54 protein-coding genes (1 of these 54 running past the window's edge) are annotated in these 57,671 nt (G+C 67.3%); 42 read left to right on the forward strand and 12 right to left on the reverse strand.

The window, feature by feature from the left end:
- The first annotated feature begins 51 nt into the window (after nt 1–51).
- From JWN03_RS04925 to JWN03_RS04935, 3 genes are read left to right on the forward strand one after another with little or no spacing between them, the layout of a single operon-like run.
- Complete coding sequence (locus tag JWN03_RS04925; RefSeq protein ID WP_297610337.1) at nt 52–1,212, forward strand: acyl-CoA dehydrogenase family protein; 1,161 nt, start codon at nt 52–54, stop codon at nt 1,210–1,212.
- A 22-nt stretch (nt 1,213–1,234) separates the two neighbouring features.
- Nucleotides 1,235–2,098, forward strand: a complete 864-nt coding sequence (locus JWN03_RS04930) for an SDR family oxidoreductase (protein WP_297610341.1) — start codon at nt 1,235–1,237, stop codon at nt 2,096–2,098.
- Nucleotides 2,099–2,113: 15 nt separating this feature from the next.
- Nucleotides 2,114–3,421: a phytoene desaturase family protein gene (locus tag JWN03_RS04935; protein ID WP_297610343.1), complete on the forward strand. Its 1,308-nt coding sequence runs from the start codon at nt 2,114–2,116 to the stop codon at nt 3,419–3,421.
- Between the two features lie 85 nt (nt 3,422–3,506).
- Here JWN03_RS04935 and JWN03_RS04940 read toward each other — a convergent pair whose 3' ends face one another.
- On the reverse strand, nt 3,507–4,664 hold the full coding sequence (locus JWN03_RS04940; protein WP_297610346.1) for an acyl-CoA dehydrogenase family protein: 1,158 nt from the start codon (nt 4,662–4,664) through the stop codon (nt 3,507–3,509).
- Nucleotides 4,665–4,719: 55 nt separating this feature from the next.
- On the opposite strand from JWN03_RS04940, the gene JWN03_RS04945 reads away from it, so the two are divergent.
- Nucleotides 4,720–5,589, forward strand: coding sequence for an HpcH/HpaI aldolase/citrate lyase family protein (locus JWN03_RS04945; RefSeq protein WP_297610349.1), 870 nt, complete (start codon nt 4,720–4,722; stop codon nt 5,587–5,589).
- Between the two features lie 179 nt (nt 5,590–5,768).
- On the opposite strand, the gene JWN03_RS04950 is transcribed toward JWN03_RS04945, so the two are convergent.
- From JWN03_RS04950 to JWN03_RS04975, 6 genes are all read right to left on the reverse strand, one after another.
- Entirely contained in the window at nt 5,769–6,167 is a 399-nt protein-coding gene (locus tag JWN03_RS04950) for a VOC family protein (RefSeq protein ID WP_297610351.1), read from the reverse strand.
- Nucleotides 6,160–6,954, reverse strand: coding sequence for a phosphosulfolactate synthase (locus JWN03_RS04955; protein ID WP_297610354.1), 795 nt, complete (start codon nt 6,952–6,954; stop codon nt 6,160–6,162). The genes JWN03_RS04950 and JWN03_RS04955 overlap by 8 nt, the downstream gene beginning before the upstream one ends.
- Complete coding sequence (locus JWN03_RS04960) at nt 6,936–8,162, reverse strand: acyltransferase (protein ID WP_297610356.1); 1,227 nt, start codon at nt 8,160–8,162, stop codon at nt 6,936–6,938. Before JWN03_RS04960 ends, JWN03_RS04955 begins: the two co-directional genes overlap by 19 nt.
- On the reverse strand, nt 8,159–9,610 hold the full coding sequence (locus JWN03_RS04965; RefSeq protein ID WP_297610359.1) for a class I adenylate-forming enzyme family protein: 1,452 nt from the start codon (nt 9,608–9,610) through the stop codon (nt 8,159–8,161). The genes JWN03_RS04960 and JWN03_RS04965 overlap by 4 nt, the downstream gene beginning before the upstream one ends.
- Nucleotides 9,611–9,768: 158 nt before the next feature.
- Nucleotides 9,769–10,539, reverse strand: a complete 771-nt coding sequence (locus JWN03_RS04970) for an SGNH/GDSL hydrolase family protein (protein ID WP_297610362.1) — start codon at nt 10,537–10,539, stop codon at nt 9,769–9,771.
- 93 nt (nt 10,540–10,632) lie between these two features.
- Nucleotides 10,633–12,033 (reverse strand): glycoside hydrolase family 27 protein, encoded by a 1,401-nt coding sequence (locus tag JWN03_RS04975; RefSeq protein WP_297610365.1) that lies wholly within the window; start codon nt 12,031–12,033, stop codon nt 10,633–10,635.
- Nucleotides 12,034–12,439: 406 nt separating this feature from the next.
- On the opposite strand from JWN03_RS04975, the gene JWN03_RS04980 reads away from it, so the two are divergent.
- The 4 genes from JWN03_RS04980 to JWN03_RS04995 all read left to right on the forward strand — a co-directional run bounded on the left by JWN03_RS04980 (nt 12,440) and on the right by JWN03_RS04995 (nt 18,521).
- On the forward strand, nt 12,440–16,321 hold the full coding sequence (locus tag JWN03_RS04980; protein ID WP_297610368.1) for an amino acid adenylation domain-containing protein: 3,882 nt from the start codon (nt 12,440–12,442) through the stop codon (nt 16,319–16,321).
- Nucleotides 16,318–17,001, forward strand: coding sequence for a DUF6875 domain-containing protein (locus tag JWN03_RS04985; RefSeq protein WP_297610371.1), 684 nt, complete (start codon nt 16,318–16,320; stop codon nt 16,999–17,001). The genes JWN03_RS04980 and JWN03_RS04985 overlap by 4 nt, the downstream gene beginning before the upstream one ends.
- A 92-nt stretch (nt 17,002–17,093) precedes the next feature.
- Complete coding sequence (locus JWN03_RS04990; protein WP_297610374.1) at nt 17,094–18,017, forward strand: alpha/beta hydrolase; 924 nt, start codon at nt 17,094–17,096, stop codon at nt 18,015–18,017.
- A gap of 147 nt (nt 18,018–18,164) precedes the next feature.
- The gene (locus tag JWN03_RS04995; RefSeq protein ID WP_297610377.1) at nt 18,165–18,521 is read left to right on the forward strand and encodes a hypothetical protein; all 357 of its coding nucleotides are present in this window, start codon (nt 18,165–18,167) and stop codon (nt 18,519–18,521) included.
- A 15-nt stretch (nt 18,522–18,536) separates the two neighbouring features.
- Here the strand turns inward: JWN03_RS04995 and JWN03_RS05000 are convergent, their stop codons facing one another.
- Both JWN03_RS05000 and JWN03_RS05005 read right to left on the reverse strand, forming a co-directional pair.
- Nucleotides 18,537–19,691: a lipase family protein gene (locus JWN03_RS05000; protein ID WP_297610378.1), complete on the reverse strand. Its 1,155-nt coding sequence runs from the start codon at nt 19,689–19,691 to the stop codon at nt 18,537–18,539.
- A 119-nt stretch (nt 19,692–19,810) separates the two neighbouring features.
- On the reverse strand, nt 19,811–20,539 hold the full coding sequence (locus JWN03_RS05005; protein ID WP_297610380.1) for a S1 family peptidase: 729 nt from the start codon (nt 20,537–20,539) through the stop codon (nt 19,811–19,813).
- Nucleotides 20,540–20,782: 243 nt separating this feature from the next.
- On the opposite strand from JWN03_RS05005, the gene JWN03_RS05010 reads away from it, so the two are divergent.
- The 28 genes from JWN03_RS05010 to JWN03_RS05145 all read left to right on the forward strand — a co-directional run bounded on the left by JWN03_RS05010 (nt 20,783) and on the right by JWN03_RS05145 (nt 49,161).
- Nucleotides 20,783–21,256, forward strand: a complete 474-nt coding sequence (locus JWN03_RS05010; protein WP_297610382.1) for a cupin domain-containing protein — start codon at nt 20,783–20,785, stop codon at nt 21,254–21,256.
- Between the two features lie 85 nt (nt 21,257–21,341).
- On the forward strand, nt 21,342–22,118 hold the full coding sequence (locus tag JWN03_RS05015; protein WP_297610384.1) for an IclR family transcriptional regulator: 777 nt from the start codon (nt 21,342–21,344) through the stop codon (nt 22,116–22,118).
- Complete coding sequence (locus tag JWN03_RS05020; RefSeq protein ID WP_297610386.1) at nt 22,115–23,404, forward strand: dihydroorotase; 1,290 nt, start codon at nt 22,115–22,117, stop codon at nt 23,402–23,404. Before JWN03_RS05015 ends, JWN03_RS05020 begins: the two co-directional genes overlap by 4 nt.
- A gap of 120 nt (nt 23,405–23,524) precedes the next feature.
- Nucleotides 23,525–24,124 carry an orotate phosphoribosyltransferase gene (gene pyrE, locus JWN03_RS05025; RefSeq protein WP_297610388.1) on the forward strand — a complete coding sequence of 200 codons (600 nt, stop codon included), beginning with the start codon at nt 23,525–23,527 and terminating at the stop codon, nt 24,122–24,124.
- Between the two features lie 10 nt (nt 24,125–24,134).
- Entirely contained in the window at nt 24,135–24,620 is a 486-nt protein-coding gene (locus tag JWN03_RS05030) for a hypothetical protein (RefSeq protein WP_297610390.1), read from the forward strand.
- Entirely contained in the window at nt 24,620–25,939 is a 1,320-nt protein-coding gene (locus JWN03_RS05035) for a Zn-dependent hydrolase (protein WP_297610393.1), read from the forward strand. Before JWN03_RS05030 ends, JWN03_RS05035 begins: the two co-directional genes overlap by 1 nt.
- On the forward strand, nt 25,936–27,183 hold the full coding sequence (locus JWN03_RS05040; RefSeq protein WP_297610395.1) for a DegT/DnrJ/EryC1/StrS family aminotransferase: 1,248 nt from the start codon (nt 25,936–25,938) through the stop codon (nt 27,181–27,183). Before JWN03_RS05035 ends, JWN03_RS05040 begins: the two co-directional genes overlap by 4 nt.
- Nucleotides 27,180–28,457 (forward strand): DegT/DnrJ/EryC1/StrS family aminotransferase, encoded by a 1,278-nt coding sequence (locus tag JWN03_RS05045; protein ID WP_297610397.1) that lies wholly within the window; start codon nt 27,180–27,182, stop codon nt 28,455–28,457. Before JWN03_RS05040 ends, JWN03_RS05045 begins: the two co-directional genes overlap by 4 nt.
- Nucleotides 28,458–28,489: 32 nt before the next feature.
- Nucleotides 28,490–29,335, forward strand: coding sequence for a hypothetical protein (locus tag JWN03_RS05050; protein ID WP_297610401.1), 846 nt, complete (start codon nt 28,490–28,492; stop codon nt 29,333–29,335).
- On the forward strand, nt 29,332–30,030 hold the full coding sequence (locus JWN03_RS05055; RefSeq protein WP_297610404.1) for a dienelactone hydrolase family protein: 699 nt from the start codon (nt 29,332–29,334) through the stop codon (nt 30,028–30,030). The genes JWN03_RS05050 and JWN03_RS05055 overlap by 4 nt, the downstream gene beginning before the upstream one ends.
- Nucleotides 30,027–30,575: a TIGR00730 family Rossman fold protein gene (locus JWN03_RS05060; protein ID WP_297610407.1), complete on the forward strand. Its 549-nt coding sequence runs from the start codon at nt 30,027–30,029 to the stop codon at nt 30,573–30,575. The genes JWN03_RS05055 and JWN03_RS05060 overlap by 4 nt, the downstream gene beginning before the upstream one ends.
- A 27-nt stretch (nt 30,576–30,602) precedes the next feature.
- Nucleotides 30,603–31,562: a hypothetical protein gene (locus JWN03_RS05065; protein ID WP_297610410.1), complete on the forward strand. Its 960-nt coding sequence runs from the start codon at nt 30,603–30,605 to the stop codon at nt 31,560–31,562.
- A 195-nt stretch (nt 31,563–31,757) separates the two neighbouring features.
- Nucleotides 31,758–33,074 (forward strand): nucleotidyltransferase family protein, encoded by a 1,317-nt coding sequence (locus JWN03_RS05070; protein ID WP_297610413.1) that lies wholly within the window; start codon nt 31,758–31,760, stop codon nt 33,072–33,074.
- A gap of 352 nt (nt 33,075–33,426) precedes the next feature.
- Nucleotides 33,427–34,647, forward strand: a complete 1,221-nt coding sequence (locus JWN03_RS05075; RefSeq protein WP_297610416.1) for a M16 family metallopeptidase — start codon at nt 33,427–33,429, stop codon at nt 34,645–34,647.
- Nucleotides 34,644–35,492: a hypothetical protein gene (locus JWN03_RS05080; RefSeq protein WP_297610419.1), complete on the forward strand. Its 849-nt coding sequence runs from the start codon at nt 34,644–34,646 to the stop codon at nt 35,490–35,492. The genes JWN03_RS05075 and JWN03_RS05080 overlap by 4 nt, the downstream gene beginning before the upstream one ends.
- Before the next feature lie 13 nt (nt 35,493–35,505).
- The gene (locus tag JWN03_RS05085) at nt 35,506–36,606 is read left to right on the forward strand and encodes a hypothetical protein (RefSeq protein ID WP_297610421.1); all 1,101 of its coding nucleotides are present in this window, start codon (nt 35,506–35,508) and stop codon (nt 36,604–36,606) included.
- Entirely contained in the window at nt 36,603–37,550 is a 948-nt protein-coding gene (locus tag JWN03_RS05090; RefSeq protein ID WP_297610424.1) for an ABC transporter ATP-binding protein, read from the forward strand. The genes JWN03_RS05085 and JWN03_RS05090 overlap by 4 nt, the downstream gene beginning before the upstream one ends.
- The gene (locus tag JWN03_RS05095) at nt 37,550–38,305 is read left to right on the forward strand and encodes an ABC transporter permease (protein WP_297610427.1); all 756 of its coding nucleotides are present in this window, start codon (nt 37,550–37,552) and stop codon (nt 38,303–38,305) included. Before JWN03_RS05090 ends, JWN03_RS05095 begins: the two co-directional genes overlap by 1 nt.
- Nucleotides 38,298–39,110 carry an ABC transporter permease gene (locus tag JWN03_RS05100; protein WP_297610429.1) on the forward strand — a complete coding sequence of 271 codons (813 nt, stop codon included), beginning with the start codon at nt 38,298–38,300 and terminating at the stop codon, nt 39,108–39,110. Before JWN03_RS05095 ends, JWN03_RS05100 begins: the two co-directional genes overlap by 8 nt.
- A gap of 188 nt (nt 39,111–39,298) precedes the next feature.
- Nucleotides 39,299–40,207, forward strand: a complete 909-nt coding sequence (gene prs / locus JWN03_RS05105; protein WP_297610431.1) for a ribose-phosphate diphosphokinase — start codon at nt 39,299–39,301, stop codon at nt 40,205–40,207.
- 10 nt (nt 40,208–40,217) lie between these two features.
- The gene (locus JWN03_RS05110) at nt 40,218–41,060 is read left to right on the forward strand and encodes a glycosyltransferase (RefSeq protein WP_297610434.1); all 843 of its coding nucleotides are present in this window, start codon (nt 40,218–40,220) and stop codon (nt 41,058–41,060) included.
- Between the two features lie 128 nt (nt 41,061–41,188).
- Nucleotides 41,189–42,010: an IclR family transcriptional regulator gene (locus JWN03_RS05115; RefSeq protein ID WP_297610437.1), complete on the forward strand. Its 822-nt coding sequence runs from the start codon at nt 41,189–41,191 to the stop codon at nt 42,008–42,010.
- The gene (locus tag JWN03_RS05120; protein WP_297610440.1) at nt 42,010–43,029 is read left to right on the forward strand and encodes an ATP-grasp domain-containing protein; all 1,020 of its coding nucleotides are present in this window, start codon (nt 42,010–42,012) and stop codon (nt 43,027–43,029) included. The genes JWN03_RS05115 and JWN03_RS05120 overlap by 1 nt, the downstream gene beginning before the upstream one ends.
- A gap of 574 nt (nt 43,030–43,603) precedes the next feature.
- Nucleotides 43,604–44,863, forward strand: a complete 1,260-nt coding sequence (locus JWN03_RS05125; RefSeq protein ID WP_297610442.1) for an MFS transporter — start codon at nt 43,604–43,606, stop codon at nt 44,861–44,863.
- Between the two features lie 42 nt (nt 44,864–44,905).
- A complete protein-coding gene (asnB, locus tag JWN03_RS05130) occupies nt 44,906–47,152 on the forward strand; it encodes an asparagine synthase (glutamine-hydrolyzing) (RefSeq protein WP_297610445.1) in 2,247 nt (748 codons plus the stop codon).
- A complete protein-coding gene (locus JWN03_RS05135) occupies nt 47,152–47,931 on the forward strand; it encodes a nucleotidyltransferase domain-containing protein (RefSeq protein WP_297610449.1) in 780 nt (259 codons plus the stop codon). The genes asnB and JWN03_RS05135 overlap by 1 nt, the downstream gene beginning before the upstream one ends.
- A gap of 7 nt (nt 47,932–47,938) precedes the next feature.
- Complete coding sequence (locus tag JWN03_RS05140) at nt 47,939–48,223, forward strand: PqqD family protein (RefSeq protein ID WP_297610452.1); 285 nt, start codon at nt 47,939–47,941, stop codon at nt 48,221–48,223.
- Nucleotides 48,223–49,161 carry a diiron oxygenase gene (locus JWN03_RS05145; RefSeq protein WP_297610455.1) on the forward strand — a complete coding sequence of 313 codons (939 nt, stop codon included), beginning with the start codon at nt 48,223–48,225 and terminating at the stop codon, nt 49,159–49,161. The genes JWN03_RS05140 and JWN03_RS05145 overlap by 1 nt, the downstream gene beginning before the upstream one ends.
- 35 nt (nt 49,162–49,196) lie before the next feature.
- Here JWN03_RS05145 and JWN03_RS05150 read toward each other — a convergent pair whose 3' ends face one another.
- Complete coding sequence (locus tag JWN03_RS05150; RefSeq protein ID WP_297610458.1) at nt 49,197–49,856, reverse strand: dTMP kinase; 660 nt, start codon at nt 49,854–49,856, stop codon at nt 49,197–49,199.
- The gene (locus JWN03_RS05155) at nt 49,846–50,916 is read right to left on the reverse strand and encodes a hypothetical protein (protein ID WP_297610460.1); all 1,071 of its coding nucleotides are present in this window, start codon (nt 50,914–50,916) and stop codon (nt 49,846–49,848) included. The genes JWN03_RS05150 and JWN03_RS05155 overlap by 11 nt, the downstream gene beginning before the upstream one ends.
- Before the next feature lie 262 nt (nt 50,917–51,178).
- Between JWN03_RS05155 and JWN03_RS05160 the strand changes: the two genes are divergently transcribed.
- From JWN03_RS05160 to JWN03_RS05185, 6 genes are read left to right on the forward strand one after another with little or no spacing between them, the layout of a single operon-like run.
- Nucleotides 51,179–52,102 (forward strand): dihydroorotate dehydrogenase, encoded by a 924-nt coding sequence (locus JWN03_RS05160; RefSeq protein ID WP_297610463.1) that lies wholly within the window; start codon nt 51,179–51,181, stop codon nt 52,100–52,102.
- Nucleotides 52,103–52,135: 33 nt separating this feature from the next.
- The gene (locus JWN03_RS05165) at nt 52,136–53,365 is read left to right on the forward strand and encodes an MFS transporter (RefSeq protein WP_297610466.1); all 1,230 of its coding nucleotides are present in this window, start codon (nt 52,136–52,138) and stop codon (nt 53,363–53,365) included.
- Nucleotides 53,362–54,237 (forward strand): iron-sulfur cluster-binding protein, encoded by an 876-nt coding sequence (locus JWN03_RS05170; RefSeq protein ID WP_297610468.1) that lies wholly within the window; start codon nt 53,362–53,364, stop codon nt 54,235–54,237. Before JWN03_RS05165 ends, JWN03_RS05170 begins: the two co-directional genes overlap by 4 nt.
- The gene (locus JWN03_RS05175) at nt 54,234–55,364 is read left to right on the forward strand and encodes a hypothetical protein (protein WP_297610471.1); all 1,131 of its coding nucleotides are present in this window, start codon (nt 54,234–54,236) and stop codon (nt 55,362–55,364) included. The genes JWN03_RS05170 and JWN03_RS05175 overlap by 4 nt, the downstream gene beginning before the upstream one ends.
- Entirely contained in the window at nt 55,349–56,212 is an 864-nt protein-coding gene (locus JWN03_RS05180; protein ID WP_297610474.1) for an orotidine 5'-phosphate decarboxylase / HUMPS family protein, read from the forward strand. Before JWN03_RS05175 ends, JWN03_RS05180 begins: the two co-directional genes overlap by 16 nt.
- Nucleotides 56,209–57,327 (forward strand): amidohydrolase family protein, encoded by a 1,119-nt coding sequence (locus tag JWN03_RS05185; protein WP_297610476.1) that lies wholly within the window; start codon nt 56,209–56,211, stop codon nt 57,325–57,327. The genes JWN03_RS05180 and JWN03_RS05185 overlap by 4 nt, the downstream gene beginning before the upstream one ends.
- Nucleotides 57,328–57,334: 7 nt before the next feature.
- Here the strand turns inward: JWN03_RS05185 and JWN03_RS05190 are convergent, their stop codons facing one another.
- On the reverse strand, nt 57,335–57,671 hold the 3' portion of the coding sequence (locus JWN03_RS05190) for a GNAT family N-acetyltransferase (RefSeq protein ID WP_297610479.1). It continues 125 nt past the right edge of the window; 337 of the gene's 462 nt are visible here — the last part of the coding sequence; the start codon falls outside the window, past its right edge; its stop codon occupies nt 57,335–57,337.

The following is a 57,671-nucleotide window of genomic DNA, read 5'->3' on the forward strand; positions in this document are numbered from 1 at the left end:
ACAGCTTCCTCGCCAAACGGCAGCCGACCTTCACCGGAAAGTGAGCACACCGTGTCCGCATTCGTCGTCGATTCCGACGAGCACAAACTACTGCGCGAGAGCGCGGGCAAGATTGCGACCAAGTACGGGCAGGAGTACTTCCTGGAGCGATCGCGCGCGCAGGGCAAGGTCGACGAGCTGTGGGCCGACCTCGGTCAGGCCGGACTACTCGGCATGCATCTGCCCGAGGAATACGGTGGCGGCGGCGCGGGGATGTCGGAGCTGCTGATCGTCATCGAAGAGCTTGCCGCTCATGGTATTCCGCTGCTGCTGACGGTCATCTCCCCCGCGATCTGCGGTTCGATTCTCGCCGCACACGGCTCGGCGGAGATGAAGTCCCACTGGCTGCCCGGTATCGCCGACGGCACCAAGAAGATGGCCTTCGGGCTCACCGAACCGGATGCCGGATCCAACAGCCACAATGTCAGTACCACCGCCCGGCGCGACGGCGAAGGCTGGCTGATCTCGGGTGGCAAATACTTCATCTCGGCGATCGACGAGGCGGACGCGGTCCTCATCATCGCGCGCGATCAGGAATTCGTCGGTAACTCCCGCTCGCCGCTGTCGATGTTCGTGGTGCCCACCGATTCTCCCGGCTTGACGCTGCAGCCGCTGCCGACCGCGGTGGTCTCGCCGGACGGGCAGTTCACCGTATTCCTGGACGAGGTCCGCGTAGGTCCGGAGGCGCTGATCGGCGTGGCGGGCAACGGTTTACGACAGGTCTTCGCCGGGCTGAACCCGGAACGCATTCTGGCAGCGGGCATCAGCAATGGCATCGGCCGCTTCGCGATCACCAAGGCCGTCGCGTATGCCCGCGATCGCCAGGTGTGGAATACGCCTATCGGTGCGCACCAGGGCATTTCGCATCCGCTGGCCGAGGCGCACATCGCCGTCGAGCTCGCCCGGCTGGCGACCTACCGTGCGGCTGAGTTGTTCGATGCCGGACAGCCTGCCGCCGAAGCTGCCAATATCGCCAAGTTCGCCGCCGCGGACGCCTCATTGCAGGCGCTCGATCAATCGATCCAGACCCACGGCGGCAATGGCCTGTCCAAGGAGTACGGCCTGGCCGAACTCTGGTTCTCCGCGCGCCTGCTGAAGACCGCGCCGGTGAGCCGGGAAATGGTCCTCAATTTTGTCGCGCAGACCAGCTTGAAACTGCCCGCGTCCTACTGATTCAGCAAGGGAGACAAGAACAATGCCCGGAGTAACCGATCGTGTCATCGTCGTCACGGGAGCGGGTGGCGGACTCGGCCGCGAGTACGCCCTATTGCTGGCGCGGGAGGGTGCGCTGGTGGTGGTGAACGACCTGGGCGGCGCTCGCGACGGCTCGGGTGCGGGCCATTCGATGGCCGATACCGTCGTCGAGGAGATTCGTGCCGCGGGTGGGACCGCCGTCGCGAACTACGACAGCATCGCGACCGACGAGGGGGCGGCCGCGCTGATCAAAACGGCGGTCGATGCCTTCGGGACCGTGCACGGCGTGGTCAACAACGCCGGCATCCTGCGTGATGGTTCGTTCGCCAAGATGACCACCGAGAACTGGGAATCGGTGCAGCGCGTGCACCTTTGGGGCGCCTACTTCGTCACCCGCGCCGCGTGGCCGTACTTCCGCGAGCAGAATCACGGCCGCGTCGTAATGGCCACCTCGACCAGCGGCCTGTTCGGCAATTTCGGTCAGGCCAACTACGGCGCCGCGAAGCTGGGGCTGGTGGGCCTGATCAACACCCTCGCGATCGAGGGCGCCCGAAACAATATCCTCGCGAATGCCGTTGCGCCGCTGGCGGCTACCCGCATGACCGAGGACATCGCGCCCAAGGAGATGCTCGACAAACTGCCGCCCGCGTACGTCGCCGGAGTTGTCGGCTACCTGATGAGCGACGAATGCTCCGACACCGCAACGGTTGTCGTCGCCGGTGGCGGCCGCGTGCAGCGGGTCGCACAGTTCCAGAACAAGGGCGCGGTCTTCACCACGCCCCCGAGCATCGACGATGTCGCCGCGCAGTGGGGCGAGATCACCGATATGTCGGGCGCGGAGCTCGGCATCAACCCGCTCGGCTGAGCCGGAGGACCTCTCATGACCGAAAACAACTGGGACGCACTGGTTATCGGCGCGGGCGCGGGCGGATTGTTCGCCGCCGCCCGGCTGACGCACCTGGGCTACAAGACGCTGGTCGTCGAGCGACTGGATAAGGTCGGCGGCCGCGCCTCCACCGACGAGATCGACGGCTTCAAGGTCAATAACGGCGCCATCGTGATCGAGCTGGACGGCATCACCGAGGAGACCTTCGACGAGGTCGGCGCCAAATTCGACATCCGCCGCCCGGAACCGCCGATTCTCTACCGCATCGGCGGCAAGGATGTCGACGTCACCGGTGGCGGCTGGGGCTTCCTGCTGTCCAAACTGACACGCCAGGGCGCGAAGCTGGTCAAGGGCCTCGGCGCCGCGCGCAATGACAGCGGTCTGCCCGAAGCCGAATTGTCCACTGCCGAATGGGTTGCCAAGTACACCAAGAACGAGTCGGTGCACGGCATCTTCCGCAATATGTGCGGCTCGGTATTCGCGGTCGGCTCCGAGGAGCTGCCCGCGCGGGTGTTCCTGACGTACTTCACCCGCAAGAGCGCGTTCAAGAAATTCGGTTTCAGCCCCGACGGCACCATCGGGGTGTGGAAGTCGCTGGCCGAGGTCATCGAAAGCAACGGCGGCGCAATCTGGCTCGACAGTGAGGTCACATCGCTGACCTTCACCGACGGCGTGATCAGCGGAGCTGTCATTCAGCGGGCCGGTGAGACCGTGGAGGTCTCCAACCGATTCACGGTCAGCGATATCGGCCCCTTCGCCACCCTCGACCTCGTCGGGAGGGCCAATCTGCCCGCCGACTACATCGAGACCGTGGAGACGGGGAACAAGCCCTGCGGAATGATCTCGGTCAACTTCGCCTCCCAGCGCAAACTGGTGCATTCACCCGGACTGCTCAGCTTCGCCCAGACCCGCCGACTGTGCTACATCGCGAACTTCAGCGAACTCTGCCCCGAGATGTCACCCGAGGGCTGGTACCTCTACCAGGGCACCGCCGTGCCGAAACCCGCCGTCGGCGACTTCGACGAGGAATCGGAAACCCAACTGCTCCTACAGGATCTGCGCGATGAGATCGAAGGCTTCGACGAGGCGCGCATCCTGTCGATCAATGTCACCCGCGACGCCTGGCCACCGCAGCGCGCCGTAGCCGGCTTCGATCTCCCGCACGACACCCCGATCGCCAACCTCTGGAATGTCGGCGACGCGGTCAAGGAATACGCCAATGGCGGCACCACCGCCTGCGCCGAGACGGCGAAGATCGTCGTGGACAAGATCCGTGACGCCTATCCGGTGGCAGTGAAGTGATCTGCTCGCCGCGGTCATAGACCGTGGCGGAACGGTCCGAACGTGAAAGAGCCCCTGGCCCAAATGGGACCAGGGGCTATTTTGCTCAGCGCGACAAACCGCCGCGGCTGATGAGTTGGTTGACGATCACGTTGCGCTGGATTTCGTTTGTGCCCTCGCCGACGATCATCAGTGGTGCGTCGCGGAAGTAGCGTTCTACGTCGTACTCGGTGGAGTAGCCGTAGCCGCCGTGGATGCGCACCGCGTCCAGGGCGATCTCCATGGCCACCTCGGAGGCGAATAGTTTGGCCATACCCGCCTCCATATCGCAGCGTGCGCCGGATTCGAAGCGATCGGCGGCGTGCAGCACCAATTGCCTTGCGGCCGTGAGCTTTGTCGCCATGTTGGCGAGGTAGTTGCCGATCGACTGGTGCTTCCAGATGGGCTTGCCGAAGGACTGCCGATCCTGTGCGTAGCGCAGGGCGTCGTCGAAGGCCGCCTGCGCGACGCCCAGTGCGCGCGAGGCGACTTGGATGCGGCCGGTTTCCAGGCCCTTCATCATCTGCGCGAAACCCTGGCCCTCCGAGCCGCCCAGCACCGAGTCCAGCGGAGTGCGGTAGTCGTCGAAGGACAGTTCGCAGCTCTCGACACCCTTGTAGCCGAGCTTCGGCAGATCCCGGGAGACGGTGAGACCGGGACCGTGCTCGACGAGCAGGATGCTGACACCCTGATGACGCGGCTGTGCCTTCGGATCCGTCTTGCACAGCAGCGCAATCAGTTTCGAATGCCGGGCATTGCTGATCCAGGTCTTGGCGCCGGAGATGACGTACTCCTCGCCCTCGCGGCGGGCTACCGTCGTCATGGCCTGCAGATCGGATCCGCCACCGGGTTCGGTGAGCGCCATGGTCGCCCGGATTTCGCCGGTCGCCATCTTGGGGAGATACCGCTGCTTCTGCTCTTCGGTGCCAAAGGCGAGCAGCAGCTTCGCGACGACGGTGTGACCGCCCATCGCGCCGGCCAGACTCATCCAGCCGCGTGCCAGCTCCTCGGTGACCCCGACATAGCAGGGCATCGAAACCGGCGCTCCACCATAGGATTCCGGTACGGCCAACCCATAGATGCCGAGCTGTTTCATCTGCTCGATGAGCGCCTCGGGGTAGGTGTTGTTCTTCTCGAGATCGTGGACGACCGGCCGGACCTCCCGGTCGACGAATTCCCGTACGGTCTTGACAACGATCTGTTCGTCATCGGAAAGGCTTGACACCGTTGTCCCTCCAGCACCTGGACTATTTACTTTAATATAGATTAAAATCCGTGCCATGCAAAGCAGCGACTGGCAGGCGATCCGCTGCCTGGTGTCGGTTCCCGCGTCCCGGCCGGCACTGATCGCGAAGGCGATGGCGACGAATGCCGACGCGGTGCTGATCGATCTGGAGGATGCCGTCGCACCGGGGGATAAGGACACCGCCCGCCTCGCTCTCGCCGACATCGCCGGTGCGAAGCCGACAGTCGTTCGGGTCAATGCGGCCCGCACTCCGTGGTGTCACCAGGACGTGCTGGCCTGCGCGATGCCGGGTGGACCGGACGCGATCATGCTGCCGAAGGTGGAGCAATCCGGCGACCTCGAATTCCTCGACCGCCTGCTCTCCGGGGCCGAGGCCGCATCCGATCGAACGACTCCGCTGACCGTGCTGGCATTGATCGAGAGCGCAACGGGATTGGCGAATGTGCGGGAGATCGCCAGGGCGTCGAATAGAACGGGCGCACTGGTACTCGGATATGCGGATTTGGGCGCATCTCTCGGCCGCTCGGCAAACCTCGGAGCCTCCCGCTGGCTCTATGCGCAGGAAGCAATGCTGACCGCTGCCAGATCCGCAGGTCTCGCCGCGATCGACGGGCCACACCTCGGCGTCGCTGTCGACGACGAATTCCTTGCAGGCGTCGAGCATTCGGTTGCTCTCGGATTCGACGGCAAATGGGTTATCCATCCGCGCCAGATCGACACCGTCACAGCCGCTTTCACGCCGAGTGCCGCGGCAGTCGATGAGGCGCAGGCCATCATCGACGCCCTCACCGCAGCGCACGAATCGCACCGCGGCGCGGTCACTGTCGGCGGTCGAATGATCGACGAGGCATTGGCTGTTTCGGCTCGCCGACTACTCGCCCGGGCACACTACGGCCGGGCATAGCCGCCCGGGCTACTCGCGTTCCACCGCCTGATCCGGACCGCTACAGGGGCCTGCCGGACTCTTCCGGAGGCGAACTCTGCGAATTGTCCGCGGGCTTGATTTCGATTTGAACTGCTCCCATGCGTACTGTCCGCAAAATCAGAGCGCATGCCGCGAGTATCCCGCCCCGACAAGATTGCTCAATACATCATGCGGGGGTCGAGGTAGTGCTTGAACTCCAGGAGGTTGTTGGACGGGTCCTGGAGGACGAAGCTGCGGTGTTCTTCGGCGGTGCCGGCGAAGCGGGTGAATGTCGGGGCGTGGAAGGGGAGTTTGCGGGTTTCGGCCAGGTGCACCAGGCGGTCGAAATCCTCCTTGCTGCGGAAGGTCACGCCGAAGTGGCGGGGGTACAGGTCGGGTTCGTGCTCGATCTTGTCCGAGAGGTGGCAGACGACCTGGTCGCCGAAGAAATCGAGGGTGATGCGGTCGGGGTAGCGGCGGGCCAGTTTCGCGCCGAGGCCGCGGACGTAGAAATCCTCCGCGGCGTCGAGATCGAGTGCGGGGATGGCCAGGTGGAATGCATCGCGCATCTCACGCATGGGTCTGCTCCTGCGCCACGACGGAATCGAAATCGGTGAGGGTGTCGGCGCGCAGGCCCAGTCGCAGGGTTTCCAGCCCGATTACCTCACCGGTGTGGATATTGCCGAGATTGACCTGCGGCCCGAAACGCTGCAGCAGGTAGATCTGCAAATCCTTGGTCGGGGCCTCGAACATCAACCGGTTCACATCGATTGCGGACTCGGCGATCTCTTCGATCAGCCCGTAGCGCAGTTCGCCGTCGGGGCGGCAGATACCGCTGCGGCCGCTCTCGCGGGCCTCGGCGATGACGAATTGCGCACCCGCGTCGAGATCCTGCTGGATGTACTCGATCCAGCGCGCGGGCGACAAGGTCTCCGAGCGGATGGGATCCTTGAAGCCGACTTCGGCGAGCACCGTGAACTCGTCGGCGAATTGCCGGATGTAGCCGGCCTTCTCCTCATTGGACAGCGGGATGGTGCCGTTGGAGATCTCTACGACGGTGGCGCCCGCGTCACTACAGAGCTTGTACCATTCGTCGACCCGGTCGTTGATCAGGAACTTCTCGAAAAGTGTTCCACCGAAATAGAATTCGACCCCATTGTCGCGGGCGGCGCGGGTCTTTCCGAGAATGCCCGAGGTGGCCAGGCAGGTGCCCCAGCCGAATTTCACATAGTCGATCAGATCGCCGTAGCTCGCCATGATGTCGCGGAAACAGCTGTTCGGAAGTCCCGGGTCGATCACCATCGTGAGGCCGCGCTCGCGCGGTTTGGCGTCCCGGCCGGGCAAGGTCAGGGTGTGGGCGAACATACGACCTCCTTGGAGGAATCGCGGGTGGGCGCCGGCATACGGAATCGTCGGGGAACGAGCACGGACAGATCGGTGCGGAGCATGGGTCGTCCGGTGAGCCACAGACTTCCGGGGATGCGGCGCAGCACCTCGGTGCCGGCCAGCGACAGCGCCACGACTGCGAAATACAGCAGGACGGTCTCCCAGAATCGCCCGATCGTCGATCCGAAGGATACGAAGATGGGCATCAAAATCTCGAGGATCAGGGGATGGATCAGGAAGATGCCGAACGAGCGATCCGCTCCGTAGCGAACGGCGCGGGCCAGCAGGTCATGGTCCTGTCGCTGTGCGGCCCACTGTGTCCCGAGCAGATAGAGGCCCACGGTGACCCCGATGAACCAGACGATTCGCTCCGGCATGAACTCACCGGAGGCCATCCACGGCGGCAGACCGCCCTGCACCAGGCGCTGGTAATCCCATTCGGCCGCAATGGCGGCCAGGACCACGGCTATCGCGATAACCCGGGCATGCCTGCGCAGGAAGGCGTGCACAGTCTCGATATGCCACGCGGCGATGGCGCCGAGCACGGTGAAGAACTGGTACGGAACAACAGTGGCGTACAGGTGCAGCCAGAGCTGCCCGGGAAAACCGGTGGTGAACGGCGGGTACGTGAGCGACCACAGGCAGAGCAATTCCAGTGCGGCACTGACCATCAGCACCCAGCGGTGCCGGCCTTCGGTGCGCCGCAATAGCTTCAGCAGGAGCGGGAACAGCAGGTACACCTGCATCGTGACCAGCAGGAAGTAGAGGTGGTAGTAGGCGGTGCCGAACAGGAGGTCGAGGCCGAGGCGGCTGAGCAGCCAGCCGGGCGTGCCGTAGTTCTGGCCCAAATGAATGGAATAGGCCCAATACACCACCGACCAGGCCACATACGGAATGCCGACCAGCGCGAACCGCCGCGGCCAGAAGTTCTTGGCGCGGAACGAGTCGTTCGCGAATTGGTAGACCAGCACGAACCCGGTCAGCGCGAAGAAGGCGTAGCGGGTGAAGTGCAACAGTGTCATCACACCGTTGGCCGAGACGTTCCCCGGATCGTTCGCCTGGCCGACGACGTGTACCCCGATGACACAGGCGAAGGTGAGGATTCGGAACAGATCGATTTGATGCAGGTAGGGACGCGCCCGCCGGCGACCTGCCTCGGGCACCCGAATTGCCGCGTCGGTGCTCATGTTCCGACCGCATCGTGGGCTTGGATGCGCAGCATATGGCGCCGCACCTTGCCGGTCGCCGCGCGCGGGAAGTCGTCGACGAATCGGATCTCGGCAGGGCACTTGAAACTGGTCAGCTGCCGTGCGCAATGTTCGTGCAGCTGCCGGGCCAATGCTGTGCCGCCGTCGCGCTGGGGCAAGGTCGAGACCACGAAAGCGACTGGTACACTACCGAGAACGGGATCGCTGCGGCCGACCACCACCGCATCGCGCACGCCCGGATCCGCGAGCAGTACCTCTTCGATCTCACGCGGGTACAGCAGTTCGCCGCCGCGATTGATCACATCGTCACTGCGGCCGGTCAGGTACACGAATCCGGCGGCATCGATGCGCCCGAGATCGCCGGTATCCATCCAGCCCTGCGCATCGAAGCGCTCGTGCGCGCGACCGCCGCGATAACCGCTGATCACCCCGGCGCCTCGAATATGCACGTGCCCGATCTGTTCCGGAGGCAGTACCGCGCCGTCCGGGCCCCGAATCTCGAGCTGAACACCCACCGGGCGACCGCACGAACCCAGTGGCGTGGGACCGTCCAACGGCGTGGCGGTGATCTGACTCGCCGCCTCGGTCATCCCGTAGCTCTCGACGATCGGCACGCCGGTGGCTTCGCTGATCCGCTTGCGCACAATGCTGGGCAGCGGCGCGGACGCCGAACGGATGAAACGCAGATCGGTACACGAACTCTCGCTCCCGGTGATATCGCCGCTGAGCACCGACAGGATGGCGGGCACCGCATTGAGCCAGGTGATCCGCTTGTTCGCGAGCAGCTCCCAGAACCCGGAGGCATGGAACCGCTGGTCCAGCACCAGACAGCCACCCGCGGTCAAAGTCGCAAGCAGTGCAACAACTTCGCCGTTGATATGGAACAGCGGCAGGCAGTTGTAGCCACGGTCGTCGTCGGTGAGCCGATGGTGCCGCACCACCGCGCCCGCGACATGCAGCAACTGGTGTTCGGTGAGATGGACGGCCTTCGGTTCCCCGGTCGAGCCGGAGGTCGACAGCAGTACCGAGCCCCGGCGCGCCAGCGATATCGGGCCGGAGCGAACGGGTTCAGCAGTCGGGGAGATGAACAGGGCATCGCAGACCACAGCCAGTTCAGGTCTGGTGCCGACGACCACGACGGGGCGAACGCCGAGCAGTACCCGCAGCAGTTCTCCGATCGGGGCGCGCGGGTCGACCGGGAGGGCGCAGCGCCCGGACGCGATCACCGCTATGAAGACCACGGCGAAGGTCAGCGGGTCGGGTACGTCGACGACCACCACCGCGCCGGGGCCCGCGCCCATGGCGTCGAGGCGTCGAGTCCACTCCGATACCGCGGTGTGTAATTGCCGGTAGGTGACGGTCCGGCCACTGCGCGCATCCTCGAAAATCGCTCTCGAGGCATGAAGCTCGGCGCGCGTGGCGATCATCGTCACGAGTGTGTCTGCGTGCGAAGGGTCCTCGGCTGGATCCTGACACTTGGTCACCGCATCCATTCCTCACATGGTCGTCGCCGAACCTGTGATACCCGTTTCCCGGTTCTGTGAACCTGCTGTGTGCGGTCCGGCGAACCTGCCGTCAACTCGGGCTAGGCGGTCGGCCTGCGGACGGCGGGCACCCGGGCGGGATCGTGCACAAGACCATCGGCACGCAGGTCCGACGCAAGTTGGTCGGCTATCCAGCGATGCCCCGCAGGAGTCGGATGTAACTCGTCCGGCAGCCGTGGAAAGCGCCAACTCGATACCAGTGGATCGAAGACGTACACGCCCGGATCCGCCGATCGCGCGGCGGACACGATGGCGGAGTCGGTGTCCCACACGATTTTCGAGGGGTGGTCACCGGTCGGGAAAACGGTGAGCACGGCGATTGCGGAGGTGGGTGATTCGGCGCGAATGCGTTTGATCAGCTGCACTACACCGGCCTGCACGCGCGCGCAGGGCTGACCGACGTCATTGTGACCGGACTGGATGATCACCAGCGCGGGCTTCAGATGCGGTAGATCCAGTTTCGTCAGCAGGCGGTTGAGCGGGCCGAGCGAATGCGCGCCGCCGACGAGGTAGCCGGCGCCGGAATCGGCACTGACCACTGCTCGCCATCCGATCGAGGTCGCGAGCACCTGGGGCCAGGCCTGGGTGGGTGATGCGGCTCCGGTACCGGCGGAGAACGACGCGCCGACCACCGCGAGCACCGGGAGATTCGCTGCCGCAGCGCTCACCGCGCGTGGGCCCCCGTGCACGAGGGCGACGACTGCGGGCCGCGAACGCGCGTCCTCGTGGTAGGCCACCACCGATGACAACACTACGGAAACCGACAGAACAGCGAAACCGGCAGCGAGCCAGCCCATCAGGGTGCGACGCACGCCGACAGTCTGCGGGACGGGGCCGAGCGGGGTCAAGGAATACCCAGAAGCTGACGCATTATTCGGATTGGCCCGGATTTGTTTCGCGACCGATCAGCAGCGGGTGAGTTTCAGCAGAGCCACGCCGTGCGCGGGGATGTCGTGGCCTGTTACGCGGTCGGTGGTGGTGCCGCCGGTGTGCGCCCACAGATCGCGTACCTGATAGCACTGCCCGGACTGCAGGCCCAGTGCGGCAAGCGTGGTTTCGACTGTGGTCGTGATGCCGCCGCGGTTGATCAGGGCTACCGCGAGCGCGCCGTCGGCCAGTGGTTTGGTCAGGACCCGATCCTCGCCCGGCAGCGGAGTGGCCTGCGCGACGAGTGCGTCTTGATCGATCGCGATGACCTCGGTGTTGGTCAGCAGCGCACGCGTTTGCTCGCTCATGGTGCGGACATCATTGCCTGCGAGCAGCGGTGCGGCGAGCATTGCCCACAGCGAAAAATGGGCGCGCTGCTCATCGGGTGTGAGGCCTTCTTGCAGATCACCCAGCTGTGCAATCGCTTCCGGCGTGAGCGGCACGCCCGAAGCGAGCTGCCGCGACTGGTCCGGGGTGAGCTTGTCCGGCAGGGCGAAGTCGGGAACATTACTGAGCTGGACGCCGAAGAATCGGGCGATCGGGACACCGACCACCAGCATGTCCGGATCGTTCCAGTAGCCGGGCCGGCTGCGAACGGCCAGCGGGGCAGCGGCGTGCAGTTGATCGATGATGCCGAGATACGAGCTGGTCGAGTAGCCGTACGTCTGAACCGTGAAGAAGGTGTTCTGCCACAGCGGAATCAGATCGCCGTTATTGCGGGTCATATCGGCGACCGCGGACCAGTCGTAGCCGGCATCCGCCGCCGGATTCGCCGAGCTGTGCGGATTGATGCTGTAGATGATGTGCCGCCCACTCGCCCGCAGGGCATCACGCATGGCGGTGAAGGCGCGCACCTGATCGCCGAGGTCCGCATCATCGCGGCACCAGTCGTACTTCAGGAAGTCCACACCCCACGCCGCGAAGGTGCGGGCATCAGCGACCTCATGCCCCAGTGAGGCATTCCGCGTGGTCTGCCCGCAGACCTGGTTGTACGGACTGGAATACAACCCGAGGTACATGCCGCGGTCATGCGCATACTGCGCCAGCGCGGCGATCCCGCCCGGGAACCGGCCCGGATCGGCTCGCAGATTCCCCTCGGTATCTCGCGTCGGCGCGGCCCACCCCGCATCGAGATTCACATACCGATATCCCGCATCCCGCATCCCGGACGCCACCATCGCATCGATGGTCGCCCGAATATTCCTGTCGGACAATGAGATTCCGGAATTCCACGAATTCCACCCCATCGGCGGCACCGCCCGGTACGCCACCGCGGGCGCGGCTCGCACGGGCGTCGGAATCACACCCGCATCCGCGCTGAGGGCAGTCGCCATGCACGCGGCCGCGACCAACGCGATAGCCCGGTCCCGGATACGCACGCTCGATATTCCCTTCGGTCGTGCAGATCCGGTGTCCCCGGCGGAGGTAGCGTACTGCCACCCGTGCCGACCGAACATCGGCGCTGGTCAGGCGCGGTGGCGATCAGTAGGCGGCGCGTATCGGCGGTCTGCGAAGTCTTCACACGACCCCTGGCGATCGAGTTGAGCTCCGTCGTAGTGACCGTTGGGGAGCACGGTAGCGAAGGCGGCCGACGAAGGGTGGGTAGCCGAGACTGCGCTGTTTGGCCGGGGGATCGAACTCGCCGTTATGCGCGGTGCCCTGTCGGATATGAGTCGATGCCGTAGGTTTGCTGATAGACGGTTCGTACCATGCTTTTGGGCGTGAGGAGGCGCGTTGGCGCGGGTCGGCGGGGACCTGGGTGCGGCGGGAATCGCAGGCGCATCGATGCGTGTTGTGGGTGCCGACTTTTCGCTGTCTGCTACGCAATTGCGGTGGTGGGTGGCGCAGCAGCTTTATCCGGATGTGCCGAATACCGTGGCTATGTATCTGGAGTTGCGGGGGCCGCTCGAGGTGGGGTTGCTGGGGGAGTGTGCGGGGCGGGCTGCACGGGAGTTGCAGTCGCCGTTGGTGCGGTTTCGGGTTGTTGCGGGGTATCCGCGGCAGTATCTGGACTTCGGGGCGTTCGGGCCGGTGGGGTTCGAGGATCTGAGCGGCTGTTCCGACCCGAGTGCGGTTGCGCGGGAGGCGATGGATCGCGACTACGGGTCGCCGCTGGATTTGCTTACCGATCGGTTGACGGTGGCCACTGTGTTCCGGGTCGGGCCGGACGTCAATCTGCTGTATCTGCGTAGCCATCACATTGTGCTCGATGGCATGGGTGCGGCCGGGGTGCTGCGCCGAACGGCCGAATTGTATGCCGCTGCAACGGGTTCGCCCATCGGATCGAATGGCGCATCGCGAGGGCCGATGACGATCGCTGAGCTGCTGGAGGAGGAGCGGGCCTACTCCGACTCCGCGCGAGCGCAATCCGATGGTGAGTACTGGGTGGAGCAATTGGCGGGGATCGGCGAGCCTGCGCGGTTGGCGGGTGTGCAGCCGGCGGGGCTGCGACCGCACCGGGTGGGGGCGACATTGCCGACGCAGACCGCGGACCGCCTGACCGTGGTGCGGCAGCGATTCGGGCATATGTTCCCGGAGTTGACGATCGCGGCCTTCGGTTGCTATCTGGCCGCGATGACGGGTGCGGACGAGGTGCTGCTGTCATTGCCGGTGGCGGCGCGGCCGAGTGCGGCGCTGCGGCAGTCGGGTGGATCGGTGTCGAATGTGGTTCCCTTGCGGCTGAGTGGATTCGGCGTTGCCACGGCGGGGAAGATGGTTGCGCAGGTGCGGGCGCGGGTGGTGGGGGCGCTGCGGCATCAGCGGTACCGGTACGAGGACATGCAGCGTGGGCTCGGCGAAAACCATACTGTGCGAGGTGGTTTCGGGCCTGTGGTGAATATGCTCCGGTTCGTCGAAACTCCGCGCGTGGGACCGCTCAGTGCGGAGATGCGGCTGCTGGCACTCGGGCCGGTGGAGGATCTGCTGGTCAACGGCTATCAGATCGGGCCCGACGATCGGTCGATCGTCATCGATATGCAGGCCAACTCGCGGATGTACTCGGCCGAGGCGCTGGCCCGCCATCATCGGCAGTTTCTGGCGTACCTCGACGACTTCCTTGCCGACCTGGAGCAGCCGGTGCGCGCCCTGAGCTCGTATCGCGCGCTGCCCGTCGCTTCGGCTGCGCGTACGGACCGATTGCTGCCAGATCTGCTGCGCGGGAGGGTGATCGGCAGCGACAGGGTTGCGGTACAGGATGGTGCGCGCACCCGGACCTATCGTGAGCTGGACGAGATGTCGTCGCAGTGGGCACGCGAACTGATCGAATCAGGTGTGGGACCAGGCGCATTCGTGCTGCTGGCGGTGCCGCGATCGGCCGAATCGGTGCTCGCCGTGTGGGCCGTGGCGAAGACCGGAGCCGCCTTCGTTCCGGTCGATCCTGCTGATCCGGCACAGCGATTGGCCACCGTCGCAGCCGATTCCGGCGCGCGACGGGGTATGACCGTGACCGCCGCACGTGACAGCCTCCCCCCGAGCCCAGGCTGGCTGGTGCTGGACGATCCGGACACCCTCGCGCGGGTCCGTCAGCACTCCGGTGCGCCGATCCAGGATTCCGAACGGACACGGCCGCTACTCCCCGAGCATCCGGCCTATCTCATCTACACCTCGGGCACGACCGGTACACCGAAGGGCGTGGCGGTCACCCATCGTGGGCTCGGGCCGCTCACCGACCACATCGTCGAACGCTATGGTGTGGATCAGGATTCACGCATCCTGCACGCACACGCCCCGTCGTTCGACGCGCATCTACTGGAGCTGCTGGCCGCTTTCGCGGGTGGAGCCCGGCTGGTCGTCGAACCACCGTCGGTGGTGGCCGGACCCGAATTGGCCGGCCTATTGCAAGGGGCCGCGATCACCCACTTCCTCACCACCCCGGCGGTACTGGCGACGCTCACTCCCGACCAGGTACCGGGTTTGCGGGTCGTAGTGGTCGGCGGCGAAGCCTGTCCTGCCGAACTGGTGCGGCGCTGGGCACCGAATCTGGGGTTGTTCAATGGCTACGGACCCACCGAAACCACCGTCATGGCAACACAATCCGAAGCATTGACCGCAGACGGTCCGGTGCCGATCGGTGCACCACTGCCCGGGGTCCGGGCGCTGGTCCTGGACGACCGGCTGCGATCCGCCGCGCGCTGTGGAACCGGTGAGCTGTATCTGGGTGGTCCCGGCGTCGCGGAAGGTTACCGCGGCCGCCCGGGCGCCACGGCCCAGCGTTTTGTCGCGGATCCATTCGGGAAGGGCGAAAGGATCTATCGCACAGGTGATCTGGTGCGCTCGGCAGTGGATGGCAGTCTGGAATTCCGCGCCCGGGTCGACGACCAGTTGAGTGTGCGCGGGCGTCGCGCGGAGCCCGCCGAGGTGGAGGCCGCGCTGACGGCGCTGCCGGAGGTATCGCACGCCGTCGTCACCGCCCACGAGGGTGCCGGCGGAACCCGATTGATCGGCTATATCGTTGCCGTGCAGGGGATTCAGCTGGATCGCTCCGCTCTCACCCGTCGGCTGCGTGAGCTTCTGCCGTCCGCTCTGGTGCCCGCCCAGCTGGTCGAGCTCGACCAGCTGCCGGTCACCGCGCACGGCAAAATCGATCGCGCCGCACTGCCCGCCCCGGTGCCCGCGCAGCGCCCCTATCGCGCTCCCGAGTCCGATCTGGAATGCCTGGTCGCCGACCACTTCACCGCGATCACCGGAGCCGCACGCGCGGGCCTCGACGACGACTTCTTCGAATTGGGCGGCAATTCACTGCTGGGCGTGGCACTTTCGGCCCAACTCGCCGCCGCCACCGGTCTGCCGGTCACGGTCCGCTGGCTCTACACCGCCCCCACGGTGCGGGAACTCGCCGATCGCCTGGCCGGTCACGATGGCAGCACCGCGACCGACGACGCCCTGGGCGTAGTACTCGCCCTGCACCGCAACGGATTCCGCGCCCCGCTGTTCTGTGTTCATTCGGCCGTCCCGCTGGCCTGGTGCTACGCAGGTCTGGCGCGACACCTCATGGACCGTCCCGTGTACGGCTTGCAGGCATTGACTTTGACGGGTGAGCCGCGCTCGGACGTCACCATCGACGACCTCGCAGACGGATACGTCGCCGAAATCCTCCGCGTACAACCGCACGGCCCCTATCACCTGCTGGGCTGGTCGCTGGGCGGGCAGATCGCGCACGCCATCGCCGTCCGCCTGCGCGAGCGCGACGCCACCGTCGCGACGCTGGTCATGCTCGACAGCATCGTCTTCCCCGATGACATGCCGCCGCCACCGGTCCCGCGCATGCGCGATCTGCTCACCCACCTGCTCGGCGACGAACCCGAGGACGGCGATGCGCTGCCGGACCTCACGGCGGACGAGGCTGCCGACGAATTAGCCGCCGCGGCAGCGTCTTTCGGTACCGGCCTCACAGCCGAGCAGCTCACCCGCCTGCATCGCGGCTACGTCGACGGCGTGCGCCTGTCCCACGGCTATCGCCCCGATGTCTTCGACGGTGACCTGCTGTACTTCTCGGCCACCCGCGGTGTCACCGAATCATTCGGGGCGGATATGTGGCGCCCGTACATCTCCCGCGCGCTCATCGAGCATCCCGTCGCCGCCACCCACGCCCAGTTGACCAACGCCGACGCCGTCGCGGTCATCGGCCCACTGCTCGCCGCCCATCTCGCGCGCGAGGACGCCGGATGAGCATCGGCGTCAACTGGTGCAATGTGTACGGGGATCCGCAGCGCTGGGAAGGGCAGGGCCCGGCGGCCGCGACGCTGGTGCGATGGGTGGACGATCACCTGCTGAAACCGCATGCCGGACTGGGCCGTCCGGGCCCGGTGTGCCCGTTCATGCGGCATACGACCACTCGGCAGCTGCTCTGGGCCGGCGCGGTCGCCGGCACGGACTGGTCGCCGGAGGGCATGCAGGAGGTAATGGACGACGCATTCGAGGTGTACGCGCGACTGCGGCGGGAAAACCCCATGGACTCCGGGGGTTTGACGCTTGTCACCCTCTTCCCGGAGCTGACCCGCTATGAGCTGATCGATGCCGTGCACCGGGCTCGTAAAACGCAGGTTGTCGCAGAAGGCTTGATGCTCGGCCAGTTCTATCCGGGCTGCACCGTCCCGGGACTGTGGAACAGCGACTTCCATCCCCTCGATGCCCCGGTACCGATGCTGGTGCTCCGCCCGATGATGAGCACCGACTTCCCGTTCCTGGTCGCCCGGACCGAGTGGCTCTACGCGTACTTCACGCGATTCGCACCGGACCTGCCGGGCCGGCTGCGCTGGGCGATTGCCGAGCGAATGCGAGTGGTCGGCCCGGAAGCGAGCGAGATCACCTCACTGCGCATGCATTCCGCAGGCGAACACGCGCGGTGATGACGGAAAACCGGCCTCTTACGGGGGATACTCCAATAATGCGTCGGCTATCGATTTGCCTTGCCACCCTGACCGCCGTATTAGCTGGACTAATGCCAGCAGTATCGGCCGCCGATCCTGGTGCCGGTTCGGCGATACTCGACGTCCGCCCACTGGGTGGCAGGCAGTACGAGGTCGACGTCTATTCACCGGCCATGAACAGGACGATCCCGGTGTGGATTTCGCACCCGGACGGCCCCGCTCCCGCGCTGTATCTGCTCAATGCCGTCGATGGCGGCGAGACCGGCGGCCCGTGGACGAATCGCACCGATGCCGCGCAGTTCTTCGCGGACAAGCAGGTCAATGTGATTCAGCCGATCGGCGGTCGCGCCTCCTTCTATACCGACTGGGCGGCCGATGATCCGGTGCTCGGCCGCAATAAGTGGTCCACCTTCCTCATCGACGAGTTGCCCGCGGCACTGTCGGGTCGTTTCGGCCTGACCGGCCGCAATGCGGTTGCGGGAACATCGATGTCGGCAACCTCCGCCCTGGATCTGGCGATCGAAGCGCCCGGCATGTATCAGGCGGTCGGCGCCTTCAGCGGCTGCTCGGGCACCAGTGACCCGCTCTCTGCCGCCGTCGTACGCTCCGAGCTGCAGCTGTTCGGCGCGAACGCCGACAATATGTGGGGCGGACCCGGCGCCCCGGCCTGGGCGGCGCACGATGCGGTGCTCAATGCCGACCGGCTGCGCGGTGTGGCGCTCTACATTTCGGCGGGCAATGGTCTCCCCGGTGTGCACGACACCCTCTCCGACCCGTCGATCGGCGGCGATGCCGGCCGGTTGGCCGACCGCCTCGCGGTGGGCGGCAGCATGGAATCGGTGGTGCACGGCTGCGCGGCCGCCCTGGCAGGCCGGCTCGCCTCGCTCGGCATCCCGGCCACCGCGGTCTTCCGCAACGGCACCCATGCCTGGCCCTACTGGCAGGACGACCTGCACGACTCCTGGCCGGTATTCGCCGCCGCCCTCGGCGTCTAGCCACAGCCGTCCGGGGGTCGCAGGCGGGGATGACGTCGGTCGCTCGTGCGGCTGGAAGGTCGTAGGCTGGTTGATGAAGCAGCAAGATCATCGATGCCGGGGTGGGCGGTGCGAGCCAACGGACTCCCGGAGGCAACAGGAGGAAGCATGGCACTCGGATCAGTTTTGGGACAGGCTGCGCGCGGCATGAACGGTGTGATCGTCAAGCTGATCGACGCGCCCGTGATCGGGCCGCTGCTGGGCCGCGGTTTTGTGGTCATCAGCTACGTCGGCCGGCGCTCCGGCAAGACCTTCAGCACCCCGGTCAACTACTGGCGATCGGGTGACACGCTCACCATCGGTGTCGCCATGGCGGATTCGAAGTCGTGGTGGCGCAATTTCCTCGGCGAGGGCGGCCCGATCTCCTTGCACCTCAACGGTTCCGACCGCACCGGGCACGCGATCGCCAATCGCGACGACAAGGGCCGGGTAACGGTGAAAGTGAAGCTGGACGCCGCGAACTGATTCAGTGGGTCGTGCTCACTGCCGAACTCGGCTCGCCAGGAAGTCGTTGAGGGCCGCCCACATCTGCGGATTGAGCTGGGTGTGGGTGCCGGTGCCGACGACGCTCCGGAAGTCGACGCCATTGCCGGCGAACTGGGCAACCAGGGCGGCGTGCAGCGGCGAGGGCACACTGGTGTCGGTGGCATTGAGCAGCAAGAGGATCGGCCTGTTGTAGCCATTGGTCGGCACGGCCATATAGCTGTCCACCGCCCCGAGCAGCGGGCCGTCGGAGAGCGGCCTGCTCAGCAGTTGGCCGATGCCCAGATCGCTGAGGGTGGCATTGATCTGCGGCTGGCACATGGTCCCGATCCGATCGAGCACGGAATGACCCAGCAGCGTCAGATAACTGTCGACGGTGGCGTCGGGACGTGCGGCGCGCAGCCCGGCCAGAATGTCGGTGAGGTAGCCGACCGTTTCGGCGGTGCCGGGTATAGCCGGAGTGCTGGGCCCGGCGATCGCGAGCGCCTTCTCTACATCGGATTCGGGATCGATGGCGATGGTGCCGCGGAAGTCGAGATCGGGTGAGTAGGTAGCTTGCAGGTGGCTGGTGCTCAAGGCGGCCTGGCCGCCCTGCGAGAGCCCGAGTACCGCCCAGGTCCCCGAGAGCTCGGGGCGGGCGGCTCGGGCCGCGCGCACCATATCGATGGTGGCGGTCGCCTCGCTCTGCAGTTCCAGGTACGGATGCGGCCCGGTGTCGTACAACCCGAGCCCGAGATAGTCGGGAGCCACCACCGCGTACCCCTGGGAGACCAGGGATCGCATGATGGTGTCCTCGTCGGCGATGAAGTGGTCGTACGGCGCGGTGCTCGGATCGGATTTACCGCCGCACCCCATGCCCAGACCGGTGGTTCCGTGATCGAATGCGACTATCGGCCAACCACTTTCGGGCGCCGGTCCGGCCGGGACGAACAGTGCGCCGCTGGCCTGCTTCGGTGCGCCGTCGGAACCGGCCATCCAGTATCGGACAACCGATCCGCCGGGGATCCCATGGAAGCCATCGGATTGCGATTCGGCCGAGATCAATGTCCCGGGCGGATCCGCGGCCGCCGGCCCGGCATCGAAGGCGACGGCCATACTCGCCGACGCGGTGGCCGCGACCACGGCGCCGGTCCATTTGCGAAGCCCGCGCATCGAAGACCCTCCTGAATCGCCAGGCGCAACCGTGCAGTATTTGCTGACTATTCGCCAACCCTGTCGGCATTGCAAGGTGACCCGGCACACCGGAGGTCGCTCGGCAGGTCGGCTCGGCCTCAGAAGAGCCGGAAGCCCGCTCCGGCGCCGCCGTGCTGATCGATACTGGTCAGGACATTGCCGATGCCCGTGGAGAGGTCGGGCTCGTGCACGGGGTCGGCGGGGTTGGTGCAGGAGGGCATCTGCAGCACCACGCTGCCGAGGTCCAGTAATTGCCCGGCGATGACCATGCCGACCAGTCGGTCGCCTACCAGTACCGGCGCTCCCGAGTCGCCGTGATCGGCGCACACATGACTGCTGAATCCCTCCGGCAGCGTCTGCCAGACCGGGCCGCAGGTGAACCCGGTGGTGCGCCCGTTCTTGCACACCGTCTCCAAAAGTCCCGGCGGCGAACCGATTCCATTCACCACGCTCTGCGTGATCTGCCGCACCGGAACGACCTTGTCCGGATCGAGCTCGATGACCGCCCAGTCCCAATAGTCGTCGACCTCGGCAACCCTGCCGATGACACCGGTGCGCACCGACCCCTCCGACCACACCGAGGCGCCGACATCGCCGCAGTGTCCGGCGGTCACCGCGACCAGTCGATTTCCGCCGTCGAATCCGATGGCGGTCACCGTGCACAGTGCGTAGAGCTGGGGATCTTCGGTGCTGATGGCGATACCGGAGCCACCGCCCAGCACGGCGGGACCGTCTGCCGCGGCCGTCCCGGGTGTCAGCCCGAGGGCGAAAATCGAAGCGGCGGAGATCAATCCGATACTGGTCAGGATTCTGCCGAGCGCCAACATGTCGAACCTCCCGTAGGGGAAGTCGTGCGGATGGGCTGGAACCGAACAAGTCAAACACACCGATCGGCCTCTTTTGTGGCGAATGTCGGTTTCATGCCGATGAGCGGCCCGTCTGTTCGAGCGGGTGGGTGTTGGACGCCGATATTTCGGAGGGCGGAAGTGCTGAGCGCAAGTTGTGCGGGGCTCCTGCGGTCGCACTTAGTGTGATCGGAAAGGCACCCGAGACGAGGGTTGTGAATTGCCATGACATTTGAGACAACTGCTCTGCCGCGCAGCGCGGTAATGCATATCGGTCAGGTACGGCATCGGAACGGTGAACACGGGCCGGGGTATCTGCATCGCGGCGACCAGATGGACGTCGGTGTACTGCGACTGCGACCCGGCGATTCGACCGTGAACCATTTCCATTTGCGGCTGGACGAGATATTCCTGGTACTCGAGGGATCGGCCGCAATGTGGCTCGGTACTCGCCAACGGGTCGAGATCGAGGTGGGCGAGAGTTATTTTTCGCCCGCCGGTGAATATCACTACTTCCGCAATGAGGGCACGGGCTTGTTTCGTGCGCTGTTCGTGAAGTCGCCGTTCGATCCGTCGGATACCAATGAGGTGCCGTGGTCGCCGGAGGATGGGCCATTGTCGGAAGCACAATTGCAGGCGCATCGCAGCCGGGTGGCCTGGGAAAGAGAAGATCCAGCAGCAGACCGGGCAGTCTCCTGACCTTCGGCTCATGGATGGTACGGTTCCGTCCCGCGGAGGGTGGCCGTGCGAAGGGGGGTCTTCATGAGCGAAAGGACACTGTCACGTGCAGGTCGTTGTGCGTGCGCTGCGGGTACTCAGTGCGCTGAGTACCAAAGGCGGAGGAGTTACATTGCAGGAACTCCACGAGGATCTGGACATCCCGGTCGGGAGTCTGCATCGCGTGCTGTCCATCCTCATGCAGGAGAACTTCATCACCCGGTCTCCCGCGAACAAGCGGTATTTCATCGGCCCGGCCGCGCGCCGGCTGGGGGAAGCGGCCTCGCGGCAGACCCAATTACTGATCACCCCGCACCGCGCGGTCGTCAAGGCCGCGCAGGTCAGCGGGGAGACAATCTTCTTGACCGAACTGATCGGAGCGCGCGCGGTCTGTGTGGCGCTCGTGGAGGGTCGTCATCCGCTGCGCCTGTTCGTGCGGATCGGACAGGACATGCCCCTGCACGCCGCGGCGTCCAGCCGTGCGCTGCTAGCCTATCTGCCCACCGCCGACGCGCGAAAGCTGTTGCAGGCGTATCCACTTGACGCATTCACCCCGGAGACGCCGACCACGGTCGATGAGGTGATCGAACACCTCGAGGTGGTCCGCGAGCGCGGCTACGACATCTGCGATGATGAACTCGATCGTGGCGTCTGGGCGGTGTCCGCGCCGGTCTTCGCCTCCACCGGATCGGCCGCGGCAAGCGTGACCCTGGCCGCGGCCGGGGGCCGGATCCAAGATCCGGCCGCCCGCGAAGCGGCCGTGCAGACGGTGCTGGCCGCCGCGCGTGAGATGTCCACCGAGCTCGGATTCGCCGGCGAGGACGTCGTGGACCCGGACGAATGACCTCGCTGGAGGGTGTGACGCTGGGTAATGTTCGCCTGCTCGGCGGCCCGCCCGCCGATCTTGTGCTCCGCGACGGACGCATTGCCGCGATCCGGGAGCCCACGGCCGCCGCGGGCCGGATCGACTGCGCAGGGCTGGTTGCCCTGCCTGCCTTCGTAGACCTGCACACGCACCTGCGAGAACCCGGCGGCGAGGATGCCGAGACCATCGCCTCCGGTACCCGTGCCGCCGCTTACGGCGGATTCTCGGACGTCTTCGCCATGGCCAACTGTGATCCGGTGACCGACACGCCCGGCCGCATCCGGTATGTGCTCGACACCGCGGCGCGCACCGCTACCGCGCGGGTACACGCGGTGGGCGCCATCACCACCGGATTGGCGGGCGAACAGCTTGCGCCCCTGCGCGATATGGCCGCCGCCGGCGCGCGCATGTTCTCCGACGACGGCAGGTGTGTCGACAATCCGGCACTGGTGCGGGCCGCGCTCGTCGCCGCCCGCGAGACCGGCACGGTGATCGCGCAGCACGCCCAGTGCCGGCACCTGGTCGGGGACGGTCAGATCAATGCCGGGTACGCGGCCGAGCACACCGGATTCCCGGGCTGGCCGGGTGTCGGCGAGGAGACCGTTGTCGCGCGCGATGTGGTGCTCGCCGCGGATACCGGTGCGCCACTGCATATCTGCCACGTTTCGACCGCGCGCACGGTCGCGGTCGTCCGGTGGGCCAAGGCGCAGGGCTGGCCGGTCACGGCCGAGGTCACCCCGCACCATCTGCTGCTCACCGACCGGCAGGCCGCCACCGCGGACACCGTGTACAAGGTCAACCCGCCACTGCGGTCGGCGGAGGATGTGGCCGCTGTGCGCGTCGCGCTACTGGACGGCACCATCGACGCGGTCGCGACCGATCATGCGCCGCACACCGCCGCACGCAAGGCCGCCGACTGGTGTGGTGCTGCCTTCGGCATGACCGGGCTGGAGACCGCCCTCGCCGTTGTCGCCGAGGTGTTCGGGAACGAGCCGGACTGGGCGCTGATCGCACAGCGCATGTCGCACAACCCCGCTCGGATCGGTGGCATCGGCGCATTCGCCGGCCGGCCATTGCGGGCCGGCGAGCCCGCCACTTTCACTCTCATCGATACCGCGGCGAATTGGACCGTTGATCCCGCCCTGGGCATCAGCCGTTCGCACAACAGCCCGATGCGCGGCCTGCGATTCCGGCATCGGCCGGTCGCCACCGTCGTCGACGGCCACCTCACGGCGAATCTGCTGCCGCACTTGCCGCCGGTCTAGCGCGAAAGCGGTATCTCACTGCGCAACCGTGCGCCGGATTTCCATTCCGCGAGTAGCCGGATTGACCGGACTAAGGCGCAGCGGGTCAACTTTCAGCTATGGACATTGCACGGATGGACATTGCACGTTGGGCCGCACGGTATGCCGGGTGACGGCGTGCTGATCGGCGGGGCCGGTACGGGATTCAGCCAGCCGCACGAGCACCGCAGAGTGGAGCTGGGCCGCGATATCGTCAGCGCCGCCTACATTCGCGGTGACTTCGTACTCAGCTCGGGCGGACGCAGCAGCTACTACTTCGACAAATACCTGTTCGAAACCAAGCCGACGATTCTGCGCAGGCTCGCCTCATTTCTCGCAGAGATGGTGCCCAGTGGCATCGACCGGCTCGCCGGACCGGAACTGGGAGCAGTGGCCCTGGTGACGGCGCTCTCGCTGGAGACGGGCATCCCGTTCGTCATCGTCCGCAAGGGTTCGAAGGGCTACGGCACCTCCCGGCTCGTGGAAGGTGAACTGCACGAGGGCGAACGGCTGCTGATCGTGGAGGACGTGATCAGCACCGGCTCCGAGGCGCTCAATGCGGCCACCAAGGTGCGGCAGGCCGGGGCGGATGTGCGGGGCATCCTCGCCGTCATCGACCGCGAACAGGGTGGCGCCGAAAACATTGCGGCCGCGGGGTTCCGGATGGAAGCCCTGTATCGACTGAGCGATCTGCCGGTCTGAGGAGAAACCGATGAACGTGAGAGAACTCTTGTCCCAGGGCGGCATGCTGGACGCCGGCATCCTCGCCGGAGACGACATCAACTGGTCGAAGTACAACGCCGCGATCGATCCCGGTGGCGCCGAGCAACTCGGCATCGCGCTGGCCGCCGAGCTCGCACCCGCCGCACCCGAGGTCGTGCTGGTGTGGGAGTCCGCGGAGGATCTGGTGCTCGGGCACATCGTGGCCAGGGAGCTCGGCGTGGCCGTGGTGCGCGCCTACGATTTCGACGGGCTCGTGCGCTACGTGGGCTCGTTCCCCGACCGCCCGCGTGTGGCGCTGCTCGCCGACGCTTTCCAGGACGCCTTCGTCCTGCGGGCCCTCAATTCGCTGGTGGCACAACAGGGTGGCACCGTCATCGCGACCGCGGCACTGGTGCCGACGCCCGCGGTCGACGGCGATCCGACCGCGCGCACGCTGCTCGGCGGCGCACTCACGAACGAAGGGGTCGCCGGGTGATGTCGGCAGCGGAACTGGCCGGCCACGACCTCGACGAGGCGGCGGTCGCGGCCCGAATCGGAGTCATGCTCGAGGAACTGGCGGCGCTCACCGAGCCCGGTCCGGGAGTCACCCGGCTGGCCTACACGCCGACCGAACGGCGGGCGCACGACCTGGTCGCCTCCTGGCTGCGCGAGGCCGGTCTCACGGTATCGGTCGATGCGGCGGGTAATACGATCGCCGAACTCGCGGGCACCGAACCCGGATTGCCGGCCATCGGCACCGGTTCACACCTGGACAGCGTCCGCTCGGGCGGGCGCTTCGACGGTATCGCGGGTGTGGTCGCCGCCGTCGAAGTCGTACGGGCACTGGCGGATTCGGGTACACCGCTGCGGCATCCGGTGCGGGTCGTTGCCTTCGCCGCCGAAGAGGGCGCCCGGTTCGGCCAGTCGTGTATCGGCAGCAAGGCCGTGGCCGGACTGCTCGACGAGGAGCAGGTGGCCGGACTGCGCGATGCCGACGGGATCTCGCTCGCCGACGCGATGATCTCGGTCGGACTGGCGCCGTCCCGGCTGCGCGAGGCGCGCTGGCAGCCCGAGGACTGGGCGGCGTTCCTGGAACTGCATGTCGAGCAGGGCGCGATCCTCGGCGAACAGGGACTGCCCATCGGAATCGTCGATCTCGTCTCCGGCAGCACCCGGCTGCTGATCGAATGCCGGGGCCGCGCCACCCACAGCGGCAGTACGCCGATGGCGGGCCGGGCCGATGCTCTCGCCGCGGCCGCGGAGATCATCCTGGACGCCGAAGCGATAGCGCACGATCCGCGGCATCACGGAACCCGTTGCACCGTGGGAAGACTCGAAGTGCTTCCCGGCTCTACCACGACCATCCCCGGACTCACCCGCTTGACCCTGGATGTGCGCGACGTCGACAGCGACCGGCAGCGGGATACGGCCACCGAACTGGCGCGGCGCGCGCAGGTGGCCTGCGATCGGCGGGGCGTCGGCGTCTCCTTCACACTGATCGGCGACGCGTCGCCGGTGGTGCTGCCGGTCTGGGTCCGGCAGGCCGTTTCGGAGGCCTGCGCGGAAACCGGTGCGCGATACCGGGTGATGAGCAGCGGTGCGAGCCACGACTGCCAGATGGTGAATCATGTGGTGCCCGCCGGACTGCTGTTCGTGCCCAGCCGCGGCGGGCTGTCCCATGTGCCGGAGGAGTGGACCAGCACCACCGATCTCGCGTACGGGGCGGGCGTGCTGCTGGGGGCGCTGCGGCGGATCGACCGGACTCTGAGCAGTCTGGCGGACGTAGCCGGCGACAGCGAAGCGGCCACACCGTGACAGCCGCGAATGCACCGCGGCGGTGGCCGTTCTGGTCGGCCGCCGCCGCGACGCGGGTCGCGGCGCTCGTCACCGAGCCGGATGGACTCAAATCGTGGCCGCACCCCGAGATCAAGGGCCTGGAGAAGAAGTTCGCGGCATTGCACGGCGCCCGCTACGGGCTCTTCCTCAACTCGGGCACCTCGGCACTGGCGGCCGCCTATTTCGGGCTCGGGCTGCTGCCCGGCGACGAGGTCCTGGTGCCTGCCAACACCTTTCTGGCGACGGTGACCCCACTGTTCGCCTGCAATCTGGTGCCGGTGCTGTGTGATGCGGACCCGGTGACCGGGCTGCTCGACCTCGCGGACGCCCGCCGCCGGATCGGCCCGCGCACCCGGGCGATCGCGGTCACCCACCTGTGGGGCACCCCGATGGACCCGATCGCATTGCGCGCCTTCGCCACCGAGTACTCGCTCGCGGTGGTCGAGGACTGTTCGCACGGGCACGGCACCCGCACCGTGGCGGGCCCGGTGGGAGGCGACGCCGATGCGGCCGCGTTCAGCATGGGGGCCGCGAAGACCGTCACCGGCGGCACCGGCGGCATGCTGCTGACCTCCCGGCAGGATGTGTACGAACGCGCAATACTGCTGGGGCTTCCTATGAAACGCGCGGTCACCGACGTCACGCTGCCGCAGCACGAGGGACTTGCCGCCACCGGGCTGGGCGCCAATCTGCGCGGCAATCCGATGTGTGCGGTGCTGGCGGCCGACCACCTGGACCGCCTGCCCGAAATCCTCGCCACCAAGAACGCCAATCTGCGGGTGCTCGAAGAGCTGCTGGCGGAGTCCTCCGTGCTCGCACCGCCGGCTCGGCCCGAATACTGGACCGCCGGAACGCGATTCGGATTCAAGGCCGCTGTCCGGCCCGAGCTGATCGGGCAGATCGACCGGAACGCGGTGGTCGCCTACTTGAAGACGCACGGTGCACCGGTGAGCGGTGCGCCCGGACCACTTCTGCACCGGCGCAGGCTCTTTCATGATCGTTCCGCGCTGACCGGCTATCACCCCGGCCGCCCGGCCGTCGAACTCGATGTCGACCCCGAGGGTTATCCGGCCGCCGATCGGATTCAGGAGGCCATGGTGACCGTCGACGCCGAGCTGCTGCACGAGCCCGCGCCCGCACTGTTGCGGACCTTCGCCAGGGCGCTGGCCGGACTGGACCGCGAACTCGACCGCTTGGTCCTCGCGCACGGAGTGTGGACATGATCAGCACCGATCGAGTCGCGACCACCGAATTCGGGTTGCGCACGTCCGCTGCATTCGAGCTGCGCCCGGAAGACCATCCCCGCGAATGGCCCTGGTACTCACCGGAAACCGTTGATCGGATCGCCGAGCTGACCGCGCGGGGGAGGGTTTTCGACTACGGTCACGGACCCGAGATCGCCGAACTGGAATCCGCGTTCGCCACCGCGCACGGCCGCCGATTCGCGGTGGCCGCCAACAGCGGCACCAGCGCGCTGTTCGAAGCCTTTCACGGGCTGAACCTGCAGCCCGGCGACGAGGTCGTGGTGCCGACCTTCACCTTCCTCGCCAGCGCCTCACCGCTGCTGCTGCTCGGCGCGGTGCCGGTGCTCGCCGATGCCGGCGACGCCGCGGGCAATGTCACCGCGGACACTCTCGCCGCGGCGCTGACCCGGCGTACCGCGGCCATTGTGGTCACCCACCTGTTCGGCGAACCGGTCGATATCGGACCCATTGTGGCGCTGGCCCGACGCGAGGGCCTGGCCCTGGTGGAGGATTGCTCGCACGCCCACGGCGCGCACTACGCCGACGGCAGACCGGTCGGCACCGCGGGCGATGTGGCCGTGTACAGCATCGGCGCACACAAGACGGTGACCGGCGGCCTCGGCGGCGTGCTGCTCACCGACGACGAGGACATCCACGACAATGCCGTGCTGCTGGGTAGTTTCAAACAGCGCAGCCGGCTGACCATCGCGCGGCCGGAGGTGCGCGCGCTGGCCGATATCGGGCTGGGCGGCAATCTGCGGATTTCCCCGCCGGCCGCGCTACTCGCCGCCGCCCATCTGGCCGAACTCGAGGAGATCGTCGCGGTGAAGCAGCGCAACGCATCCCGGCTCGAGTCCGTGCTGACCGGGTTCGCGGGGGTCCGTGCCGTGCCGACGGCGCCGCAGGCCGACCGGGGCGGCCGCTACGGCGTGCATGTGGAGCTCGATCCGGCCGTATCCCGTGCCGACGCGCTCGCCCGGCTCACCGCGCGCGGACTGCTCGTGAGTCCGCCGCAAACCCAGCTGCTGCACCGCAGTTCGCTCTTCCAAGGGGTCCGTCCGCCGCGGCAGCTGTACTCCGAACACGTGTGGCGGCGCGCATTCGCGTACCGGCACCACGACTTTCCGGTCGCGTCCGGGCTGCACGACCGCTGGGTCGCGCTACCGGCGACGCGTCTGCACGGCGACGCTGATCGGATGATCGACGACTATGCCGAGATCTGGGGTCAGGTCTGGGCGGAAATGGGGCTGTGATGATCGAATCAGTCTGTGAAGCAGCCGATTCCGTGTCGGTCGATACGCCGCTGGTGTTGAGCGACCGTGGTCTGCACACGCTGACCGCCGATCCGCGCCCACTGCTGGCCGCGGTAGCCCCGGGGTCACGCCTGGTGGGCGTCGGCCCGGGCGGGGTGCTCGTGGGCGCGGTACTGGCCGCGCTGTCTCGTCGCGATTTCGCCTTCTATCGGCGGCAACGCAAGGGGCACGGCACCCGGCAGCACATCGAGGGGCGCCACGGCGGTGGCCAGTGGACCGTGGTGCACTGCGGTGCCACCGATCCGGACCTGCTCCGGGCGGCCGGTATGGACGTGGTCGCGGAGATCCGGGTGACTCGCGAAGAGGGAACGGGTGCTGCCGGATTCATCCTGCCGGAGCCGGAATGCGCACCGGCCGAGCCGGTTTCCCTGGCCGACTCCGTGGAGTTGCTCACCGGGTCGGAATTCGTGCGGTCCTCCGGAGAACGCGTCGACCACTACTTCGAAACCCTGGCCGCGGCACACACTTACGACGTAGCGGCTCTGTTCGCCGACACCCTGGGCGGGCGTCCCGACCTGGTGGCGGGCGTGATGTGGGGCGGCTGCTACCTGGCCGCGGTCGCCGCCACCCGGAGGGGGGCGCAGCTGACCCTCGTCGATCCCGATGGACTCGATCCGGCCGCCGCCCTCGGGCCCGGCATCGGTTCGGTCGCGTTTCTCGACGATCTGGTCAACTCCGGCACGGACTTCCGCCGCTGCGAACGGCTCGCGGCCCATACCGGGGCGCGCGCCACCTTCCACGCGCTCTACAGTCCGCACGCCCGGGCGGACGTCGACCGCCATCCGGTCGCCATCGGACACCGGTTGGTTCGCTCATGACGTACACCCTCGCCGCCGACGGCTGGGATGTGCCGGTGCCGATACACGTGCGCGCACCCGGCGGTCCGGCCGCACAGGTCGTCCTGATGTTCCACCACCGCACCGGTCTCGATGCGTTCACCGAGGACGCCGCCGCCCGGCTCACCGCGACCGGCGCGCTGGTCGTCATCCCCGAACTCTTCGCGGGCATGCCCGCGGGACTCGAGCCCGACGAGTACAAATCCCGGTTGCACGACGATCCGGTGATCGACCTGACCCGCATGCTGGTCGCCGACACCGGAACCCGATTCGGGCTCGGGCGGCCCGCGGCGATCGGCTTCTGCCTGGGCGGGCGGCTCGCGCTGCTGGCCGCGGCGGCCGATACCGGAGTGCGGCGCGCCAGCTGCTTCTACGGTGGCGCAACGCAAGTCGGCTGGCACAGCCCGCTGTCCCCGATCGACCGGCTGGCCGGCGGCGGCGGAGTTCCCGTTCAACTACATCGGGGCAACCGGGACTCCGCGGTCACCGCGGAGTCCGAGCTGGCGGCCGTGCAGGCCGCCGACGCGACCGGAACACCGCTGGAAGCCTGCGTCTACGCGGGCGCGCGGCACGCCTTCTGCAATGCGTCCGATCCGCTCCGGTATCACTCGTATGCCACCGAGCGCGCCTGGGCGAACGCACTGAGCTTCCTGGCGATGGAAGAGGTGCTCGCATGATGTCGATCGGCGTGTTCGGCGGGTTCTCGGCGGGGGAAGGCGAGCAATACCGCACTGCCGCACGCGAATTGGGCACCCTCATCGGGCAGGGCGGGCACCGGCTGGTCTACGGCGGCGGCCGCGGCGGTCTCATGGGTGAGGTCGCCGCGGCGACCCTGGCCGCCGGGGGCACCGCGCTGGGCGTGATTCCCGAATTCCTGGTGGCGCGCGATCGGATTGCGCACACGCCGATACATCCGGTCGTCCACACCCCGGATCTGTTCGAGCGCAAGCGGATCATGATCGCCGAATCGGACTGCTTCGTGGCACTGCCCGGCGGGTACGGCACTCTCGACGAAGTGCTCGACGTGGTGGCGATGCGAGCGCTCGGCGTGCTGTCGGCGCCGCTGGTATTGCTCGATATCGACGGGGCGTGGCAGGGGTTCCTCACGGTGACCGGAGATCTCCGGAGCCGGGGATTCATTCGCCGCGATCCGGGATTCCAGCTCGCGGATACCGCGGCCGCCGCCTTCACGCACCTCGCGAGCCTGCACCCGGTGTCCTGATCATTCGGTGCGAGCGAACGGACGGGCATGCTGGATCTGAGCGGAACTCCATCGCCCTGGCCCGGTGATATCGAGGCACTGTGGTCCGATGCCGCTGCCACACAGGATATTTCGGCTGCCGACGGTCCGGACGCGTGGCGTGCGACAGTCGCCGCGATGCTCGGAGCGGGATCCGGCGATCGCCTGCAGATCACGGCGGGAGTGCGCCCGGTCGTCGCGGCGTTCGCGGATCTGGGGCGCACGGTACTGCTCGAGGGGCCGACCTTCGCCGGAGTCCGGCGGGCGTTCGAGCGCGCCGGACGCCCGGTCACGATCGCACAGCTGGACGAACTGCTGCGGCAGGCGAAACCTGCTGCCCGCACCCTGATCTGGCTGACCTCGCCGGGGCGGAATCCCGACGGCTGGACGGCCGGGCCCGAATTCGTCACCGAGCTCGAAGGATTCATCGCCGACGGGGGACTGGTCGTGCAGAACGAGACCTACCGCTGGCACGGCCCGCCGGCGCCGCCCGTCCCCGGCGCCGTCCGCATCGGCTCGCTCGCGAAAGTCGCTGGACCGCACCGGAATATCGGCTGGCTGCTCGGCAGTCCCGAGGTGACGCCGACCGCATCCCGGATCGTATCCGCCCCGGGTCGGGAAGTGCAGGCGCACTGGGCGAGATTCGCCGCGGCCGGCGGGCTGGATCTACTTGCCCGCCGTGCCCGGGCTGTCGCGGCGACGACCGGACGGGCACGTTCGGCCATCGCGGGCGGAGATGTTCAGGCCGCGTGGCACGGCGCCTCCTTCCTGCTCCGGATTCCCGGGGCGGACGCGGCGGCGGTGCTCGAGCGCGCGGGCGTCAAGGCCGGACCGGGCCCGGCCTTTCACGCGGCCTCCGATACCGCGCGGCTCTGCTTTCTGGGATGCGACGCCGATTGTGCGCACGATGCCCAACTCGCCCGGCTCGCCGAGAGATTGGGCGCCCGCATCGCCGGTTGCTCCGGATGACCGCCATCGATAATCAGGCGCCGCTTTTCCATTTCCCGATCCGAATTTCGTTCCGCCGCGCGTTCACCACCGGCCGGTATTAGTGTCGAATGCACCGCGCTGACGTATTCGGAGCCCTCCGGAATTGCCGCCCCAGCCTTCGGTCGATGCTGCCGCAGATTTTCGTCAGGCGGAAGAATTTGATTCGGAGGAGTCATGCAAGACGTCATTCAGGAAAAGGAGCAGGCCGCGGTATTGGCTCTCGGCCTCGTGCTGCCCGGCTGCGATCTCGCCACGAGCAACGCCGCGCTCGCCGTGCTGGGACCGGAGAAATCGGCGGAACTGCTCATCCGCCACAAGGTCAGCCGCATAGCCCGTGCCCGCCTGGCCGGACTCGGCGCGGACCCGGTCGCTGCGGCCACGGCCCAACTGCTCGCCGACTACATCGAACCGATCGATATCCGGTTCCTCGGCAGCGGCGAACTGCTCGACCTGGTGGCCCGGGTGGCCGCCGAGGGCGGCTTCGGAGTGCGGCGGATGAAAGGATTCAGTCAGCGCGACCGCTACCCGCAGGGGCTGATCCGCGATGTCGGCGATATCGATCTGCTGGTCGCCGATTACGACGCGGCCTGGCTGCTCGCCGAGGCGTTCCTGGATCGCGGATACATCTATCCGCCACACGAATTGCCGTGGTTCAAGGGCGATCTCACGGGTGGTCTCTACGGTCAGGTCCGCCTGATCAGCCCCGGCCGGGTGGAACTGCCGATCGATATCCACGTCGGCCCCTATTCGGTGCGGCACTGCGGGCTCATGCCGATGCGCACCGATCTCACCGCGCACATCGGCGGCGAGCCGCTGCCGCCGGTCGATCCGATCGACGACTTCTGCTGTGTCATAGGCAATGCCGCCGGCGATTGCTTCATCGATGCCAAAACCGTGAACGACATTGTGCTTGCGCTGCGGGCACATCCAGATCCGGAGGCGCTGCGCGCCGCCGTCCACCCCACGCTGGACGCCGCCGCCCTGCTGCCCTTCTTCGCGACCTGCCTGGACCGGGTACACGCGCTCTGCGCCCCGGACCCGGCCTTGTCGGCAGCCCTGGACCTGTTGCGTCCCGATGTGGAGCCCGAGCCGCAGCCACCGCTCGCCGCGCCCAATGCGGACCATCGCATCGAGGTGACGATCGCGCACGCCGGATTCGCGGCCGAACGTGTCCCAGGTTCGTCCCCCGCGCTCACCGCGGCGATCGTCGAAGGTGCGCGCCGCGCCTACAGTTCGCCGTCGCCGCTGCTGGTGACGGAGTTGCCCTATGACGACTCCCGGCGCGCCCTCCCGCAATTGGTGCGCTGGAACTGCGTCCGGCTCGTACCGCTGACCAGCACACCCGCGTTCGCCGCACACGCCTTCCGATTGGCCGGGCGCACCGTGGTGCTCGCGACGCCGGAGGGGCAACTCGTGGATGCCGGAGCGGCCGGGCAATTCGTGCCCACCGTCGACTTCGTGCTGCCCTCCGGTCTGGTCGGCACACCGTGAATTGGAAATACGGTCCATGATCTCTCGAATTCACTTCGGTGAATGCAGATATCGGAAAGCGCGGTCACCGAATATTGACCACATTGTCGCCATCGTGATGAACTCCTTGGGCAACCCCGATTGCGGGGTTGACAACATCGGACAAGCGTCTTCCGATGTTCAATCTCTCGGGCCCACATGGCCATTCACTTATCGAGAGGAGGGTAACCATGGATCGCAATCACGCCGTAGGCCTGCGTCCGCAGCTGGACAAGGTCGTCGTTCGCACCGGCAAGTAGTGGTGTAAGCCAGGTGCCGCACCATGCGGCACCTGGCTCCACGTCACACCCTCTCCCTCAGAAACGGGATCGTCGTGACCGAAGCACTCCAGACCATCCGCCGCACCCCCGCGCTCGTCGATCACGAATCATATTTGCGCACAACCAGTCTGTGCTTCGCGCTCGGCCACGGCGCCCGGCACGACCCGCACGGCGCGGCGGGGACCACGCACATGCTCGAACACCTGCTGATGTCCGCTCCGCTCGCGGACGGCATTTCCGTGGCACAGCACATCGAGCGTCTGGGCGGCAGCTGTAATGCCACGACCGGACCGGAGTCGCTGGTCGTGCACGCGCAGGTACTCGATCAGGATGCGGAGCGGATCATCGAATTGCTCGGCGAGGCGCTGCTGCGCCCGCGGCTGAGCCAGGAATGCCTGGACTCCGAACGCCGGGTGGTACTGCAGGAGCTCACCGCGGCCGCGACCGATCCCGCCGATGCCGTCCAAGACGCCTTCCTAGCAAGGCTTTTCGCGACGCACCCGCTGGCATCACCCGTCGGAGGCCTCGCGGAGACCGTCTCGGGTATCGGCCTTGCCGACGTGCAGGACGCGTACACGCGCGCACTCGCCCTGGCGCCGCGGACCGTCGCCGTCGTCGGCGGCCTGTCGAAGGACCGAGTGATGACCGCTCTGGCCGGCAGTGGCCTGCTCGATATACCCAGCGCGGCAACGGAACCTCCGGAAGACGCAGCGCCCGGCCCGGTGGCGCCGGGTACCGACGAAGCCTGGCCCGATGAGTTCTGCTGGATGATGGTCGGCGGACGCGCACCCCGCGCGAGAGATCCCCGCAGGTTGACCTACACCGTGCTGGCACATCTACTGGGATCCAGCCCCGCCTCGCTGCTGTACGCACGGTTTCGGGGGCAGGAGGCGCTGGCCTATTACTTCAGTTCCTGGTCCCGCACCTACACCGACAGCGGGGCATGGCGCATGCTCGCAGGCTGCGAGCCCGGAAATGCCCCGCGACTGCTGTCCGCATTCCGGGAGGTATTGCACTGTGTAGCAGCAGGATCTACCGCCCCGGGTGATTTCGCCGCCGCAGTCCACCAGGCGGTGGTGGAGAAGGTGCTCGATGCCGAGTCGCCGCTCAACCGCGCCATCCGGCTCGCCTCCCGCGGCATCCTCGCCGACGATCGCTGGGATCCGGAACACGATATCGCCGCGCTGCGACAGGTGACCCCGGACCAGGTGGCCGAGGCCGCGGCCGAACTGGCTGCCGGTCTGGTGTCGGTGGTCCGTCCGGAGCGGTCGTGATCGGGCAGGCAGCGCTCGACGTGCCCGCCGCATATCTCGAAGCCGCGGAAACGGCAGGTCTGGTGCATCGACTGGGGGACCTGCCGGTAGTAGCCGGACTCCACGTGGATGCGTTGACCGGTGAAAACCAATGCCTCGTCGAGTACGCCGACCGTGCCCTGCTCACCGATATCCCGGGATTGCTCGATCAGCTGTTCCGCCGATTCCCCTCCTGCACTTCCACAGTCGTGCGCCTGCCCGCGGATATCGGACCGTCCCCGTACCTGGAACCGGTGATCAGCTATCTGCGGTTCCTGCCGGACCGATCCCGCACCGCCGCCACACCATCCGGTACCGCACTGCGAATTGCCTTGGACGACGGCAGCTTTGACGAACAGGTCCGGGCCTGGCTGGCTCAGGCGCTGATCGTCGCCCAGTCGGATCGCGGCAATGCCGCGGATGTGGACGCGGTCACCAGCGCCGTCACGGGCATCATGAGCGCTCCCGCCCGCCGCACCTGGACCGTGCATACCGCCGGCCGCCGGGAGCCGATCGGTCACGCGACCGCGCTGATCGACGCCTTCGATGATGTCACCGGCACCGCCTTCGTCGACCTCGTCGACATTCTGATCGACGATCCGGCACAGGTGCGCGCGGCGACGGCGGCGCTGGTCGACGCCTGCGCCGCCGAAGCCGGACGCTTGGGGCTGCCGATCATCGGAAACGTGTGTCATCCGAGCACATTCGAGGGTCGTGATCCGGCCGCCGAGACGATAACCAAGCTGTGCCGCCGTGGTTGGCGCCCGGTCTACCGGTATTGCTCCGCGCCACGCCCCGCCGGCGCGCGGCCGGCTTCCCGTGACTGAACAGGAGTTTCGTGTGCCTCCCGAACCGCGTGCCGGCGTCGCCGTCCAGCTTGACCTGATTCGTGAACTCATGGCGGTCGATCCCGGCCTCGGTGCCCGTGACCTGCTACTGGCCGCGCGTGACGCCCGTGGCGGACTCCCCGCGCTGGTGCTGTCCCTGGCCGCGCTCGAAGCGGTCCCGATGGGCACCGGCGCCCGTGACGAGCTGCGACGGCTGACCCGGCGCAGCGAGACCTACCGGCAGCTCGCGGACCGCATCGCGGACGCGACCGGTGCCCGTGTAGTGAAGGGCCCGTCCCTGGCGAGCTACTACCCGCCCGGCGTGCTGCGGTCGGTGGGTGATCTGGATATCGTCGTCTCGGACGAGCCGCAGCTGTGGCAGGTCTTGTCCCTGGTCCTCGACGCACACCCCGCCCACGAAGCGCTCTTCACCGAATTGCCCAGTGCGGCAGGCACCCAGCTGTACGCGTGTGTGCAATGGCCCGGGGAGGATCCGCTGCTGGATCGCGACTACCGGGTCGAAGTGAGCACCTTCGCCTTCGCGGGGGAGCCCGGGCTCGGCCCGATGCGGATCACGCTGCCCGCCGACCCCGCCGCGGCCGACCTGCTATCCCTCGCGGAGGAACGTTTCCAGCGTCCCTTCGGAATCCGGGACATGCTGGACCTGGCCCTGGTGCTCACCTCCGGGCGGGCGCCGGAACCGCGGCGGCTCGCCGAGATCGCCGCCGCGCATCGTCTCACGCCGGAACTGCTCGAATTGTGCGAGCGCACGGCCGCGTACCCGGCGCTGGCCGGAACGGTTCCCGCAGAACTGATTTCCGCCCTGCGGGAGTTCGCCGACGCCGAGCAGGCGCTGCGCTGCCCGGAGGTGCCCGAAGCCCCGGACGGTCCGCCCTGCTACGGAATGCAACTGACGACACCATTGCGCCGCGGCGCGGGAGATCGGTGCGAACGCCATAGGACCGGCTCCGAAGTTGTTGTCCGAACCCCGATCTCGGACTTCCTGATGGTCCCCGGTGCACTGGTGGACCCGGACGCGTATGAGCGAGCGCTCGCCTACCTGGCCACCCTGCGAACCTGGCCCGTGCGCTGCGCCACCACAACGAAGGGATGACCACCGTGCCGATTGTCGAAACGGACCGGCTCACCCGGATGTTCACCACGGCCGGTGGTCGCCGGATCACCGCGCTGGACAGTGTCACGCTGGCTGTCGAGCAGGGCGAAGTCGTCGGACTGCTCGGCCCCAATGGTGCCGGGAAGACGACTCTTTCGCGAATTCTCACTACGCTGCTGGTGCCGAGTTCGGGCACCGCCCACATTGCGGGCCACGACGTCGTGCGCGAACCCAAGGAGGTCCGGCGGCGCATCGGCCTGGTGCTCGGTGGCGATCGGGGTCTCTACGGCCGGTTGACCGCACGCCAGAATCTGTTGTACTGGGCGGCATTACAGCGACTGAGCAGCCGGGCGGCACGGCAGCGCACCGACGATCTGCTCGAGCGCCTGGGACTCACCGCCCGCAGCGAAGACCGGGTGGAAACGTTCTCCCGCGGCATGATTCAGCGGGTGCACCTGGCCCGGGCGCTGATCGGCGACCCCGAAGTATTGATCATGGACGAACCGACCAATGGCATGGATCCGCACGCGGCCGCCGGATTCCGCACGCTGGTACACGAACTGCGTGCGTCGGGAACAACCGTGCTGCTGGCCACGCACGATATGCACGAGGCCCAGGCGCTGTGCTCGCGACTGGCATTGATCGACCGCGGCCGGGTGCTGCGATGGGGCACAGCGGAAGCACTGCTGTCCGGACTGGGCTACGCCCGCATCGTGACGGCGCGCGGCGTCCCCGCGCGTGTCATCGCCGAAATCGCCCTGCTGCCTGCGCAATCCGAGGCCGGGCCGGATGAATCCCTCATTGTGCGGCCGCAGGACGAGGAGACGCTCAGCCTGGTGCTCGATCGGCTGGTGCAGGCGCGGGTGCAGCAGATCTCCGTCGAAGCGCCCGGCCTGACCGAGGTCTATCGCAGCATTATCGAGGATCGGGAGCTGACCGTCTGATGCTCACCGTGGCGCGGACCCAGTTCCTGCTCATCGCCCGATCGCCGCACCTGCTCGCGACGCTGGTCGTCATACCGCTCTACTCGCTGGTGTTCTTTTCGGTCCTCGCCAACCACCACCGGCCCGAACTCGCCACCACGGTGGCCTTCACGGCGTTTCTGATGAGCCTGTGGTCGCATGCGGTATTCGTGGCCGCCGAGGCCATCGACGACGATCGGCTGCAGGGCACGCTGGTGCTGGCCCTGCTCACGCCCGGGCGCTACGCCGGAGCCCTGACGGTGCGAATATTCACCACCACCGCGCTCGCCCTGCCGGTGCTGGCGGAGGTACTTCTCATCGGGCGCTGGGTGTTCGGGTTCGATATGCGCACCGCCGATACCGGGCTGTGCGCCGCGATCGCCGTGCTCATCACGCTCGGTGCGGCGGGCGGCGCCATAACGATCAGCGGACTGATGATCCTGGTGCGCGGCGCGCGCACCCTTCAGAACGCCCTGACCTACCCGTTCTATCTGCTCGGTGGCCTGATCGTGCCGGTCGGCACCCTGCCGCAGCCGATACCGGCCGTCTCCCGGATCTTCTTTCTCGCGCAGGGCGCGCAGCTACTGCGGGATGTGGCTGCCGGGTCGGCGGGCGCGGTCGGTGGCAGACTCGCCGGTTTGCTCGCCCTGGTCCTGCTGCAATCACTGCTCGGAATGCTGTTGCTGCGCAGGGTGCTTGCCTCCGTCCGGCACGGAAAGGTGCCCCTCGATGGCTGATCCAGTACGCGTGCAGCGCGCCGGCAGCGCGGTGGCCCGGCAGATCGCCTACGGAGTGATCAGCAGTTACCAGGACTATCGGGCCATGTTCACCTGGCGCTCGTGGGCAGGCGGCTGGCTGCTCCGGCTGATCTGCCAGGTCCTGTTCTTCGCCACCCTGGGCCGATTGCTCGGATCGGCTGCCGCGCAGGGCTATCTCGCCTTCGGCAATGCCGCGGTGCTCGGTCCGGTCGGGGCCCTCGGCGTGGTTTCCTCGACCGTGCGGGAACGGCGCCTGGGCACGCTGCAATTCCTGCTCATCACCCGCGCCGATCCCTTCCTGGTACTGGCTTCCCGTGGCCTGTACTGGGTTGCGGACGCGGTGGTCACCTCATCGATCGCCCTTGCCGTGGTGCCGGTACTGCTGCCGGTGCCGATGCACTGGGCCGCGTTTCCCGCGGTGCTCGGCATCGATGTGCTCACCACATTGAGTTGCTACTGTCTCGCCTTGTCGCTCACCGGTTTCAGCGTGGCGCGACCCGGCCTGCGGATGTACCTGACGATGGGCGTCACCATCACCCTGATGACGCTCGCCGGTGTCAGCACCCCTGCGCCAACCACTGGTTTCGCGGGGGGAGTGGCGGGTGTACTGCCACTCACACACGGCCTGCGGGCCATGCGCGCCCTGGCCGCAGGGGAGCCGACTCCGATAAAAGAGATCTTCGGCGAGGTCGCGGTGGCGCTGGCGTGGGCGGCGGTCGGCTATCTGGTGCTGACTCGCGCGCTGCGCAAGAAGGTGCGTTCGGGGTCCCTGACCGTCGGGTGAATTCGATGATATATCAAGATCACAATCATATTAGCTTGGTTAATTACCTGTAACTCGCGCCATGAATCGTGCAGAGGTTTTCCATTTCCCGATCCGGAAACAATCTGGTCGTGCGGTTTTCGGTTACCCGGCGTTAGTCTCGAATCCACCGGACTCACGTACTCGGAATTCGGTAATTCGGAGGCTTCATGCAATACGAGTGGATGGTCGTACCCGTCCCCGCTGTCGTCGACGGCCTGGTGGAAGGTGTGGCCAAAGAATTCGATGCGATAGTCGGCGACTATCAGCGGATTCTCTTCGGCAATGGAAACATGCTCGTCAAGGCCGATCGGCCGCCCCCGGGCGTGCGCCGGGTGCTGCTGGTCATGGACGGCATCGCCGGACCCAATGGCAATATCGTCGAACTCGGGCTGGTCGCCGACGCGCTGCGGCGCTGGGGGCCGCTGGAGATCTACTGCCTGCTGCGCTACCTGCCCTACAGCCGGAGCAATCGCGTCTCGTCGCCCGGCGTCGCGCTCGGCGCGAAGGTCTTCATCGATCTGCTGTGTGCGCTGCCGATCGACCGCTTTCTCACCTTCGATCTGCACGCGCCCGAACTGGTCGGATTCTTCGGTAAACCGGTCCATCAACTCGGCACCCTCACCGGCATCACCGAGCAGCTCATAGACGACGGACTGACCTACGACCTGATCGTCGGCACCGACCGCGGCCGGGCCGACGAGTGCACCGTGCTGGCCGACAACTTCCGCGCCGATATCGAGTTCTTCACCAAACGACGGGTTGGGCACACCGGCGAAAGCCATACCCGGCTCGAGGACAAGACCCGGGTGCGCGGCGCGCGAGTGCTCTTGTACGACGACGAGATCGACAGCGGTCACTCGGCCGCCGAGGCCATTCGCATGCTCGACCGCAGCGGCGCGGCCTCGATCGACTTCCTCTCCCTCTACGACATCGGCCGCCCGGGAGCGCTCGAGGGTCTCGCCGGCACCGGCGCCCTGCGCACCCTCATGCTCACCAATGCCACCGCGCGGCCCTCGGCTCCGGTGCTGCCCACCCGGACCTTCGATCTCTCGCCCCTGCTCGCCCCTTTCCGTTGAAAGGACCGCCGTGACCGTTCCACCGCTCGCCATCGTCGTGCCGGCCCGGGAGAAACTCAGTACCGTCCATCGCTGTCTCGATGCGCTCGAGGCGCATGCGCCCGCCGGATCGGTGGTCTACCTCGTCGACGTCGGATATTCGGCCGAGACGATCGCCGCCGTGCACGCCCGGCCCCCGGGCCGCATCGGGCTGCGGATCGTGCGGGCCGGACCCGGGCCGGTGCTCGTCAATGCCGCGGTCAATGCCGCGCTCGCGCACATCGATGAGCCCACCGTGTGCGTGGTGGAAAACGATGTTGTTGTGGGGCAGGGCTTCTGGGTGGAAATGGCGGCGGCGCTCGATGCGTTCGACGCCGATCTGGTGTCGCCCACCATCGTCGACGGGCATACCGGGAAGATTCACTTCGACCCGCCGGTCAGTGAACTCACGCTGGCCGAGGACGGGTATCGCAGCCGGCTCGTGCGACGGCCCAAGCCTGCCTGGCCACGGGTCATCGGCCGCAGACGGATCAGCCATCTGGAGAAACACTGCTTCGGCGGCACCCTGGAGGCGTTCCGCGCGCTGGCGCCGTTCGATGAAAAGGTATGCACGCGAACGGATGTCGACCTGTCGCTGGCCTGTCATCGGGCAGGGCTCCGGCTGGTGATGGCGCCCGCCGCAGCGGTGGCCTTCTTCGGGCCACCGGTCGAGCCGGCGGATATGGCCTTCTTCGCCTATCGCTGGGACCTCGACCGCGCGACGCGCTCCAACGAGCGGCTGGTGGCCAAATGGCAGCTGCGTGACGACCACGACTACCTGGAATTCGTGCACGAGATGCGGGCCTTCATCGGCCGTCGTGTATCCGCCCGTTGACCCCGAGTTACATCTGTGTTGTCCAGCTTGACGTTCCGGCTACGGTCAGCAAATCTTCATGAGGTAGAAAGTACTCCTCCGCTACACGGAAACAATATCCGTCGATAAGTCGAGTCTGGTGGTAGCCCATGCGTAGTCTCAAGAGGGCCTTGTCCGTTGTCTCCGCGATCAGTCAGAGCCACATCGGGCTGAGCCTGCAGGATCTGGCGACACAGCTGGACGTCCCGGCCGCGAGCATGCATCGCCTGCTCGCGACGCTGGAAGACGAGGAAATGGTCGTTCGCTCACCGTCCAACCGGCGCTACTTCATCGGTCCCAGCGCGATGAATTTCGAGAGCGCGTCGGTGCGCAGCCGGCGATTGCAGCAGATCCCGCCCGGGCCGCTGGCGCGCGCGGCCATCATCAGCGGCCAGACCGTCTTCCTGACCGAGATGATCGAGCTCAAGGCGGTCTGTGTGGCACTGGCACCCGGGCGGCGCGCGGGCATCCTGCACGTTGTCCTCGGCCGGGAAATGCCGCTGCACGCCGCATCGAGCGCACGAATTCTGCTGCTGGACGCGGCGGACGCGCAGATTGTCGGACTGCTCGACGGGATGACGCCGGAACCCTGCGCCGGGCCCGCGCCGACCAGTCCGCAGGAGGTGCTTTCGCGGGTGCAGCTCGCCCGCCGCCGCGGTTACGACGTCTGCGACAACGAACTCGACCTCGGCAAATGGAGTGTCTCGGCGCCGGTCCGTGACGCCATGGGACGGATCCGGCAGGGCGTCACGCTGGTCGCGGACAGCGGCCGGACCCGGCGCCAGGGCACCCGGGAGAATCTGATTCGCCTGACCCGGCAGGCCGCCGCGGAACTGTCGGCGCCCGCCCGGGCGGGCAAACAGCTGAGTGCGGTCAAACACGGCCACGGGCTCACCGCGATACCGGCCGGCGCGCACCCGCGGGCAGTCTGATGAGCACCGGTGACAGTGCCGGGCTACCCACCCGTCATGTGGTGTCACCGCCCAGCTGCCGGTCCTGGTTCGACGCATTCTGTTCTGCCCCTTGGGATCACGTGCACTACGTCGGTGAGCGGGACACCGACGAGTCCGCGGTGCTCGACCTACTGAGCGGAGTCGGTCCCGCCCGGATCGCCATCCACGCCGGGCATCGATCGCTGGCTCGCGACCATCGGCTCGCGACCGAGCTCCGCCGTCGCGGGTACCCGGTCATCGGACCGGGCGCGCACGCCGTCGAACTCGGCCTGAACAAGGTCGCGATGAAGCAGTGGTTCGCCGGGGCGGGCATCGCGACGCCTTCCGGTCCGACCGGTCGATCCGGAAGCTGGGTGGTGAAACGACGATTCGGCACCGAGGGTGCGGGCATGAGCCTGGTTTCCGGCCGGGCTCCCGTGGTCGACGACCAGCACTATGTCGAGGCGTACGTCGAAGGCGAGGAGTGTTCGGTCGTCGTATTCCGCGGTGACGGTCGCACGGTCGTGCTGCCACCGGTGTGGAAGGGCCGCTCGAATTCCGCGCTCGTGCCGCCGTATCGGCGGATGCGCGTATGCCCGGGCGAGCCCGAGCAGCGGGTGCTGGAAGAGGAGATGATCGCGATCAGCACCGCGATCTCGGCCGGTGTCCCCTGTGAGGGCTGGCTCGAGGTCGAGTTCGTTGTCGATCCCGACGGTGTGCCGCTGGTCCTCGAGATCAATCCGCGGGTCAGCGGGACCATGCGGCTCGCGGCCATGGCCGCGCAGGTCCGGATTTTCGACATTGCGTCGGATCCCGCGTTCTCCGGCAGGCTGGCCGCGCGGGCCTACGGCGTCGAGGTGCCCTGGGAGGGCCCAGCATTCGTGCGCCCGGCGGACGGGGTCTTCGCGACCAGTCGGCTCACCGTGTCCGGAGCGACCAAAGCGGACGCCTTCGAGGCGCTGCACCGGCTGCTCGACCGCAGTCGCACCCCCCGGGTGCCGGAGCAACTTTCTTCCTGAAATGAACGATGAATCCGATTTCCGTACGCCGGAAAGCGCGATATTCCGGCTCCGGTATTTCGTGATTCCCTCGGTATCGTAGAACTCGAAGGGGCCGCGGCAGGTCGGCCGGAATTCCCTGACACAGCACCCTTGGGCCGATTGTTTCCGAACTGCGGAGAGCATTAACTCTGTGGTTCGGGAATCGCCGGCAATGATTTCGTTCGCCGGTGAACAAGAAATCGGAAAGCGGGGTCCGGTATCGAATTCGATGCTGTCCTGCGCGCCGTATCGCCCGGCAGGAGGTGAATCATGAAGAAATATGTCAAGCCGGCCACCAAACCGGTTGCCGCGAGCAGCTGCCGCTCCCACCGCGCGTAGCCCGGAATTTGCGGGCTATGGAAAACCGATTCCATTGGATCCCGGATAGGAGGTGAATCATGACGAAGTACATCAAGCCGACCACCAAGCCGGTCAGCGCCTGCAGTCGTAGCCTGCACAGCGCGTAATTCTCCAGCAGACAGGCCGGGGTTCACTGCGTGAGCCCCGGCCCCCGGGGGGCGACGAAATACCTGGTTCGATGAAGGGATACGAGTTGGCGACCACGACTGCGCCGCTGGGCCAAGACTTCCGCCGCATGTGGGTCGCGGGCACCACCAGCTCCTTCGGCACCGCGGTCTCGACGCTGGCCCTGCCCCTGGTCGCGGTTTCGACCTTGCACGCCTCCACGTTTCAGGTCGGCCTGCTGGATGCGGCCGGCACCGTCGCGTGGCTGGCCATCGGCCTGCAGGCGGGCGTCTGGGTCGAAGGGCTGCGTCGGCGTCCGCTGCTGATCGGCTGCGATCTCATCAGAGCCGTACTGCTGCTGTCGATTCCGCTTGCGGCCGTCGGCGGGGTGCTGTCGCTGGCGCAGCTGATCGTGGTGGCACTCGGAATGGGCATGATCGCCGTCGTCTACGGCGTCGCCCGGCAGACCTACCTGCCGTTCCTGGTGAGCCGGGAGCAGCTCGTCGCCGCGAACGGCCGCAGCGATTCGGCGCAGACCGCGGCGTCCGCCGGCGGGCAGTTGCTCGGCGGCGTGCTGGTCACCGCGATCGGCGCGGCGACCGCGGTACTGATCGACGTCGGCAGCTATCTGGTCTCGGCATGGCTCATGGCCCGCATCGGTGTCCGCGAACCCGCACCGGAACAGGCCGGCAAGCGCGGCGTAACCTGGGATCGGCTGACCGCGGGACTGCGATATGTATTGCGCGATCCGGTGATTCGACCGCTCACCTTCACGGTCGCCGCGGTCAATGCGGCGGGTGCTGCGCTCAGTGCGCTGCTGGTGCCGTATCTGGTGCACGACGTCGGCGCCTCCGCGACCGTCATAGGCTTGATCATGGCGCTGTCGTACGTGGGTGGTTTCCTCGGCGCCACCGTCAGCGGACGGCTGGTGCGGGTCGCCGGGCCGGTGACCACCCTGTTCGCGGTGGTGATCATCACCCCGCTGTTCGAGCTGCTGGTGCCGGTGACCACCGGACCGCTCGCGACGGCCCTCGTCTCCCTGGGCCTTACGGTCGGCTGCGCCGGTGGGTCGGTGCTCAGCATCGTGACCCGCAGCCATCGGCAGGCATCGGTTCCTCGGGAATTTCTGGCCAGGGTGTCCGGAAGCATCCGGTTCATCACCTGGGGAGTGCTGCCGATCGGTGCACTCGCGGGCGGTGCGCTGGGCACGGTGCTGGGGAACCGTCCCGCGCTGTGGGTGGTGTGTGGCGTGGCCCTGGCGGGCGGGCTGCCGCTGGGGCTCGCGCTCGCTGCTCGCGGTCGCGGTTTTCTCGCCGAGCTGCGCGGCCCGTCCGAGGAGGCTCGATGACCGCGGATCGAAATACGTTGACAGACAACACGGGAGAGAGACATGTGCGGCTTGGCAGGCATGGCGGCCATCGGCGGTGTGCTCGGCGAACAGGTGAATCCACTACTGGAGAGCATGGGCCACGCGATCGCGCACCGGGGACCGGACGGCGCGAACATATTGCTAGAGGGGCCGGTGGGGCTGGTCTTCCGGCGGCTCTCGCTGGTCGGGCCGGAGAACGGTGATCAGCCGCTGCACAGTGCGGACGGCAATGTCTCGCTGATCGCCAATGGTGAGGTCTACAACCATCGCGACCTGGAGGCAGGGATGCCGGGGCTGCGGCTGCGCACCCGCTCGGACTGCGAAATTCTTGCCAATCTGTATGCGCGCGACGAACTTCGCTTCCTCGGCGAGGTGGCCGGGATGTTCGCGCTGGTGCTGTGGGACCGTCGCCGCAATCGGCTGATCCTGGCCCGCGACCGGTTCGGTATCAAACCCCTGTATTACGCCCGCCTGGCCGATTCCGTGGTGTTCGCCTCGGAGATCAAGGCGCTGTTCGAGCATCCGGACTGCCCGCGTGAACTCGATTGGACTGCGGCCCTGCGGGATTTGGCACCGGCCTCCCCGTCCAATCCGGTCACGTCGTGGTTCCGTGGCATCGAGGTCGTTCCGGCGGGCACCATCATCACCATCGATCTCGGCACCGGTGTGGAGTCTCGGACAACCTACTGGGAGTTCCCGGACTTCGGCGGCGCCGACTTCGACGATCGGTCCGACGCCGAACTCGGCGCGGCCTACCTCGATCTGCTCACCGCCTCGGTCGCCGACTGCGCCTCGGCCGACACCGAGCTGGGCCTCATGCTCAGTGGCGGCATCGATTCGGCCTCCGTGGCCGCGCTCACCGCCGCCGCCGGGCACAATGTGCACACCTTCACTGCGCTCACCGGTAGTACCTACGCCAGTGGCGATGCGGAGTTCAGTGCCCGCGTCGCAGCGGACTTCGGCATGCCGAACCATCAGGTGATCTTCGAAGCCGACCGGGTTCCGGGCGTGCAGGAGTGGCTGCATCTGTTGTGGCTGCAGGAAACACCCCTGTGTGGGCCGGAGCAATACTTCAAGCACAGCCTCTACGCCTATGCCAAGCAGGTGCGCCCGGAATTGCGGGGCATGATGCTCGGGCAGGCCAGTGACGAGTTCAACGGCGGCTATTCGGCGGGTATCTCGCTCGGCACCGACTGGGCCGGATTCGAGGCGGCCACCGCCGATCTGGCGAGAACCGCTGCGCTGAGCCGCAATTCGGGAATGGCGGCGTGGTGTTCGATCACCGGTCTCGGGCCGCTGCTGGCGGACGAGCTGATCTACGGCGCGACCCCGCCCGCGGATCCGTATGCGGCCTATGTCGCGGGGCGGTATCCGGCTATCCAGCAGTACAACTGCTGGCACGAGGACCGATCCGCGGCAGGACACGGCGTGGAGGCGCGGGTGCCCTTCCTCGATCATCGGATTATCGAGCTGATGGCCACGGTCCCGCGGCCGCGACGCGCGAAACTGCTGTGGGACAAGCGGATTCTGCGTGACGCCATGCGGGGGATCGTGCCGGAAGCCGTGGTCGAGCGGCCCAAGGCCTCGTTCTACATGCAGGACCAGCCCGGCTTCGCCTACCGGATGGTGGTGCGCATGCTGGCCCAGGACGGCGGTGCGCTCCTGGAACGGGCGCTGGCCGCGCCGGGCGCGCAGGGCGTGCTCGACCCCACCGGCCTGCGCACCGCGATCACCCGGCTCGGTACGGTCGCCGAACCGCAGGCGGTGGAACATGTGCTGGTACTGGCGAATCTCGGCCTGCTCGACTCGATGGCCCGCGATCTGCCCGTCCGGCCGGTGGATCGACCCCGATACGAGGTCACCGGTACGCAGGTCACCGATTGGGATATCGAGGGCAAGGCGCTGGGGGCGGCGGTCCGGCGGGTGCCCGCGCCCGACCACGCGGACCGTATCGAATTGGGCGCGGACACGCTGCTCGTCTCACCGCTCGGCGATCCCGGAGTGATTCTGGTGTCGGTCTCGGGGACTTTCGAATACGTCATCGATGTGGCGGAGGATCCGGGCTGGCACGCATTCTTGACGGCGATAGACGGAAGTCGCACGCTCGGTGAGGTTTTGGCGCATGCGGGGACGACCTTCACCGCGGTGGAGGAGCCGCTGCGCTATGCCTTCGACGAAGGCCTGATCGTGGCGGTGCCTGTCCCGCTCGTGGGACCGGAAGCGGGGGAGCGGTTCAGTCCGAGCGAAGCCGCCGCGGTGGGCGTCTGATGTCCGGCCTGTCTAATCGGCTGCCGTCGGCCCTCACTCTGCACGACCTGATGCCGCCGGACCCGAAGGCCGTGCTGCTGGTCGGATCGCATGCCCGCGGCTGGGCCCACGAGAGCAGTGATGTGGATGTGATCGTGGTTGTCGAACAACCGATTTCGGATCCGCGGGCCGGCGGCATCGAGGTGGCGCTGCAGCCGGAGCGGGTGCAGGCCGTCGCCACCTACGCCGACGATGCCCGGCTGGAGGTCAAGTACTGGCTGACCGGCCAGATCGACCAGGTGCTGGACAAAGTCTCCTGGGATGCCTTCGAGCACAGCGACACCCTCAACGACCAGCTCGACGAGCAGTCGAAGATCATGCTCGACCACATGATGACCTGTGTGCCGCTCGCGGGCGAGCCGTGGGTGCAGGCACTGCGGGAACGCATCCGCGACTCCGCGTTTCGCGCGTTTCTGGTGGACGCGGCGCTGAACCGCTGCGACGACAAGGCCGAGTCGGCGCTGGGCATGCTCGCCTCGGGAGACCCGCACAGCGCGGTGCTTGCGGCGCGTGAGGCCTTCGGTTTCGCGATCGACGCGCTGCTGCTGGGCCAGGGCGAGTTCAATCTGCATCGCAAGTGGCGGGCACGCCGCTTCCGCGAGCTGGCGCCCGGATCGATGAGTTACGCGCAGTACTGGGAGTGGGAGACGATGCGCGGCCTCGATCCCGAGGCCCCCGAACGATGGGTCGAGGCGATCGTCCGGCTGTGCAAGAACGTCTGGCTCGATATCGATGTCTAGGAGTGCCATGGGCTGGAATGCCGAGTCGATTCCTGTGCGCAGGCTCGATATTCGGGTGCGCAGCATTCGCGGCAGTCTCCTGGTGGTCAATCACGAGCATCAGATGATCGAACTGGCCGACGTCGGCGCACTGCTGTTCCGGTCGGCGGACGGTAAGCGGACGATCGGCGAGCTGGCCGGCCTGCTGGTCGCCGAGTTCGGCATAGACGTCGAATCCGCGCTGGCCGACACGGTGGAATTCATGGCCGATCTGGCGGCGACCGCCTTCATCGAGCAGTACGGGGAAGCCTGATGGACCTGCCGCAGTACCGGAGTAGTTTCCGGCAGTGGGAGACGCGCAGTACCGTCCGCAACGCACCGCGGCGGGAACCCGGTCCGCTCGAGGCCGTGGACAGCTTTTTCTTTCCCCCGGAACTGTTTCCGGTGCTGTCGGCGCCCGCGCTCGGCGATCTGGGCGACCGGATTCGGCAGCAGGCGCTGCTGCACGCGCTCTATCAGTACCTGCACTTCACGACGGTGCTGGAGCAGCAGGCCGTCTTGCCGGTCACCTCGCTGATCTCGCTGGGCCGGGCGGGGGTGGTGCTGCCCGCAGAGATGCGCGCCGACGCTTTCAAGATCACCACGGACGAGGCCTGGCACGCCCAGTTCGCCTACGACTTCGTGCGGGATCTGGAGTCGGTGACCGGCGTGCCGTCCGATGCGCTGGTCGAGCCGCGTTTCGTACAGGCCGTCGCGCGGCTGCGCGAGGAGGTCGAGCCGGGCCGGCGGCGGCTGGCCGATCTGTTGTTCACCACGGTCAGTGAAACCCTTGTCTCCCAACTGCTCACCGATATTCCGCGGGACTCGCGGCTCCCGCGTCCGGTGCGCGATGTGGTTGCCGATCATGCCATGGACGAGGGCCGCCACCAGACGTATTTCAAGCGGTTCCTGCGTGAGCTGTGGGTGCAGCTCGATGCGGCCGAGCGCCGATTCGCCGGCCCGCTGATCCCCCGGCTCGTGGAGGCATTCCTCGCCCCTGATCTGCTGTCGGTCGAGGCGATACTGCTGTGCTCCGGTGTGCCGTCGGCGCTCGCCGAAGACGCGCTCGATCAAACGTTCTCGACCGGGCGGACGGCCGGAGCGCTGGCCGCGGCCGCGCGGGTGACGGTGCGCTCGTTCACCGAGGTGGGTGCGCTGGAGGATCCGGGCACCCACGCCGCGTTCGCCTCCTCCGGGCTGGTGAGTGGATAATGCTGTCGCACAGCGCTATCCACTCCGCCGAGTGGCTAACGATCCAGTAGATCCAGGAACGATTGCACGTGATCCTCCCGGACGAAACCTTCGGTGTCCGCGAGTTCCCGGTACATCCGCAGTTGCTCACCGCAGAACCAAGTGAAGGCGTCCAGCTCGACGTCGTCCGCGTCCAGCCGATCCGGGAATCGGCGGTCGTAGAGGTCGCGTCCGACGCCGAACCAGCCGCCGCCCTTGCGGGTTCGCAGAAAGCGGTCGGTAATCGTCTCCATGCCGGGGTCCAGGAAGAGCGTGAGATCCGGCCGGGGAAATACCGCCGTGATCTGCCGCAGCAGCTCCTCGGGTACCCCGCGCAGGAGTCCGCGGATCCAGCCCGAATAGACATAGCGGTCGTAGACGACGATCTCACCGGCCTGCAAGGCGGGGAGCGCGACCGCCTCGAAGGTGAGCCGCAGGTCCGCGATGAACAGCAGTGTCGAGGTCAAACCGCTCAACTCGCTGCGCCTGGTCAATTCGGCTGTCACCGGTGCGAGTTCGGCATGCGAATTCCACTTCACCCGGCGCACCGGGCGCGGGGATTTCTCGGCCAGTTGCTGCCCGAGTGTGGTCTTACCGGACCGCGAAACACCCTCCAGGACAACGAGCAGCCCGGGGGTGGACTGCCCGGTGAAAGGCAGTATCGGCTCAGACGACATCGGCGGGCCCACTCGCGGGCGGCGGGCCGACATGCTCGGCGAGCACCGCGGCATTGCGCCGATGATCGGGACACCATTGGAACTGGATCGCCGCCGCGCCCGCGATGGCGCGTTCGACGAGGCGGGCCGTCGCGTCCACGAGGTCGGCGAACGGCTGCTGCGGCCCGAGTGCCCATTTGAGGAAGTAGTCGACATTCTGCAGCAGGCGGGTGGCCGCTTCGTCGGCATCCATCGGCCGCACCCGGGGATGGTCGAGGTCCAGTGCCGCTTCCGGGAACACCAGGTGCCGCAACGGGGTGCGCAGGCGCAGCTCATCACGACTGGAGATCTGCTCCCAGCCGAGGCGCTGCTTGCTGCCGGCCTCGTACCAGTACAGCTCGCTGGGTCCCATGCCCTCGGGAATCGTTGTGGGAGCGGTGATCCCGAACTCCGGGACATGTGCGGCGAACCACTGCTGGGTGCCGGTTCCCATGGGCAGGGCCTGCGGCATGCCGCCCACCTCGACCTCGCCGTCCGCCCCTGGAAGCAGCAGGGTGATGTCATTGCTGAGGTAGCTGTAGCCCGCCGAGACCATGGCCAGCACGAGCGAGGTCTTTCCCGCCATCTTCTCGCCGGCGAAGATCACCCCGCCGTCGCGGGCGCGCACGGCACTCGCGTGCACATTGGCCGCGCCGCGGCGCCGGTGCAGTCCGATCACGCTGGCGGTGGTGTACGGGCGTATCTCCCGCAGATACGCGGCGCGGGTGGTCACGTTCGGGCCGCGCACTTCGACGGTGCCGGGGCCCACCACGATCGTGTCGCCGAGCAGGCCCGCGATGGCGCCGGGAATCAGCGGGGCGTCGTCCTCCTCGACGACCGTCACCCGCAATTCCGCGGTGCAATTTCGACCGACCTGCGAGCAGTCGGAAGCGGTGCGCACGGCAGCATCGTCCGGTTGCGCGAACATGCCGTAGTCGTACATCAGCGCTGCTCGTGTCTGGGCTCCTGGCGCGTCGATATGCACGGTGATTCCGTGCATATCGAGACGCACGATTTCGGTGGCTACCTCGGACTCAGTCATTGCGCGAATCTATCCTTTTCCGGTGTTCGCGGAAACCGGCAAATGCGATTCCGAGCTGAATTCCGAAACGCGGGCGGGCATTTTCGCGAGGCCGAAACCGCAGCTGGAAAATGCTGCTGACGTGCGCTGAAGCCTTGACAGGGGGTGGTCTTATCGCCCAATCTCGTGATCTCACATGTCGGGTGAAAGGCATCCATCACATGGAAATTTCAGAAACGTGGCGCCGAATTTCTACCCGGCGGAAAGATGAGCAGGTATTTCCGTGACTGTAATCGAATCACCGGTCGATATGCGGGTCCGAATCGGTGAGCTGTCGCTGGCCAATCCGGTCATGCCCGCCTCCGGATGTTTCGGCCCGGAACTGGGTGCGATCACGGCGGCGGACCGGCTCGGCGCGGTTGTCACCAAGACGATCTTCGCCGGCATCCGCTCGGGGAATCCGGCGCACCGGCTGGCGGAGACGCCGCACGGCATGCTGAACTCCGTCGGCATCCCCAGTCCGGGTGTCGCGCGGTTCCGTGGTGAGGTGCTGCCGCGGTATCAGGCGTTCGGGGTGCCGGTGATCGTCAGCGTGGGCGGGCTGTCGGTCCAGGAGTACTTCGAGGTGATGGACGAGCTGGCCGGAGCGGAATTCGCCGCCGTCGAGGTCAATGTGTCATGCCCCAATCTGGAGGCCGGCGGCCTGGAGATCGGCGTCGACCCGCACCTCATCGAGCAGGTGACCCGCGGTGTGGTGGCGCGGACCGAGCGGCCGGTGATCGTCAAACTGACCCCGAATGTCAGCGCCATCGGAACCCTCGCCCGGGCCGCCGAAGCAGGCGGTGCGGCGGCGGTCACCGTGGCGAACACCTTCACCGCCATGGCCGTCGATCACCTGACCCGGCGACCGGTGCTCGGCAACAATGTGGGCGGCCTATCCGGGCCCGCCATCAAACCGCTTGCGCTGCGGCTGGTCTGGGAGACCGCGCGGCACGTCTCGGTCCCCGTGATCGGGTGCGGCGGCGTATCCACGGCCGCGGATGCGGCGGAGTTCCTGCTTGCCGGTGCGACCGCCGTGCAGGTCGGCACCGCGAGTTTCGCCCGCCCCGACGCCATGCTCACCATCCTCGACGGTCTGCGGGACGTGGCGCGAGCCCAGTCCGTCGATTCGATTCGCACTCTCACCGGAGCGCTGCGCCTCAATTAGGTGGCGGCAGCACAGATTACGCAGGAGATAGACATGACCGAGCCAGCCCTGGGCGAAAGTTCGATCCAGGAAACACCGGCCCCGGCCGACCACCCCATGAAAATGCTCTGGGCCTCCATCGTCGGCTACGCGGTGGACGGCTTCGACATGCTGCTGCTGAGCGTGGCACTGGTCTCGATCACGGCATCGCTGAAACTGACCACCGGCCAGGCGGGTTCGCTGGCCAGCTACACCCTGTTCGGCGCGGTTGTCGGCGGAATCCTGTTCGGCATGCTGAGCGACCGGATCGGCCGGGTCCGGGTACTGACCTGGACGATTCTGCTGTTCGCCGTCTTCACCGGCCTGTGCGCACTGGCTCAGGACTACACGCAGATGGTGATCCTGCGCTTCCTCGCCGGTGTCGGCCTGGGCGGGGAGTTCGGTATCGGGATGACCCTCGCCGCCGAAACCTGGCCTGCCGCAAAGCGTGCGCGCGCCACCTCGTATGTCGCGCTCGGCTGGCAGTTCGGTGTGCTGCTCGCTTCGCTGTCGGGTCTGTGGCTGCTGCCGCACCTGGGCTGGCGCGGTCTGTTCGCGCTGGGTGTGCTGCCGGCCGTCATCGCCTACCTGTTCCGCCGGAAGATCGGCGAGCCGGCGATGTTCACGGCGGCCACGCACAAATCGGTGCCGATCAGCGAATTATGGCGCGACAGAGCGACTGTGAAGATCAGCCTGGGGCTGATCGTGCTGACCTCGGTGCAGAACTTCGGCTACTTCGGCCTGATGACCTGGCTGCCCAGCTACCTGGCCAAGCACCTGCACTACGGGCTGACCAAGACCGCGACCTGGACCTCGGTCACGGTGCTCGGCATGGCGGTGGGCATTGTGGTGTTCGGGTGGATCGCGGATCGTTTCGGCCGCCGGCCCGCGCTGTGCGGCTTCCAGCTCGGTGCGGCGATCTCGGTGGTCGCGTACAGCCAGCTCACCTCGTCCGGTGCGCTGCTGATCGGCGGTGCGATCATGGGATTCTTCGTCAACGGAATGCTGGGCGGCTACGGCGCGCTGCTGGCGGAACTGTTTCCGACCGAGGCCCGGGCGACGGCCGAGAATGTGCTGTTCAATATCGGGCGCGGGGTCGGCGGTTTCGGCCCGTGGCTGATCGGCCTGCTCATCGCGCACTACACGTTCAACTCCACCATCGGATTCCTCGGGTGCATTTACCTTGTGGCACTGGTGACTACGGTGTTCCTGATTCCCGAGCGCCGAGGGGTGGCGCTCGTATGATGCCGGATCTGATGTTGCCGCCCGCCGGGGAAGGGCCGGCGGGACGGCTGACTCCGCTCCCCGGGGAGGCTGCGGGGACCTCCGGTGCGCGGGTGGTGGACGCCGAGGTCGTGGCCAACAGCCATCGTGGTGATCGCTACTGGCGCTTGCGGCTCTACGCGCCGGAGGTCGCCGCGGCGGCGTCGCCCGGTCAGTTCGTCATGCTGACCGTTGCCGGGTCTCCGGCCGGGTCCCCGGTGCTGCCGCGCCCGATGGCGTTGTACGACTGGGACTCGCACGCCGGATGGATCGATGTGCTCTACGGTGTGGTGGGGGCGGGCTCGCTGCTCATGACCGGGTTCGCCACCGACGACCGGATGACCGTCGTCGGCCCGCTCGGCCGCGGGTTCGCACTGGACCCGGCCACGCGGTCGATCCTGCTGGTGGGCCGGGGCATCGGCATCTGTTCGCTGACCGCGCTCGCGGGTGCGGCCGCCCGGCGTGGCGTGCACGTCACCGCCGTGCTCAGCGCCCGGTCTCCGGCCGCGCTGACCGGTCAGGATGTCTTGTCCCGGTACGGGATCGGCGACCTTGTCGAGGTGGTCGACGCCGACGGCTCGAGCGCGCCGATCCGGCTCGCCGAGGCGCTGATCGACAAGCTGGACCGGCAGCCGCCCGAGCAGATCTTCACCTGCGGCTCGGAGCGATTGACCGCGCTCTGCGCGGAACTGGCCCTGCGCTGGAACGCCGATCTGCAGGTATCCCTGGAAGCGCGGATGGCGTGCGGCCTGGGTTACTGTCACGGCTGCTCGTCCGGCCGCCGGACCTCCACAGAAGAGGCTCCACTGGTGTGCAAGGACGGTCCTGTTTTCCGCTGGCACGAGGGTGAGTGACCGCCGTGCAGTCCCCCGACCGTGATGTGCTGGAGCGCTGGATCGCCCGGCTCGGCGGGCTGCCCCGGCGCAGCCCGCCGATCGCCCGGGGTGATCGCCTGTTCTATACCGAACGGGGGAGCGGGGAGCGGCACCCGTCCCTGTGGATGTGCCATCCGTCCGGTACGGCCCGCCTGATCGATCCGGCCCGGTGGAATTCGCCGCATCCGGTGTGGATCACCGACTGGAGCGTCTCCCCGGACGGTAGGCGAATCACATTCCGGCTCAACCGCAATCGGGCCGCCGTCCTGCTGCTGGACATAGCCACCGGCCGGATCACCGGCGCGCCGAAGCCGGAGCTGCGGCGGCCCGTGATCGCATCGTGTGGCTCCGGGCTGCGGACCGTGCTCGCCGCCGACCCGGAAGCCGTGGTGCGGCACCTGGTTCCGCTCGACGGCATGGTGGCCGTCGCGCGATGGCGGAACGGGCGCTCAGAGGTAGTGGTCGTGGATTCGGATTCCGGTGCGGTGCAGGCGGTTCCGCTTCCCGGAGTGGGGACGGTCTCCGGTATGACGGGCACCGCCGAGGGGCAGCGCAGGCTGTGGATCGGGTACGCCGAGCCCACGCGCCCCGGTTCGGTGCTGGAGGTGGATCTGTCCTCGCCCCGGCACCCGGTGGTGCGGGACTGGTATCGCCCGGATCGGATCGGCCCGCTGCCCCGCATTCGGCGGCTGGGTCTGATGTGCGTTTCCGCGGCGGGCGCCGAGCTCGAGATCAGCGTGCTGCGCCGGGCCAATGGAACGGCCGGGCCGGTGCCCACGGTGCTCAGTTTCTGGGGCGGGGTCCGGTCGCAGCCCCGTCTCGGATTCGATCCGGGCACCCTGACCTGGGTGCTGGCCGGGGGAGCCCATGCGGTGGCCCGTGCGCGGGGCGAGTCCGCGGATCTCGTAGCGGCCGCCGAATGCCTGGTGAATGCCGGTCTGGCGCATCCGGATCAGCTGGCGGTGATCGACGGCCCGCTCGCCTCCGCTGCCGGGATCGCCCTCCTGGCCGAGATTCTCGGTCTGCCGCTGCATCGACTGTGGGGTCTGGAAAAGCAGCGATCAGTGCCTGCGGAAGGAATGGTGCCGACGTGCCTGAAGCACTGAATACCCGTTTGCGCGAGTGGCTTTCGAACGGACGCCCGCCGATTGCCCTGATACTGGAGCCGAATCGCTCCGCGCTGCTGCACTGCGGGTTGCCCGATACTCCGCTCGGCGCCCTCACTCTGACCGGACGAGTGGTGGCGGCCGCCCGGGATCTGGTGCCGCTGATCAAGATTCAGCCGGCCGCCTTCGAACGGTTCGGCCCGGAGGGCTGGTCCGCCTGCCAGGAGGCGATCGCCCTGATCCGCGCGGCGGAGATCGGTGTACTCCTGGATTTCAAACGTGCGGACCACGCCCCGGTGCTGACCTCGCTGATCGCCACCTATACCGGCCCCTATAGCGCCTATGGGGCCGACGGATTGACGCTGCTGCCGTATCTCGGTCTGGGCGAGATCGACCGTGCAGCAGAGGAATTGGCGGTGCATGGTGGTCTGCTGCTGGTGATCGCCATGACGTCCAATCCGGGCGCCGAGCTGGTACAGCGGGCGGTGAGCGAGGGCGTACCGGTGGCGGAGGCGGTCGTGCGATCGTTGCCCGACCACGACGGGGTCGGATGTGTGCTCGGTGGGTCGCCGCAGCTCGCCGCGTGCCTGATCGAGTCGACGGATCGCCTTGTCGTGCTACCGGGTTGGGGGCGGCCCGGTGTCGATTGCGCCGAACTGCTCGGTGCCCGGGGCGCGGCCACCGATCGGGTGCTGTTCAGCATCGGCAGCCGGCTGCTGGCCGATCCCGCTCGGATGCGCGAGTTCCTGGCCGAGCAGGCCGAGTGGATGGCTTCCTCGATTCCGAGGGTCGCAAGGCGGCGCCGAAATCACACCGGCGCCGAAATCAGAGAAGGTATCGGGATATGACGGTTCTGTTCGATCTGGATTCTCACCTGCAAATGGGTGCGGAGGAGATGGTCGCCGTGTTCGGACACGCCGCCAGCGTTCTGCCCGGTGCCGCGGCGGCCGTGAGCCGCCCGGCGGACGAGGTGCCCACGGCGGCTCCGCAAGTCGATCCGGCGACGGTCTGGCAGGTGAAGGGTTCGCGCGCACCGGGTGCGGCGGTGGCCGCGGATCGGGTGTCCGTACTGGACGCCATGGGCGTCGGCAGGCAATTGGTGCTGCCGCGGGTACGGGTGGCGCTCGCCGCGTGGCGCGGCGACGAGCCCGCGGCGACCGGTCTGGTACGACGCTACAACGATTTCATCGCCGACTGGCAGCGGCCCTATCCGGAGCGGCTGTACGGCGCCGGCATCCTGACCATGCGGGATCCGGAGTCCGCGGTCGCGGAGGCGGTGCGCGCGGCCGAGGCGGGTCTGCGCGCGGTGCTGCTGCCATGTGTCGAGCCGCCGGGCGGGCGGTCACCGGCCGATCCGGCGTGGGAACCATTGTGGCGCACCCTGTCCGAGTCCGGTCTGGCGGTGATCCTGCACGCCGGCTCGGAGAGCGGTTTCGTCGATTCTCGATGGAAGCCGCCGGCGGATCTCGGCTTCACCGATCGGGCCGAGGGCGTTCGCGACAAGATCGACGTCGAGACGGTGGATCTCTTCAAGCTGATCACCATGCAGTACGGCCCCCAGATCCTGCTGTCCAGTCTGGTGCTCGGTGGCGTGCTGGAGCGGTTTCCGGACCTGCGATTCGCGGTGCTCGAGCTCGGCGCCGACTGGGTGGCGCCGTTCGTTCGCATGCTCGATGCCCGGGTCCGGGAGTTCGGGTCCTACAGCGACGTTCGACTGACCTGCCTGCCGAGCGAGGTGCTGCTGCGTCAGCTGCGGGTCAGTCCCTTCCACTGGGAGGCGGTCGCGGACTATCTGGCCGACGAGGAACTCTTTCCGCTGTACTCGTTCTCGACCGATTTCCCGCATTCGGAGGGCGGTCAGCAGACGTACCCGATTGCCGAGCGCACGCTCGCGCACCTTCCGGAACCGGTGCGCCGCTCCTATTTCTCCGAGAGTGCGGGACTGATATTGCGTGCCGGGTGACGGCCGCTCACGCCGTATCGACTTCGAGCAGTCGTGCTGAGGCCGCAAATCCGTAGCGGCCGTACAGCGTGACGGCCCGGCGGCTGGAATGCACTGTGACGCGCTCCAATTCGAGCTCCTCGGCAAGCCGCAGGACAGCGTCGAGCAGCCGGCCGCCGAACCCGCGGTTCCGGTGGCCGGGCGTCACGTAGACGCACTGCACGTCTCCCGATGCCCGGTGCACCATCCGTACGCTCGGCATGCGCGGCACGACCGCCAGCCATGCCATGCCGATCAGTACATTGTCGTGGACGAGCACCAGACCCCGGTGGGACGCCCGGTGCTGCCGCGCCCACCCGGTGAAC

It is taken from the genome of Nocardia sp. (genome assembly GCF_025465275.1).
GTDB lineage: Bacteria > Actinomycetota > Actinomycetes > Mycobacteriales > Mycobacteriaceae > Nocardia.

Excerpts from the sequence above, each read along its gene's own strand:
- prs (WP_297610431.1), top strand. The coding sequence starts at position 39,299 with ATGCAATACGAGTGGATGGTCGTACCCGTCCCCGCTGTCGTCGACGGC.
- JWN03_RS05090 (WP_297610424.1), top strand. The coding sequence starts at position 36,603 with ATGACCACCGTGCCGATTGTCGAAACGGACCGGCTCACCCGGATGTTC.
- JWN03_RS05135 (WP_297610449.1), top strand. The coding sequence starts at position 47,152 with ATGTCCGGCCTGTCTAATCGGCTGCCGTCGGCCCTCACTCTGCACGAC.
- JWN03_RS05005 (WP_297610380.1), bottom strand. The coding sequence starts at position 20,539 with ATGTTGGCGCTCGGCAGAATCCTGACCAGTATCGGATTGATCTCCGCC.
- JWN03_RS04965 (WP_297610359.1), bottom strand. The coding sequence starts at position 9,610 with ATGATCGCCACGCGCGCCGAGCTTCATGCCTCGAGAGCGATTTTCGAG.
- JWN03_RS05120 (WP_297610440.1), top strand. The coding sequence starts at position 42,010 with ATGAGCACCGGTGACAGTGCCGGGCTACCCACCCGTCATGTGGTGTCA.
- JWN03_RS04990 (WP_297610374.1), top strand. The coding sequence starts at position 17,094 with ATGCCAGCAGTATCGGCCGCCGATCCTGGTGCCGGTTCGGCGATACTC.
- JWN03_RS05170 (WP_297610468.1), top strand. The coding sequence starts at position 53,362 with ATGATGCCGGATCTGATGTTGCCGCCCGCCGGGGAAGGGCCGGCGGGA.
- JWN03_RS04995 (WP_297610377.1), top strand. The coding sequence starts at position 18,165 with ATGGCACTCGGATCAGTTTTGGGACAGGCTGCGCGCGGCATGAACGGT.
- JWN03_RS04960 (WP_297610356.1), bottom strand. The coding sequence starts at position 8,162 with ATGAGCACCGACGCGGCAATTCGGGTGCCCGAGGCAGGTCGCCGGCGG.
- JWN03_RS05000 (WP_297610378.1), bottom strand. The coding sequence starts at position 19,691 with ATGCGCGGGCTTCGCAAATGGACCGGCGCCGTGGTCGCGGCCACCGCG.
- JWN03_RS04955 (WP_297610354.1), bottom strand. The coding sequence starts at position 6,954 with ATGTTCGCCCACACCCTGACCTTGCCCGGCCGGGACGCCAAACCGCGC.
- JWN03_RS05150 (WP_297610458.1), bottom strand. The coding sequence starts at position 49,856 with ATGTCGTCTGAGCCGATACTGCCTTTCACCGGGCAGTCCACCCCCGGG.
- JWN03_RS05100 (WP_297610429.1), top strand. The coding sequence starts at position 38,298 with ATGGCTGATCCAGTACGCGTGCAGCGCGCCGGCAGCGCGGTGGCCCGG.
- JWN03_RS05185 (WP_297610476.1), top strand. The coding sequence starts at position 56,209 with ATGACGGTTCTGTTCGATCTGGATTCTCACCTGCAAATGGGTGCGGAG.
- JWN03_RS05045 (WP_297610397.1), top strand. The coding sequence starts at position 27,180 with ATGATCAGCACCGATCGAGTCGCGACCACCGAATTCGGGTTGCGCACG.
- JWN03_RS05095 (WP_297610427.1), top strand. The coding sequence starts at position 37,550 with ATGCTCACCGTGGCGCGGACCCAGTTCCTGCTCATCGCCCGATCGCCG.
- JWN03_RS05065 (WP_297610410.1), top strand. The coding sequence starts at position 30,603 with ATGCTGGATCTGAGCGGAACTCCATCGCCCTGGCCCGGTGATATCGAG.
- JWN03_RS05060 (WP_297610407.1), top strand. The coding sequence starts at position 30,027 with ATGATGTCGATCGGCGTGTTCGGCGGGTTCTCGGCGGGGGAAGGCGAG.
- JWN03_RS04935 (WP_297610343.1), top strand. The coding sequence starts at position 2,114 with ATGACCGAAAACAACTGGGACGCACTGGTTATCGGCGCGGGCGCGGGC.
- JWN03_RS05010 (WP_297610382.1), top strand. The coding sequence starts at position 20,783 with ATGACATTTGAGACAACTGCTCTGCCGCGCAGCGCGGTAATGCATATC.
- JWN03_RS05165 (WP_297610466.1), top strand. The coding sequence starts at position 52,136 with ATGACCGAGCCAGCCCTGGGCGAAAGTTCGATCCAGGAAACACCGGCC.
- JWN03_RS04980 (WP_297610368.1), top strand. The coding sequence starts at position 12,440 with ATGCGTGTTGTGGGTGCCGACTTTTCGCTGTCTGCTACGCAATTGCGG.
- JWN03_RS05145 (WP_297610455.1), top strand. The coding sequence starts at position 48,223 with ATGGACCTGCCGCAGTACCGGAGTAGTTTCCGGCAGTGGGAGACGCGC.
- JWN03_RS05035 (WP_297610393.1), top strand. The coding sequence starts at position 24,620 with ATGTCGGCAGCGGAACTGGCCGGCCACGACCTCGACGAGGCGGCGGTC.
- JWN03_RS05070 (WP_297610413.1), top strand. The coding sequence starts at position 31,758 with ATGCAAGACGTCATTCAGGAAAAGGAGCAGGCCGCGGTATTGGCTCTC.
- JWN03_RS04950 (WP_297610351.1), bottom strand. The coding sequence starts at position 6,167 with ATGCGTGAGATGCGCGATGCATTCCACCTGGCCATCCCCGCACTCGAT.
- JWN03_RS05055 (WP_297610404.1), top strand. The coding sequence starts at position 29,332 with ATGACGTACACCCTCGCCGCCGACGGCTGGGATGTGCCGGTGCCGATA.
- JWN03_RS04985 (WP_297610371.1), top strand. The coding sequence starts at position 16,318 with ATGAGCATCGGCGTCAACTGGTGCAATGTGTACGGGGATCCGCAGCGC.
- asnB (WP_297610445.1), top strand. The coding sequence starts at position 44,906 with ATGTGCGGCTTGGCAGGCATGGCGGCCATCGGCGGTGTGCTCGGCGAA.
- JWN03_RS05030 (WP_297610390.1), top strand. The coding sequence starts at position 24,135 with ATGAACGTGAGAGAACTCTTGTCCCAGGGCGGCATGCTGGACGCCGGC.
- JWN03_RS05115 (WP_297610437.1), top strand. The coding sequence starts at position 41,189 with ATGCGTAGTCTCAAGAGGGCCTTGTCCGTTGTCTCCGCGATCAGTCAG.
- JWN03_RS05140 (WP_297610452.1), top strand. The coding sequence starts at position 47,939 with ATGGGCTGGAATGCCGAGTCGATTCCTGTGCGCAGGCTCGATATTCGG.
- JWN03_RS04930 (WP_297610341.1), top strand. The coding sequence starts at position 1,235 with ATGCCCGGAGTAACCGATCGTGTCATCGTCGTCACGGGAGCGGGTGGC.
- JWN03_RS05155 (WP_297610460.1), bottom strand. The coding sequence starts at position 50,916 with ATGACTGAGTCCGAGGTAGCCACCGAAATCGTGCGTCTCGATATGCAC.
- JWN03_RS05020 (WP_297610386.1), top strand. The coding sequence starts at position 22,115 with ATGACCTCGCTGGAGGGTGTGACGCTGGGTAATGTTCGCCTGCTCGGC.
- JWN03_RS04945 (WP_297610349.1), top strand. The coding sequence starts at position 4,720 with ATGCAAAGCAGCGACTGGCAGGCGATCCGCTGCCTGGTGTCGGTTCCC.